We start from the raw sequence: 56,089 nt of genomic DNA on the forward strand, positions 1-56,089 counted from the left end.
ATGCAGATCGCGCTGACTTGGCCTTCGGCCAGGCTGCCGTCGGCGAACCGCGACCGCACCACCGGCAGACGCGCCAACTGGGTCCCGAGCATCACCACATGGGAGGCCGAACCCGCGCCGGCGCCGCACCCGCTGCGCAACCATGCCTGGGTGCTGGTGTGCCCGTGTCCCCGCGCTTCCCCGGTGCGATGTACCCGATCCACCCGCGCCGCAACAGCCGACACCAACCGGTCACGGGCATACATCAGTTCCTGCGCCTCAGCCAAACACGCAGACGCCACCTCAGGCGGCTCAGCCAAGGCCAGCGCGGACGCGGCCTCCACCAGCACCGCCACCAATCCAGCAGTCGACTCCGCTGGCGTCGGCGCCCCGCCTTCTGCCTCGCTGTCCCCGTCGGCGGGCGGCTCGCCACAGCCCACCGAGGCAAGCCGTCCGGTGGCCTCGGACGACGCAGAAGACGCGGATGCGTTCTCCGCGCGCGTGGCCTCCCACCACGCTTTGATCCCGGACGCGGAGCTCAACGCAGAACTGCCGTCCGACGACCACGCCCGGGCCTGCTCCCGTACCTCCGCCCACCACTCGGCACCACCGATCGGCTCACGAGACCCGGGAGACGGACGCTTTCCATGCCGATCGGCCACGCCGCCTCCCCCCAAAGAGCCCCGGATCGAAACTGTGTCTGAATACTCTCACGCACAGTGACGACTCGACTACGGATAATCGAACAGAATTTCTATCCGTTGTGGCTCCAGGGCGAGCCATAGGCGGCATATTGCGAGACCATCTCCCTGCAGGGGGACGCCTGTACGGTCAGCCCTTGTCGGAGCCCTCGTTGGCCCCCCGTACGAAGTAGCGCTGGAACACGACGAAGATGACGGCCACGGGAATCGTCGCCAGCACGGCCGCGCCGAGCTTGAGCGGATACTGCGTTCCCTTTCCGAGCGAGCCGCTGACCAGGTCGGCGAGGCCGCGGGGCAGCGTGAACAGGTGGGGGTTCTGCACCGCCACGAGCGTGTGCGGGAACTCGTTCCAGGTGCCCTGGAAGGAGATCACGGTCAGCGTGATGAGCGCAGGCCGGGCCATCGGCAGGACAACCGACCAGAATGTACGGAATGTCCCGGCGCCGTCGATGCGGGCTGCCTCTTCCACGCTGACCGGGATCGACTCGAAGAACTGCTTCATGATGAACACCCCCGCCGCGTCCGCTATCACGGGCAGGATCAGCGCGGTGTAGCTGTCGTATATCCCGAGCTGGTTGAGCACGAGGAATTTCGGGATGAACAGCACGACTCCTGGTACGGCCAGCACCGCGATGATCGCGGAGAACAGCGCCCTGCGTCCCCGGAACCGCAGCCGGGCCAAGGCGTAGCCCGCCATGGAGTCGAGGAGGAGCCGGCCGGCCGTGACGATGACGGTGACCAGCAGCGAGTTGCCCAGCCACAACGGCATGTCGGTGTCGGCGAAGGCCCGCGCGTAACCGGCGAACGACAGCGGATCGGGAATCGGGGACAGCGGGTTGGCCGCGGCGCCCGCCTCGGTCTTCAGCGAGTTGCCGATCTGGATGACGAACGGATAGAGGAAGACGAGCGCGAAGAAGACCAGGATGCAGTACCCCGCGAAGGTGGACGCCAGCGACCGCGGGTCCTTCTTGTTGCCGGCCATGTCATGACCTCCGCTCACGCATGACCCACCGCTGAATCAGGGTCATCACCACGATGATCGAGAAGAGCACGAACGAGATCGCCGTGCCCGAGCCGTAGTCGAAACTGCGGAACGCCGTCCGGTACGACAGGTAGGCCGGGGTGAGGGTGGTCTTCGCCGGATCGCCCTGGCTCATCACGTAGATCTGGTCGAACACCTGCCACGTCGAGATCAGCCCGAGCGTCAGCACGAGGAACAGGGTCGGTTTGAGCAGCGGCAGTGTCACGTGGCGGAAGCGCTGCCACCGGCCCGCCCCGTCGAGCATGCTCGCCTCCTCCAAGGTGACCGGGATGTCCTGAAGAGCGGCCAGGAACATCAGCATGAACGTGCCGGAGGTCGTCCAGACGACCAGCATGATGATCGTCGTCATGGCGACGCTCGGGCCGGACAACCAGTCCCACCAGGACAGGCCGAACGGTCCCCCGGAGGTGAGGGCCGCCGGGGGAGAGCCGGGGTCGACGAGCCCGAGCGCCCCGAGGAGCAGGTGCAGAGTGCCCCGCGAGTCGGAGAACCACTGGGGCCCGTCGATCCCGAAGAGGCCGAGCAGGTTGGTCACCGCGCCGGAGTTGGCGAAGATGAACAGGAAGACCACGCTGATGGCCACCGAGCTGGTGACGGACGGGAAGAAGAACGCCGCGCGAAAGAAGCTCTTGCCTTTGAGCAGCCTGCTGTTGACGATCATGGCGAGCCCGAGTGCCAGGACCGTCTGCGTCGGCACGACGATCGCCACGTAGTAGATGTTGTTGCGGATGCTCGTCATGAAGTCCTGCCGGGCCAGGCCCTCCTGGGTGAACAGGCGGGTGTAGTTGTCCGCCCCCACGAACGGCACACCGGCCTGGAACGGGCTGCCCTGCCCGTTCCAGGAGGTGAGGCTCACCCAGAGAGCCATCAAGATCGGCAGCAGCATGAACAGGCCGAGGATGATCACGACGGGTGCCACGAACAACCAGCCCGCGACGTTCTCTCTGGTGACCGCTGAGACGCGGTGCCGCAATCGGCCGCGGCCCGCCGCAGTCGTCGTGCCCGCCACGTCGGCCTCCTTCCCTCTGGGATGCGGCTAGTTACCGAGCGCGGTCTGGGTGTTCTTCTGCACCCGTTCGAGAAGCGCCTTGGGCGTGGTCGAGGTGAGCTGCTGGATGCCGCTGTCGAAGTCGGCCAGCACGCTGTCCATCTTCGGAGCGTTGACCGGGCCCTGGGCGTAGTCGGCGCCGTTCACGAAGGGCGCGTCGCCGGGGAACGCCGTGACGTAGGCGTCCTTGGCCGACTGGCGCGACGGCATGACGCCGAACGCGCGCGCGAAGGTCAACTGCTGGTCGGCCGTGGTCATCGCCTCGACGAAGCTGATCGCCTGCTGCTTGTACTTGCTCTTGGCGGAGATGCCCCAGCAGGTGGTGAACGACAACGTGCCCTTGCCCTTCGGGCCTGCGGGCAGCTCGTGCACCGTGTACTTCACGTCGGGGAAGTCGGCCTGGAGCGCGCCCTTGATCCAGTTGCCCTCGACGGTCATCGCCACCTTGCCCTTGCCGAAGGCCTCGCCGGCCCAGCCCGCGTCGAGCTGCTTGGGATATTCGGCGAGCTTGTCCTTCAGCAGCGACTGCACGTAGTCGAGCGCCTGGACGTTCTCCGGGCTGTCGGCGGTGGCCTGCTTGCCGTCCGGGCTGGTGATCCAGCCGCCCGCCTGGACCATGAACGCGCCGACCCGGTCGCGGGTGTCGCCGATGGCGAGGGGCGTGACGCCCGCATCCTTGATCTTCTTGCTCACCGCGGTCAGCTGGTCCCAGGTCGTCGGCACGTCGGAGTCCGACAGCCCGGCCTTGGACCACAGGTCCTGGTTGATCACCAGCGCCAGCGTGGAGAAGTCCTTCGGTGCGCAGTAGAACGTGCCGTTGTAGGTGAACGTGGTGCGCAGGCTCGGGTAGAAGTCGGCGGAGTTGGAGATCTTGTCGCCGTACGGCTCCAGCGCGCCGACGCTCGCGTAGTCGGCGAAGCGGGAGGCGTCCACGTAGAACACGTCTGGAGGGTTGCCCCCGGCGAAGGCCTGACCGAGCTGCTGGGAGAGGTCCTGCGCGGGCGTCACCGTCGCAGTGGCGCCGTTCGCCGAGGCCCACTTGGCCGCGGCGTCCTTGACGGCCGCGGTCTCGGCGTCGCCGGAGGAGCCGATGAGGATCTGCAGCTTGGCGGGCCCGCTGCTCTGCTGGGCCTGCTGGGCGCCCTGGTCGTCGAACCCGCTCCCGCAGGCCGCGGCCGACAGGACCACGGCGCACGCGGCGGCGCCGAGGGCCGCCTTTTTGAGGTTCCTTTTCGTGGTGCTGTTCCTGGAGACGCTGCTGTGCTTCATCGCACTTTCCTGATCTATCTCGGGGGTGTGGACGGTCGCTGATGAATCACGCCGACTGCCTGACGACCAGCGAGGGTTCGAGCAGCACCGGGGCCTGCGACGTCTGGGTGCCGTCCAGGGCGCGCGCGAGCAGCGAGACGCAGCTCGCCGCGGCCTCCTTGAGCGGCTGGCTGAGGCTGGTCAGCCCCACCGCCTTGGCCACTGGCGTGTCGTCGAACCCGATCACCGCGATGGGCAGGTCGGGACGGGTGTCGACGCGCCAGGCGAGCCCGGGGGAGCGGGCGGCGTGGAGCCCCCCCACCGCGAGCGAGTCGCTGACGCAGACGAGTGCGGTGACTCCGGGGTCGGAGTCGATGAGATCGCGGGCTGCGGCCTCGCCGTCGGCGACGGCGTCGCTCGTGGCCCGGCTCAGCCCTGAGGGGTCGATTCCGGCCTCCGCGAGCGTACGGGCCCAGCCTTCGCGGCGGTCGTCGCCGACGCCGGAGCCGGTCGGCCAGCCGAGGAATCCGATGCGGCTGTGCCCGGCGTCCAGCAGGTGGCGGGTCGCCGCGGCGGTTCCCGCGGCTCCGTCGACGTCGACCCAGGGATGGCGCGCCTCGGACTCCTCTCCCCACGGCCGGCCGAAGGTGACGAACGGCACGCCCTTGCCGAGCAGCCACGAGGCGCGGGGGTCCTGGTGGTGGGTGCCGGTCAGCACGAAGCCGTCCGGTTCGTACGCCCCGAGCAGGTCCTCGAAGGTGGCGATCTCCGTACGGTCGTCGTCGGCCGTGTAGAGCAGGACGCGGTAGCCCGAGCGGGCGGCGGAGTCGGTCAGCCCGTGCAGGAAGCGGTCGAGCACCGAGCCGTTGATGCCGTCGCGGTCGGGGTCGATCCGGATGGCGATCAGGCGCGACCGGCCGGTCCGCATCTGCCGGGCGGCCTGGTTCACGCGGTAGCCGAGCTCGCCGACGACGTCGAGGACGCGCCGCCTGGTCTCCTCGCGGACGACGTCTGGCGTGTTCAGCACGTTGGACACCGTCTGCCGGGAGACGCCCGCCACTCGGGCGACGTCGGCGATCGTGACCTTGTCGGCCATCAACGAGCCTTTCCGTCGGTTTGAACGTTCAAAGAGAAGTAAGGCATGATTGGATCGTTCAAGTTAAGGAAGTGTTTCGCAATGTGCACCTCCCGCGGCGTTCTGTCAAGGTCAAGCTTCAAATCAGGAGGCTCCCCCGTGCTCGTGTCCCCCGCCCATGACGACCTCTGAGAGCGCGCGGGGCGCCGCGCCCCGCCCTTCCGAGACTTCCCACCGCCTCCAACCGCTTCTTCATGACCTCGTCAGCACCGTCATGGCGCCGACCAGCGCGCTCAGCGGAGCCGACGGGCAGATCCGCGCCGCCGGCGTGCAGGGGCTCTTCCACGCCGACAGCCGGGCGCTGTCCCAGGCGCGGCTGCTGGTCGACGATGCGGAGCCCGAGGCGATCGGGCACGCCCACGCGGGGCCGGGCCGCACCCGCTTCGTGTCGCTGGCCCGCGGCCTCGGCGACCGCGTCCCCGACCCGACCGTGCGGATCGACCGCGTGCGCGAGATCGGCCCGTACGGCATGGCCGAAAGTGTGGAGATCGCCTCCACCGCCTCCATGACCGTGCACACGACGGTGACCATCGAGCTCGGCTGCGATTTCGCGCCGATCGAGGTGGTCAAGTCGGGCGGCGCCGCCGAGCCGGCCGCCGCGCAGGCCGGGGCGGACGGCGAGCTGCGCTGGAGCGCGGGAGCCGTCCAGGTGGTCGTGACGGGAAAGGAGGCCCAGGCGGAGGCGGGCTCCCCAGGGGGCGGCGTCTCACGGCTGCGGTGGGAGGTCACGCTGGAGCCCCGCAGCAGCGTGACGCTGCGCTGGCGGGCCGAGGTCGACGATCGCGCCGCGGTCGTGGTGGCCCCCACCGGCGAGGCCGAGTGGAGCATGGCCGAGGTCACGGCCGACGACCGGAGGCTCACCCGGCTGCTGCGCCAGTCGCTCGACGACCTGCGGTCGCTGCGCCTCGCCGAGGCCGGAGCCCCCGGCGACACGTTCCTCGGCGCGGGCGTGCCGTGGTTCCTGACTCTTTTCGGCCGCGACAGCCTGTGGGCGGCCAGGATGCTGCTCCCCCTCGGCACCGGGCTGGCCGCGGGCACTCTGCGGGTTCTGGCCCGCCGCCAGGGCGTACGGCTCGATCCGGGCTCGGGGGAGGCCCCCGGAAAGATCATGCATGAGCTGCGGCGGCACGAGTTCGCCGTCGAGGGCAACGGCCTGCTGCTGCCCGCCGCCTACTACGGAACCATCGACGCCACCCCGCTGTGGATCAGCCTGCTCCACGACGCGTGGCGGTGGGGCATGCCGGACGGGGAGGTCGCGGCGCTGCTGCCCAACCTGGAGGCCGCTCTCGGCTGGCTCGGCGACCACGCGGACGCCGACCGCGACGGTTTCATCGAATACATCGACACCAGCGCCCGCGGGCTCGCCAACCAGGGGTGGAAGGATTCCGGCGACGCCGTGCGCTTTCACGACGGCACCCGCGCCGCGCCGCCTATCGCCCTGGCCGAGGTCCAGGGCTACGCCTACCGGGCGGCCCTCGACGCGGCGGCGCTGCTGGGGGCGTTCGGCAGGCCGGGCGCCGCACGCTGGCACGATTACGCCGGGGCCATGGCCGAGCGGTTCCGTGCCCGCTTCTGGGTGGACGGGCCGCACGGCCGCTTCCCCGCCCTCGCGCTCGACCGGGACAAACGTCCGGTCGACTCCCTCACGAGCAACATCGGTCACCTGCTCGGCACCGGGCTGCTGTCGGCCGGGGAATCGGCCGCCGTCGCCGGCCTGCTCGCCTCACCCGCGATGGCCGCCGGATTCGGCCTGCGCACGATGTCGTCGGAGGACGGCGGATTCAGCCCGCTGTCCTATCACTGCGGGTCCATCTGGCCGCACGACACCGCGATCGTGATCGCCGGGCTGGCCAGGGAGGGTTTCGGCGCCCAGGCGGCCACGCTGGCCGAGGGGCTGCTGGCGGCGGGGGAGGCGTTCCAGTACCGGCTGCCCGAGTTGTTCTCGGGAGACGCCCAGAGTGTGGTGGGCAGGGCCATGCCGTACCCCGCCGCGTGCCGTCCGCAGGCGTGGTCGGCGGCGGCCGCGGTCGCGATCGCCCACGCGGCGGTCGGCTTCCATCCCGACGTGCCCGGGGGGCGCGTGGTGGTCCGGCCCCTTGAGGGCGCGCCGCTCGGCGCCGTCTCCATGCGGGGGTTGCGGGTCGCCGGGTCCGAGGTCACCGCGTCCGTCGACGCCCACGGCCGATCGGAGGTCATCGGCCTGCCCGAGGGCATGGTCGTGGACAAGCCGGTGGCGGCCGGCCATACCGGCCGGTGAATTCGGTGCTTGTCCGGCCTGAAATCCGGTGAGAACGTCAGGAGTGGCCTTTCTTGAAAGGAATCCTGACATGACCGAACTCCGGCAGTTGCCGTTCGACCGCGCCGACGCGCTGGGGATCTCACCGGCCTTCGGCGAACTGCGCGCCGAGGAGCCCGTCGCCAGGGTTCTGACCCGGACGGGCGATCAGGCGTGGCTGGTCACCGGCTACGACGAGATCCGGCAGGTGTTCGCCGACGAGCGGTTCGGCCGGTCGCATCCCACGCCGGAGTCGGCTCCCCGGCTGTCCAAGAGCGTCATGCTCGGCGGGCCGGTCGGCGACTACGCCGGCGAGCGGCACCTGCACCAGGGCATGCGCCGGCTGCTCGCGCCCGCGTTCTCGGCCCGCAGGATGCGGAACCTGGGAGACCGGGTGCGCGTGCTCGTCGCCGGCCTCATGGACGACATGGAGAAGGCGGGCCCTCCGGCCGATCTGCACGAGGCGCTGTCGGTTCCGCTGCCCATGCAGGTGATCTGCGAGCTGCTCGGCGTGCCGTACGAGGACAGGGACATGTTCCGGGCGCTGGCCGACACGATGTCCGACCTCGAGGACGAGGAGAGCGCGGCGGCGGCCCAGGCGGAGATGCGGGCCTACACCTACGCGATCGTCGAGGCCAAGCGGGCGAACCCGGAAGAGGACGTCTATTCGGACCTCGCCGCGGCGGACCTGCCCGAGGACGAGATCGCCAGGATGGCCGCGGGCCTGTTGTTCGCCGGCCACGAGACGACCGTGAACCAGATCGATTTCGGGGTGTTGCTCTTCATGCGCAATCCCGAGCAGCGCGACGCGCTCATGCGCGACCCGTCGCTGGTCCCCGCGGCCGTCGAGGAGATCATGCGGGTGGCCGCGCCCAGCGAGCACGGGGTGCTGCGTTACGCGCGTGAGGACATCGCGGTCGGCGGCGTGACCATCCGGGCCGGCGACGCCGTGATGCTCGCGACGATGGCCGCCAACCGGGACGAGCGGGTCTACCCGGATCCGGAGCGGTTCGACATCGGCCGCGAGGCCGCCGAGCCCCATGTCGGCTTCGGCTACGCCATCCACTACTGCCTGGGCGCGAGCCTGGCCAGGGTCGAGTTGCAGGCGGTCTTCGGGTCGATCTTCCAGCGCTTCCCCGGGCTGCGCCTCGCCGTGCCGTACGAGGAGCTGAAGCCGCGCGCCGACCGCCTGACCGGCGGCCTGCCCGGGCTGCCCGTCGCCTGGTAGACGGCCGTCAGCGTGCGGTGATCCGGCCGTGCGCCCGCCGTACGCCCGCGGTCAGGGCGCCCCGGCAGGCTCACGGCCATGAACATCACAGACATCGCACAGCGAAACGGCAACCTCAAGGTCCTGATCTCCGGAGCGAGCGTCGCGGGCCCCGCCCTCGCCTACTGGCTGCGGCGGTACGGCTTCAGCCCCACCGTCGTGGAACGGGCGCCCGCGCTCCGGGAGGGCGGCTACGCGGTCGACTTCCGCGGACGCGCCCACCTGGCCCTCCTGGAGCGCATGGGCATCCGCGCCGACGTCGAGAAGGCCCAGACCCACATGGGGGCCACCTCGTACGTCAACGCGGTCGGCAAGCGCATCGCCGACATGCCCGCCGACCTGTTCGCCGGCGACATCGAGATCCTGCGCGGCGACCTCGCCCACATCCTCTACGACCTGACCAGGGACGGCACCGAGTACATCTTCGGCGACTCCATCACCTCGATCACCGAGGACGCGGGCGGCGTGGACGTCACCTTCGAGCGCGGCGCGCCCCGCAGGTTCGACCTGGTCGTCGGCGCCGACGGGCTGCACTCCGCCGTCCGGGCGCTGACCTTCGGCCCGGAGTCGCGGTTCGTGCGCGAACTCGGCCTGTACTGCGCGGTCTTCCCCACCGCCAACCGCCTCCGCCTCGACCACGCCGGCCGGGCCTACATCGCCCCGGGAAAGGTCGTCTCCGTCTTCAGCGCCCGCCACAACACGGAGGCGCGGGCCATGTTCTACTTCGCCTCCCCGCCGCTGTCCTACGACCGCCACGACACCGAGGCGCAGAAGAAGATCCTCGCTGAGGTCTTCGCGGGCGTCGGCTGGGAGACCCCCCGGCTGCTCGCCGACATGGCGGACGCGCCCGACTTCTACTTCGACTCGATCAGCCAGGTGCACATGGACCACTGGTCGAAGGGACGTGTGGTGCTGCTCGGCGACGCCGCGTCCTGCCCCTCACCGCTGTCCGGCATGGGCACCGGCCTGGCCATGGTCGGCGCGTACGTGCTCGCGGGAGAGCTCGCGGCGGCGGGAGGCGACCACCGCAGGGCGTTCGCGCGGTACGAGGAGGAGATGCGCGCCTACGCCACGGCGTGCCAGAAGCAGGGGCAGGGAGTGAGCAAGTGGATGGTGCCCGACAGCGGCCTCATGGCCTGGTTCGTCAACCAGAACTTCAAGCTCCTGCCGTACGTGCCCTGGAAGGGGCTGATCGCCAAGGGCGTGCGCAAGGTCGCCGAGGGCATCACGCTGAAGACCTACGAATGATCGAAAGCTTGTTTGAATATACTGGTGCGCATGACCGGCGCCTTCCAGGGATCGTTGTTCGGCTGGAGCGAGGAGGCCACCCTCGGCCCCCTCGGCCAGGCGGTGCGGCGCACGGTGCTCGACCACGGGGCCTGGGTGGACGTGCGCCCCGGCTGGATCACCGGTGCCGACGCCCTGTTCGAACGGCTCCTCGAAGTCGTGCCGTGGCACGCGGAGCGCCGGCACATGTACGACCGGATGGTCGACGTGCCCCGCCTGCTGAAGTTCTACGGAGAGGACGAGCCCCTTCCCGACCCCCTGCTCGTGGAGGCGAAGGCCGCGCTCGACGCGCACTACGGCGACGAACTGGGGGAGCCGTTCCGCACGGCGGGGATGTGCCTCTACCGCGACGGACGCGACAGCGTGGCCTGGCACGGCGACACCATCGGCAGGGGCAGCTCGGAGGACACCATGGTGGCGATCGTCTCGGTGGGCACGCCGCGGCCGCTGCTGCTGCGCCCGCGCGGCGGCGGGCCCGCGCTGCGCCACGAGGTCGGCCACGGCGACCTGCTGGTGATGGGCGGAAGCTGCCAGCGCACCTGGGAGCACGCGGTCCCCAAGACCACCAGGCCCACCGGCCCTCGCATCAGCGTGCAGTTCCGTCCGCGCGGGGTCCGCTGACCTCGACGGGGCCCGTCTGAGATCGTTGTGCTGCCGCAACCCAGAGAAAGGGCCCCGATGTCCCCGCAGATCTATGCCGCCGCGAGTGGCCGCTACGACTCCATGAAATACCGGCGCAGCGGCCGGAGCGGAGTCCTGCTGCCTGAGGTCTCGCTCGGCCTGTGGCACAACTTCGGCCACACCGACACCTTCGACGTTCAGCGGGCCGTCCTCCGCCGGGCGTTCGATCTCGGGATCACCCACTTCGACCTGGCCAACAACTACGGTCCGCCGCCCGGCTCCGCGGAGGAGAACTTCGGGCGTCACCTGAACGCCGACTTCCGCCCCTACCGGGACGAGCTGTTCATCTCCACCAAGGCCGGTTACGACATGTGGCCCGGGCCGTACGGGGAGTGGGGGTCGCGCAAGTATGTGCTGGCCAGCCTCGACCAGTCGCTCACGCGGATGGGGCTCGACTACGTCGACGTCTTCTACTCCCACCGCCCCGACCCCGACACCCCGATCGAGGAGACGATGGGCGCGCTCGACAGCGCGGTCCGGGCGGGCAAGGCGCTTTACGTGGGCATCTCCAACTATTCGGCGGAGCAGACGGCCCGGGCGGTGGCCGCGCTCGAGGAGCTCGGCACCCCGCTGCTGATCCACCAGCCGGCCTATTCGATGCTGGACCGCTGGGCGGAAGGCGGCCTGCTCGACACTCTGGAGGCGGCGGGCGCCGGCTGCATCGCCTACTCCCCGCTGGCGCAGGGCCTGCTGACGGGCCGCTACCTCGACGGAAACGTGCCCGAGGGCTCACGGATGGCGCTCGGCCGCTTCCTCACCCGCGACCGGCTCACGCCCGATCTGCTGGAGACGCTTCGCGGCCTGGACAAGGTGGCGCAGAGGCGGGGCCAGTCCCTCGCTCAGCTGGCCCTCTCGTGGGTTCTGCGTGACCCGCGGATCACGTCCGTGCTGATCGGGGCGAGCAGCGTGGCCCAGCTGGAGCAGAACGTAGCCGCCGTTTCCGGCCCGCCCCTGACGGCCGAGGACCTCGCCGACATCGAGGGGCTGCTGAGCCAGGGATTCTGACGGCGCCGGCCGGCCCGGGCAATCCCGGGCCGGCCGCCGCGTCAGTGATCGTCCCAGTGGCCGGCGTGGGCGGCGTGACGGTGGCCGTCGTGCGCGTAGTCGAGGTGGTCGCCGTGCTGGACGGACTGGTGACCGCAGCCCTCGCCATGCTGGTGATCATGCTGGTGCTCGACGTGCCCCGACGGCTCGCACTCGTCCCAGTGCCCGTTGTGGGCCTTGTGGAGGTGCCCGTCGTGGGCGTAGTCGGTGTGATCGCCATGCGGTACGGCGGTGTGCCCGCAGCCCGAGTCGTGCGCGTGGCTGTGACCGCTGTGCTCGTGATGTCCCATGGAGGGTTCCCTACCCCCCGTCGCGAGACCGTTTCGTAACATTCGGAAGCTTTGACCAGGCAATACGCCGGCAAACTAGTCGACCTCGGCGCTGCCGTTCACGCGGAGCTTGCGCCGGGCGCGCTCGTAGAAGTTCGTGGTGCCGAGCCGTACGACCTGGGCCGCCGCCCGTATGGCGGTCACGGTGAGCCGGTCGCCGGGGGACAGGTAGCCGCCGATGGCGCCGTCCACCTCCATGGCGAGCTGACCGCTGGTGGGCAGGACGTCGAGCGTCACCTCCTCGTCGGCCGACAGCACCAGCGCCCGGTTGAACGCCGTGTGCGCCGCCGCGGGGACCACGAGGAAGCCCTCCACCGTGGGCGACACGATCGGCCCTCCGGCGGAGAAGCTGTACGCGGTGGATCCGGTGGAGGTGGCGACGATCAACGCGTCGGCCGCGTACCGGACGAACGGGTGCCCGTAGACCGAGACGGCCACCGCCGACAGCCCGTCTCCGGGGATGCGCACGAGGGCGATGTCGTTGAACGCCGTCGTCGTGCGCCCGTCCGGCCCCGTCGTCCGTACGGCCATGCGCGGCTCGACCGTGTATTCGTGGTTGTCGATCGCCGACAGGGCGGGGGCCAACCCCTCCACGTCGATCTCGGCCAGGAAGCCGAGCCTGCCGAGGTTGACGCCGAGGATCGGCGTCGGGTGGCCCTCGATCAGCCGCATGGTGCGCAGCATCGTGCCGTCGCCGCCGAGGCTGACCAGCAGGTCGGCCTTCTTGACCAGCGTCGTGGAGTCCACCGCGATCGCGCTGCAGTCGATGCGGTCCACCTCGTCGGGCAGCCCGAGCACGGTCACCCCGCGCCCTCGCGCCCACTCGACGATCGTGTCGATGGCCTCCTTGGAGTCTCGCTGGGGATGCAGAACCAGACCGACGGTGCTGACCAAGCCCATGCCCACACTGTACGAGCTTCGGGAAGGCGCTCAGAACACCGCTAGGCGGCGTCCTGGTCGTCGATCGGCAGGTACACCCTGAACGTGGTGGCCCCAGGCTGGGACTCCACCCGGATATCCCCGTGATGCTTGTTGACCACGATGCGGTAGGAGATGTCCAATCCGAGCCCGGTGCCCTCGCCGACCGGTTTGGTGGTGAAGAACGGCTCGAAGATCCGCTGCCTGATCTCGGGGGCGATGCCGGAGCCGGTGTCGGAGATCTCGACGATGAGCCTGCCGTCCTCGCGGGTGGTGCGCACGGTCAGGGTGCCCTCGCCGTCCATGGCCCCGACCGCGTTGTCGATCAGGTTCGTCCACACCTGGTTGAGCTCGGCGGCGTACGCGGGGATCGAGGGCAGCGCCCGGTCGTAGTCCTTGACCACCCGCACCCCCTTGGGGATCTTCGCCTGCATCATCGTCAGGGTGGCGTCGAGAAGATCGTGGACGTTGATCGTCTGGTACGGCGTGCGGTCGAGCTGGGAGTACTGCTTGGCCGCGGCGACGAGCCCCGAGATGCGGGTGACCGAGTCCTCGATCTCGCCCATGAGCAGCTCGGTGTCGACGGTGTAGCAGAGCCAGCGCAGGGCCGGCTCCAGGTCGCCGTCCTCGACAGTGGAGGCGATGTGCTCCAGCCACTCCACGTCGACGCCCCCGGCGACGAGCGTCGCCGCGAGGTCCCAGCCGCCGGTGACGTCGTGGTCGTCGAGCCAGTCGGCGATGGCGTCCTCGGCGTCGGAGGTGGCGAGCGCGGACAGCTTGGGCGCGCTCGCCGCCCGCTTGACCGCATCATCCTGGAGCTCGACCAGACGGTGCAGCTGCGTGCCGTCCAGGCGCCCGTCGGCGATCATCGCGAGCTTCTGCCGCATGCCGGAGACCCGCTCGCGCAGCGTCGAGGTCGCCCGCACGGCCGCGGCGGCCGGGTTGTTCAGCTCGTGAGTGAGCCCGGCCGACAACGAGCCGAGCGCCAGCAGCCGCTCCCGCTCGCCGACGATCGTCTGGGTGGCCCGCATGCCGAAGAACAGGCCTTCGAGCAGGTGGATCGCCATGGGGAACCACTCGCGGACCGCCGCGGCCATCACGTCGGCCGGCAGCACGAAGAACTCGGAGTCGGTGATCGCCCGCAGCGTGTTCAGGTAGGTCTGGGAAACCCGCTCGCCGATGTAGGCCTGGGTGGCCCCGCCGTATACGCCGCGCTGCTCGGTACGGTTGACCTCCACCTCGTCCCCGTGGACGCGCCTGCTCATCGCGACGGTGCCTTCGAGCAGTACGAAGAAGCAGGTGGCGGGCTCGCCCTCGGCGTAGACGACCGTGCCCGCGTCGCGGTGCTCGACCTCGCCGTCGGCGGCCAGCCGGGCCAGCTGATCGTCGTCGAGGGACTCGAACAGGAAGAGCGTGCGCAGCTCGTCCGGGGTCAGCCGCTTGCTCATTGCGCCTCCAGGTAGCGGTGGATCAGCGACACCGCCATCGCGCCCTCGCCGACGGCTGAGGCGACGCGTTTGACCGAGTCGGCCCGCACGTCGCCCGCGGCGAAGACGCCGGGGATGCTGGATTCCAAGTGATAGGGGTCGCGGGGGAGGGTCCACCCGCGTGGGCGCCGGCCCTCCGCGAGCAGGTCGGGCCCGGTGAGGACGAAGCCGTGCCGGTCGCGGGCGACCTCGTCGCCGAGCCAGTCGGTGCGCGGCTCGGCCCCGATGAAGACGAACAACCAGGAGGTCTCCACGGTCCTGGTGTTCCCAGTGCGCGAGTCGCACACCGTGAGCCGTTCCAGGTGGTCGGCGCCGTGCCCTTCGACCACGACGGTGCGCGGATGCACCTCGATGTTGGGGACCTTCTCGATCTGGTCGATCAGGTAGCGGGACATCGACCGGCTGAGGTCGTCGCCGCGGATGAGGATGTGCACCCGCTCGGCGTAGCCGGCGAAGTACACGGCGGCCTGGCCGGCCGAGTTGGCCCCGCCGACGATGTAGATCTCCTCGCCCTTGCAACTGGGCGCCTCGGTCGAAGCCGAGCCGTAGAAGACGCCGCGGCCGGTCAGTTCGGCCAGGCCGGGCGCGTCCAGCCTGCGGTAGGACACCCCGGTCGCCAGCACCACGGTGTGGGCGACGATGGCCGAGCCGTCGCCGAAACGCAGCAGCCGGGACGTGCCGCCGCATTCCAGGCTGACCACCTCGCGGGTGGTGAGCAGTTCGGCTCCGAACCTCAGCGCCTGCCTGCGGGCGCGGTCGGTGAGCTGGGCGCCGGACACGCCCTGGGGGAAGCCGAGGTAGTTCTCGATCCGGCTGCTCTGGCCCGCCTGGCCACCCGTCGCGCGCTGCTCGACGAGCACCGTCCGCAGTCCCTCGGACGCGCCGTAGACGGCCGCGCCCAGGCCCGCGGGTCCCGCGCCGACGACCGCGACGTCGTAGAAGTCCAGGGTCGGTGTGGTCGACAGTCCGACATGCGCGGCGAGGTCGGCCTCGGCGGGCTTGACCAGCGACACGCCATCGGTCGTCACCACGACCGGCACGTCGTCCGCGGACAGGCCGGCGGCCGACAGCAGGCGCACGGCCTCCGGGTCGTCGGCCAGCAGCCAGCGGTACGGCACGAGGTTGCGGGCCAGGAAGTCGCGCACGGCGAACGACGGCGCCGACCACCGGTGACCGATGACCTTGGTCTCGGGCACGGCCGAGTCGGGGGTGTCCAGCCAGGCATCCAGCAGGGCGTCGACCACCGGGTAGAGCTTCTCCTCCGGCGGGTTCCACGGCTTGAGGAGGTAGTGGTCGAGGTCGACGAGGTTGATCGCGTCGATGGCCGCCTCGGTGTCGGCGTAGGCGGTGAGCAGCACGCGGCGCGCGAGCGGGAACAGGTCCATCGCCTGCTCGAGGAACTGGATGCCGTTCATGTGGGGCATCCGGTAGTCGGCGAGCATGATCGCCACTTGCTCGCCGCGCAGCTTGATCTCTCGGAGCGCTTCCAGGGCGGCGTCGCCGGACTCGGCGCGGACCACGCGGTAGCGATCACCGTACCGTCGCCGCACGTCACGGGCTACGGCGCGCGAGACAGCCGGATCGTCGTCGACGGTCAGGATCGCGGGGTTTGCCATGGCAACCATCAAATCATGCCCGTTCGATACCAGTGAGAGACGATCACCATGGTGGTGGGGCCGTAGGTCCCGGCGAGCAGTGACCTTCGGCCACTTCGAAGTCCCCACCGGCGCGGCAAGGCTGATGTCGAGTCAGGGGGGACGCCGTGTCGATGTGCGTGCGGGACGTCATGAGCCGGTTCGTGATCGCGGTCGAGGAGGGCGCCTCGTTCACCGATGTGGTCGACGCGGTGTGCCGGTTCCGGGTGGACGCCGTGCCCGTCGTCGACAGGAACCGGTGTGTGGTGGGCATCGTCTCCGACGACGACCTGCTGCTCAAGGGCCTGGGCGGCAGGCGGGCCGGTGACGCGATCTTCGAGGGGTGTGCGCGCCGCACCCAGTCGAGGAAGGCGGCGGGCCGTACCGCCGCGGAGATCATGACGAGCCCGGCGATCACCGTCACCGAGGACACGCCGCTGCGCCGCGCGGCGCAGCTCATGCGCGACAACAGGGTCAGGCAACTCCCCGTCGTGGACCCGGTGACGGGCTGCATCCTCGGCTTGGTACGGCAGGCCGACCTGCTGAAGGTGTTCGCCCGGCCCGCCGAGGACATCCGCGACGAGGTGATCGCGGTGGTCGCCCCCTTCGTCAGGCGTTGCGTGGTCGAGGTGGACCGCGGGCGGGTCGCGGTGAGCGGAGGAGTGGACCGCCGGTCGCGGATCGCCGCCATCGTGGACGAGATCTGGCGGATCGACGGCGTGGTCGACGTGGTGGCCGATCTCACATTCGCTCATGACGATCTGGCCGTCGCGGCGCCGCGACGGCCGAGGAAGGTGGCCGACCGATGACTTTCGAGAGCATGCGGGCGGCGGACGTGATGAGCCGGATGCTCGTCACCATAGAGCCGGACGAGTCGCCGCTCATGGCGTGGGAGCTCATGCGCAGGGGCGACCTTCACCACCTGCCGGTGATCGACGCGGAATCCCGGGTCGTCGGCGTGCTGCGGCGCGAGGACGTGGCCAGCCACTGGTCAGGCGGGCCGGCCGAGCAGTCGAGCGTGCGGGTGGGCAGCCTCCTGGACCCGGCCTGCCCCCGGGCCGCCCCCGAGACGCCGCTGGCCGCGGTCGCCGGTCTGATGATCGACGCCGATGTCGACGTCGTCCCCGTGACGGGGGCTTCCGGCGCGTTGCAGGGGCTCATCACCGCGACCGACATCCTCAAGGCGGTGGCGGGCAGGGCGGCGCCTCCTCAGGCCGCCGCGGACGTGCGAGGCGGTCTCTTCCGGCTGGAGCCCGTGCTGCCGCGCTGCTAGCGCCTACAGCAGCAGTACGGCCGCGCCCTCGACCCGGTCGGCGGCCAGGTCGCTGAGCGCCCGGTCGGCGGCGTCGAAGGGATAGGGCGTGATCGTCACCCTGGGCCGGTGGATCGCGGCCAGCTCCAGGAACCGCCGGCCGTCCTGCCGGGTGTTGGCGGTGACGCTGCGAAGCGTGCGCTCCTGGAACAGGTGCCGCTCATAGACCAGCGGAGGAATGTCGGTCAGGTGGATCCCCGCGACGGCCAGGGTGCCCCCGCGGTCGAGCGCGGCCAGGGCGACCGGCACCAGATCGCCGACCGGTGCGAACAGGATCGCCGCGTCGAGCGGCTCGGGAGGCGGGTCGTCGCTGCCGCTGGCCGACGCGGCGCCGAGCTTCAGGGCCAGCTCGCGCGCCGCGGCCGACCTGGTCATGACGTGCACTGTGGCGCCCTCGGCGATGGCGACCTGTGCGGTCAGGTGGGCCGAGGCGCCGAACCCGTAGATGCCGAGCCGCCCGCCGGGCGGCAGCTCGGCGCGCAGCAGGGCGCGATAGCCGATGATCCCGGCGCACAGCAGCGGCGCGAGCTCGGGAGCCGGCATGTCGCCCGGCAACGGGTAGACGTAGTCCGCCGGGGCGGCGACATATTCGGCGTAGCCGCCGTCGACGTCCCAGCCCGTGTAGGTGGACGAGGGGCACAGGTTCTCCGCCCCCCGCAGACAGTACGGGCACCGCCCGCACGTCGAGCGCAGCCAGGCCACTCCCACCCGGTCGCCGGGCTGCAAGCTTGACGCGGTGCCGGGACCGAGCCCGACGACCCGGCCCACGACCTCGTGCCCGGGGACGGTGCGGGGCCGGCGTGGCGGGAGGTCGCCCTCGGCCAGATGCAGGTCGGTCCGGCAGACCGCGCAGGCCTCGACGCGGACGAGCACCTCGCCCGGCATGGGCACGGGCACCGCCAGGTCCGCCTGCTCCAGCGGGCGTGTGCTGATCGGGCCCGGACGGGCCACCACCCAGGCCTTCATCTCATTGCTTGACCCGGCGTCCGGTGATCTCCACTGGGAGGATCCTGATGAACAGGTCCCGCTCGCCGCCCGCCCACGACTCGAGGCCGGAGGCCGCGGCGGACGCGCGGTCACGGTCGGAGGACACGTGGCGGGCACCGCCCCGCACGAGCACGCTCCACCCTTCGTGTGCCGCGTCGTCGATGTGGTCGACCTCGAACGCGATCATGACGTCGGCGCCTTCGACGCCGCTGCGCAGGTCTTCGTCCATCGGCCCGCCGAGAGCCGTGCGGATCAGCAGGTTCCCTTCGACGATCATGTAGTTGACCGGGAGGATCATGACGCCCGTGCAGCAGCCGAACGCCACGCGTCCCACGCCGCCGGGGGTGATCAGCCGCATGCACTCCTCGTCGTCCAGCTTCTCGAGCATGAGATCTCCTTGCGCGTGATGCGGCGTCCGTGCAATCAAGCGTCCGCCCGCCGGAGGCGCCGCGGCACGGCCATCCGTCCCCCGCGGGCGGGACGAAAGGCCTATAGCTCGGTGCGTCCGGGCAGGATCGGGAGCATGGAGATCCTGAGCAGCAGGATTCTGCTCCGCCCGGCCGACGCCGAGGCGAGCCGCCGCTTCTATCGTGACGTGCTCGGCCTCGCGGTCTACCGCGAGTTCGGCCCGCCCGAGGATCCCGGCGTCGTGTTCTTCCTCGGGCAGGGCCTCCTGGAGGTCTCGAAACACTCCGGCGGGCCCGCGCACGGGGGGCCGGGGATCTGGCTCCAGGTGCGCGACGTCCAGGCCGAGCACGACCGGCTCGCGTCCGCCGGTGTGGCGGTGATTCGCGGCCCCGTCACCGAACCGTGGGGGCTCGTGGAGATGTGGATCGAGGATCCGGACGGCACGCCGATCGTGCTGGTCGAGATCCCGAGGGACCATCCGTTGCGCAGGGACCAGCGGTGATCGGTGTGGCGAGCCCGATCGCGGTGCGAGCGCGGCGGAATGCCGGAATCATGGTGGCCGGACCGAGGGGACGCGAAAGTGTCCCTATTACCTACCAACAATATGGGACAATGAGGTATGAGCTCGTGGTCATGCGCTGAGTCGCCGACGACCGCCGCCGTCCTGGCAGGCCGCTGGGTGCGGTCCGCGGCCGCCGACGACGGGCTCGGCCGCCACTGGGTCGCCAATCCCGACCCTCAGGGGCGATCGGCGAACGCGGGTCACCCGTCGTCGCTGTATTCCGGCGCGGCCGGGATCGTGCTGTTCTTCCTCGAACTGGCCGCGGCCACCGGCCATGAGGCCTACCTCGACGACGCCCTCGCGGGCGCCCGCTATCTCGCCGCGACCTGGCGCGAGCAGGCCGACCTGACCTTCTATCACGGCCTGTCCGGCGCGGTTTTCGCCATGGCCGAGGCCGGCTGGGCGACGGGCGACGAGCAGATCACGACGGCCGCCCGGGAGGCGGCCGACCAGATCGTGCGCAGCGCGCGCCAGTTGGGCGGCGGTGTCGGCTGGACGGGCGATCCGGCCCAGCGAGGAGACGGCGGCATCGTGCTGACGCTGCTCCACGCCGCCGGCATCCTCGGAGTCCCGGTCTACGAGGAACTGGCCGTCGAGGCGGGAGAGCGGATCTCCTCGCTCGCCGTGCCCGGACACCGGTTCGGCGGTGACTCCTGCGCCGGCCTGCCCGTCGACGCCGTCACCCCCGGCTTCCTGTCCGGCACCGCCGGCACCGCCTTCCTGCTCGCCCGCCTGTACGGCGTGACCGGCGACGAGCGCTTCCTCGCCGGGGCACGCCGGGGGGCCGACTTCGTCCGTACGGTCAGCGTCGTGACCGACAAGTGCGCGATGATCCCGCACCACGTGCCGCAAGGCCGCAGCCTGCACTATCTCGGCTTCTGCTCGGGGTCGGCCGGGGTCGCGCGGATGTTCTACGAGCTCTACCGCGTGACCGGCGACCCCGGCGACCTCGACTGGGTCGAGCGGCTCGCGCACGGCATCGTCCAGAGCGGGGTGCCCCAGCGGCACACCTCCGGCTACTGGAACGTCGCCTGCCAGTGCTGCGGGACCGCCGGTCTCATCGAACTGTTCGTCGGCCTGTGGGCGGCCACGGGACGCGAATCGCACCTGCGGTTCGCCCGGACGCTGGGCGACGACCTCATGGGCCGCGCGACCAGTCATGACCAGGCCGGATACCGGTGGTATCAGGCGTATCGGCGGCTCAGGCCCGGGGACGTCACCGCCGACACCGGATACATGGTCGGCGCGGCGGGCATCGGGTCGGCGCTGCTCCATCTGGACGCGGCCGACCTGTCCGCCACGCCGCGGCGGCTGATCCTGCTGCCCGACAACCCGTTCCCGGCGATCCCGCTGCCCGCCGGGTTGCTCGGCGACGGCTAGATCTTCTTCCAGAGAGCCGGCACGTTGGGCGGCTCCCATCCGGTCAGCGACGTGTGCGCCTGAAGGCACTGATAGTTGGCGCCGCCGTAGGTGACCTTCGCTCCGACGGCGTAGGCGGTTCCGGCCTTCCACGCGGGGAAGGCGCCGGGAGGCGTGGGGGTCGGGGTCGGCGTGGGTGTTCTTGTGGGAGTGGGCGTGGGTGTCGGGGTGGGCGTGGGGGTGGGTGTCGGGTTTCCGCCGCCGCCGAAGGTGACGTCCGAGCAGGTGTAGAACGCCTCCGGGCTGTCGGAGCGCTGCCAGATGGAGTAGATGACGTGGCGGCCCGTCCTGCCGGATGGGATGGTGCCGTTCATGACGTAGGCGCCGTTGGTCAGCGCCGGGTCGGTCACCCGGAGGAACGGCGTCGCCTCAAGGTCGGACCACTTGAGCGGCAGCGCCGGGTTGTAGCCGTTCTTGGTGATGTAGAGCTCGAAGGTGCCCCGGTGGGGTGCGGTGGCCCGGTAGGTGAAGGTGAAGGGGCCCGAGCTGACGTTCGTGGCGGGCCAGTCGGTCCGCGGCAGGTCGAAGCCCTTGTACTTGTCCCGGCCGGCGCTGCAGAGCTTCCCGTCGGGAATGATCGACTTGCTCTGCCCGCCCGCGTTGGCGAGGTTGATCTCGTTCCAGTCGTAGAGCGCCTGCGTGCCGCCCGCGGCGACCGCCGCCTTGCAGGCCGCCGACTGCGGGTTCTCCGGGCCTTCGAGGAAGCACGCGTACACGCGGCTGACGGGGTTTTGCATCGTGCCGTGGGCCAGAGCGGCGGGGACAAGGAGGAGAGGGGTGCTGCCGAGGGCGGCCACGATCACCGCGGTACGTCTCCTGCGCATCAGGATCTCCTTTGGCGGGGGGTGTTCAAGCAGGTGGCGACTATGCACACCGCTTAACTCTTAGTTAACTTTCCTAAGAGTTTGCTCGAAATTACTCTGAGAAATCCCCTCGGTCAATGCCCCCCATGCCCCCGAGAGATGACCCTCGGTGCGCGGCAACCCTCGACAACCCTTGGCGTGATCATGCAGAAGCTCGGGGATTACGGGCCCGGCCTGCGGCGACCCGAGGCGTGATCATGCAGAAGTTCGATGACCTGCGTGCTGACCTGCGGAAACCTGAGTCGTGATCATGCAGAACTTCGGCCGCAGGCTTGCCGACCTGCGGTGACATCATCCGTGATCATGCAGCCCTGGCTTGGCCGTACGGGTGGCCGGGCTCGACCGACGGCCTGGGTGCCTGTCGTGTGCAGTGGCGGCGTCCAGGGTGACCTCTGGCTCGCCTGAGGCTATTGGAACGTGGCCGCTTCGTCGGCGGCTCCCTCAGGCCGACGGCCACGGGTGCCGTACTGGTCGCCGGCGCCGCCGGTCGGGAGCGGTTCCCGGCGGATTCCCTGCATGATCACGAACTGTATCTTCCCAGGTTAAGGCGCTCTTTACCGAACTTCTGCATGATCACGATTTGGGTCATGGCAGCTCAGAGCGCCCGCCGCCGAACTTCTGCATGATCACCCCACAAATAGGGGCCACGGGGAGGGCCCACGGGAGAGATGGGGGGTTTGCTGATCTATATGACAAAAGTAAAATTTCATGTGCATCCATTGGGGTTTGGGATGTTCTTGGCTTAATGTCCGATTACCCAACCGTGACCAGTCAGGAGATCCCCCATTTCCAGCATCGCGGCCAAGTATGAGACCGTCCCCGCACAGCAGTCCGCCGGCTGCCCCCTCCTCAAGGGCAGCACGACCGCGTCCTACTTCTGGGACGACGGATCGGGCGTAAACGGCGACACCGGCACCCCCGCATCGGGTAAGCCGATGCAGAAGGGCCTCGCGGCCAGCCCCAGCTGGCCGATGGGCACCAAGGGCTACGTCGTCTACCAGGGCAAGAAGGCCGAGTTCTTCATCGGAGACCGCGGCCCCGGCATCCCGTCCAACAAAGGCGTGATGCTCGATCTCGACGGCAAGACCTTCGCCTACCTCACCGGCGGCACCTGGGACCGCTCGTCCCTGACCGTCCACGGCACCGACCTCGGCCACATCGGAGTGACCTACGTCGTCACCCAGTGGGGCGAGGGCCCGGGCAAGAAGGGCGCTCCGCTGCCGTTCTCCTCGGGCGCGTACAGCAAAGTCGACCACTCGCCGGCGACGGCCACCTGCCCGGCCTCCACCTCGTCAGGTACGGCTCCCGCCGGGCTCGGGACGTTCTCCGTGCCAGCCTTCAGTGGAGTGCTGGCGGCAGGCCCGCACTCGGGGCAGGCGATCCCCGCGGCCGACGTCTCGGCCGTCCTGCTCGGGTGCGCGCTCGCCATGACGGCCGGCAACGTGTTCCGGCGCACCGTCTTCGGCCGCGCGGCGGACCGGCTGCGCGGCAGGTAGGACCAGCGGCGCCTCATTTTTTACGGCGGCGCTTCAACACCCCGGCGACGCGCTGCAGGACGCGGTCCCAGTCGGAGCCGAACGGGTTGTCCTGCACCAGGTAGGTCCATGTGGCGGTGGGCCGCTTGAGTCCCTGGTCCGCCAGGTCGCCGGTGACGTCGACCGTCTCGAACGTCTCCTTCGAGCGCTGCTCCACCTCGTCGAGCAGCGCCCGGTAGGCGGGCACGGCCTCCTTGTTGAACTCGTCGAGCGGGTTGAGCCGGCCGAGCGACCTCAGGTGGATGCCCTCGCGGAGGTCGGAGAGGAAGCCGAGATGCTCGGTCCAGCACCTGTCCAGGTGGAACAACACGATCTGCCGGCACGCACGCTCGACCGTTTCGTCCCCTACGGCCTCGGCGAGCTCGTTGTAGCGCTCGGGCAACGCGTCCTTCAGTGCCTGCGTGGCGGCGTCGCCGTGCAGCACCCGGTCACGAAGCTCCAGCACGTGCCCGCGCTGCTCCTCCATGAGCCGGGTGTAGCGCCACGTGTTGCGGTGGATCTCCAGGTTGACGCCCTCCGCGACGCGCTGGGCGTGCCCCACCAGCAGGTCGCCGCGCTTGTCCCGCACGAGGCCGTCGGCGTCGGCGTCGGGCATGGGTTCCCCGGGGGCGTACGCGGCGAGCAGCTCGTCCTCTCCGCTGACGAAGAAGACCGAGCCGCCGGGGTCGCCCTGCCGTCCGGCCCGGCCGCGGAGCTGGTCGTCGAGCCTGCTGCTGTCGTGCCGTCCGGTGCCGATGACATAGAGGCCGCCGAGCTCGGCCACGGCGCTCTCCGAACCGTCGGCGGAAGCATGGCCTCCGAGCCGGATGTCGGTGCCCCGCCCGGCCATCTGGGTGGAGACCGTGATCGCCCCCAGGGCGCCCGCCCCCGCGATGACCGCCGCTTCCTCCGCGTCGTTCTTGGCGTTGAGCACGACCGGGCTGAGCCCCCTGGCCCGCAGGGCCTCGTCGAGCCGCTCCGACTCGGCGACGTCGAGCGTGCCGATCAGGATGGGCCGGCCCGTGGCGTGCTGGTCGCCGATCTCCTCCAGCAGCGCCTCCAGCTTGCGCTCGGCCGTGGCGAAGATCCGGTCGGGCTCGTCGACCCTGACACACGGCTTGTTCGGCGGGACCACCGCCACCCGCAGGTCGTAGAACTCGCGCAGCTGCTCGCCGACGGCGAGAGCCGTACCCGTCATGCCGCAGATCTGCGGGTAGCGGCGCAGCAGGCCCTGGATGGTGATCGAGTCGAGGATCTCGCCGGTCTCGGACGCGGGGAGCTTCTCCTTCGCCTCCACCGCCGCCTGCAGGCCGTCCGGCCAGCGCTGCAGCAGCGCGACGCGCCCGCGTGACTGGTTGATCAGGTGGACGCGCCCGTCCCTGACGATGTAGTCGACGTCGCGGGTGAGCAGCGCGTGGGCGTGTAGCGCCAGGTTGAGCCCGGTGACGACGCCGGGGTCCTGGTAGAGGTCGACGCCGAGGGCCTTCTCGACCGTGTCGGTGCCCTTGGTGGTCAGGAAGACCGCGCGGCCCTCCTGGTCGACCTTGTAGTGGTAGCCGCGCGACAGGCGCCGGACGAGGGCGGCCATCTCCGGCACCGCCGTACCGGGGTCGGCCGCACCGGCCAGCACCAGCGGCACGCGGGCCTCGTCCACGAGCACCGAGTCGGCCTCGTCGACCAGCGCGACCTGCGGCGCCGGGACGATCAGATCGGCCGGGTCGGTGACCAGCCGGTCGCGCAACACGTCGAAGCCGAGCTCGCTGACCGCGGCGTACGTCACGTCCTTGCGGTAGGCCTCGCGGCGCTCCTCGGGGGTGGAGGTCTCGGAGATCCAGCCCACGGTCAGGCCCAGGGTCTCGTAGAGGGGGCGCATCCACTCGGCGTCGCGCCGGGCGAGGTAGTCGTTGACCGACACCGCGTGCACCTGCTTGCCCTGGAGGGCGAACCCGGCGGCGGCCAGCGCGCCGGCCAGGGTCTTGCCCTCACCGGTCGCCATCTGCGCGACATGTCCGTCGAGCATGGCCAGCGTGCCCACGAGCTGCACGTCGAAAGGCCGCTCCCCGAGGGATCGGCGGGCGGCCTCGCGGACGACGGCGCAGAACTCCGCCGTCCCGACCTCCCCGGCTCGCAGCTCCTCGCGCTCGCGAACCTCAGCCTCCAGCGCCGCCGCCTCGGTGACGATCCGCTGGTACGGCGACAGGTCGACGCTCCCCGGCCGGTCGAGAAAGCGCCTGACGATGTCCCTTACCGAGGCCATGCTCGCTCCAACGTCTCACCTGCCGGACTGGTTCCGTCTGCCCGGTTCATGGTGCCACCATCCATTCGTTTCGCCAGACCTGGCACCCCAGATAAAGGTGCCACAGGTTGACAGGTATGGCCGGGAGGATGGCCGCATGACCACCAAAGCGAAACTTCTCGCCGTCACCCTCGACTGTGCGGAGCCCAAGAAGCTGGCCGAGTTCTACTCGGCCGTCACCGGCTTCGAGGTGCAGTACGCCGAGGACGAGTACGCCGGAATCGGCGACGGCACGATCAGCGTCTACTTCCAGCGGGTGCCCGACCGGAAACCGGCCGCGTGGCCCGGCCCCGGCAAGCAGTTCCACCTCGACTTCCGGGTGCCCGACGTGGCCGCGGCGGTGGAGGAGTACATCGAGCTCGGCGCGAGCAAGCCCGACTATCAGCCTGGGGACGGGTGGGTCGTCCTCGCCGACCCCGAAGGTCATCTCTTTTGTGTCTGCCCGGAAAGGTCGTGAATCAGACTGATCTGATCCCGGTCGCCGATCAAGCGGCCGGGATGCCGGGCTTTGTCCCTAAGCTTGCGTGGTGACCTTCGACTCGCGACCCCTCGGCGGGCGCCCATGATCTTGACGGGCATCTCGATCGCCCTCGTCGGGGCATTCGGCTACGCGTTCGGCGCGGCTCTGCAACAGCTCGAGGCGGTGCGTGCCGGAGCCACGCTCAAGCTGGTGAGGCGGCCACGCTGGTGGATCGGTGGGATCGTCGGCTTCGCCGGGGCCTCGCTGCACGCCCTGGCACTGAGCATCGCGCCGCTCGTCATCGTCCAGCCGGTCAGCGTGGCCACGCTGGTCTTCGCCGTACCGCTCGCGGCCTTCCTCCGCGGCAGGCGCCCGCGTAGGGCGGAGATCATCGGCTCGATCGCGGTCGCGGCCGGCCTGCTCGGGCTGATGCTGCTGGTCCCGGCGCGCAACGTGACGCCGGTGCTCTCGAACGCCGCCGCCCTCGGGCTGATCGGCACGATCGCGCTGGTCGTCGCGGTCAGCTTCACCCTGGCCCGCCGCCTGTCGGGAGCGTTCAAGGCGCTCCTGATGTCGATCGGCGCGGGCTCGGTCACAGCGACGGTCTCCACCTTCGTCCGGGTCGTCGGCGGCGGGATGGGCGGCGACCTGGCCCGCCTGCTCACCTGGTTCACCCTGGCCATCCCGGTGCTGCTGGTCTGCGCCGTCGTCCTCCTGCAGAAGTCGTACGCCGTGGGCTATTTCGGCATCGCCTACGCGGGTGTGCAGGTGGTGGACCCGATCACGTCGGTGGCGGCGGGCGTGCTCCTCCTCGGGGAATCGCTGCCGATCGGCACGGGCAACGTGATCCCCGCCCTCGTGGCCGCGGCGGTGCTGATCGGCGGCACCATCACGCTCGGGCGCATGACCCCCGACCATACGCGGAGCGACGCCGTGCCCGACACGATCGCCGACGTGGTCGAGACCGCCCGGATCTGACCGGCCCTCACGCGGGGGGACGCCAGCCGAAGACGTCGTCGAACTGGCGGAAGACCACGTTGGGGCCGAGGCGTCCCGCCAGTGCCATCGTCGCGTCGCGAGCGGAGACGGCGAGGGGGTTGCCCCAGCGGGTGAGCCGCCCGATCGCCCTCGACCGGCGCACGATCCGCGTCGTGCGCTCCAGCCGGTCCGCCGTGTAGGAGGCCGGCGTGCCTTCGCTCGCATGATGGGCCAGCACGACCGCGTCCTCGATGGCCTGACATGCGCCCTGGCCCAGATGGGGCGTCATCGCGTGGGCGGCGTCGCCGAGCAGCGCCACCCGGCCCCGGTGGTAGGCGGGCAGCGGCACGTCCATGGAGTAGAGGTCGTGACGCAACACCGCGCCCGGACCGGCGTCCCGTACGGCGGAGAGCAGGCCGGGGATCGGGTCGTGCCATGAGCCGAACAGCCGCGCCAGCTCCGCGCCCTCGTCGCCGGCCCTCCCTCCCGCGGGCACGGCCGCGGTGGCGTAGCAGTACACCTGACCGCCGGCCAGCGGCATGACGCCGAACACGAGGCCGCGCCCCCAGGTCTCGCCGGCTCCCACCCGTCTGCCGAAGGGCACGACGAAGCGCCAGCTCGTCACCCCCGCGTACGCGGGCTCGGGGTGGCCGGGGAACAACGCCTTCCTCGTCGCCGACCGGATGCCGTCGGCCGCCACGACCAGGTCGGCGTCCATGACTCCCGCGTTCGTGGCGACCCTGCCGGTGTCCGGGTCGACCACCTCCGCCCGGGTGTTCACGCGCAGCGCGCCGGGCGAGAGCCGTACGGCGAGCAGGTCGACCAGAGCCGAGCGCAGCAGCAGCACGGTCGGGTCGCCGTAGCGGGCCCACGCCTCCTCGGCGCTGGTGCGGGACAACCAGCGCCCGCCGGGCCTGCGCACACCCGCCTCCCCCTGCACCGCCGACAGCGTGCGCACCTCGTCGCCGGCGCCGAGCGTGTCGAGTGCCTTCAGCGCGTTGGGTGCCACGGCCAGCCCGGAGCCGACCGGCTCGATCGAGGGCGCCTGCTCGACGACGGTCACCGTCCATCCACGCCGTTCCAGGGCCACGGCCGCCGTCAGCCCGCCGATTCCCGCTCCGATCACAACCGCATGTGCCATGATCCCTCCGTTACTACATCTGTAGTTCGACCGTACCTCTGCAGACCTGGGTTGTCACTACGGGAGTAGTATTCGCATCGTGATCACTCACAGGGCCGGGATCGTCGCCGACGCCGCCATCGAGATTCTGGCCGAGCGCGGCATGCGCGGGCTGACCCATCGCGCCGTCGACGAGGCGGCTGGGCTGCCTCAGGGGTCCACGTCCAACCACGCCCGCACCCGCTCCGCGCTGCTGGAGCTGACCCTCAACCGGCTGGCCGAGCGCGAGGCGGCCGTGTTCTCCGCATTCGCCCCCGGCGTCTCCGTGAGCCCGGCCGACCTCGCGGGACTGCTCGCGCAGGCGGTCCACCACGCCCTGTCGGCCGGCCGGAGCGCTACGGTGGCGCGCTACGAGCTGGCGCTGGAGGCGATCCGGCGGCCCGAGCTGCGTGCGGTCTACGACGAGATCGGCCGCGGGTTCCGTGAGCCCGCGATCGCGCTGATGGCCGCCGCCGGTTCCCCCGATCCCGTACGGCACGGCCACCGGCTGGTGGCCTTCGCCGAGGGCCTGCTGTTCTACGCCGTGGTGGGGGCGGGGGAGACGCCGTCGCCCGCCGAGTTGCGTGCCGCGTTCGCCGATTTCATCGCCGGCTGCCTGCGCTGACGCCTTCGTGTGCATGATCGCGGGGAGGGGGGTTCGACATGCATACCGGCTGGTCGGTACGCTTCTGGCGTGAGTGACTCAGAGGCGAACCATCCGTCAGGGGCCGGTGATCCCCCGGGGACGGGCGGCCTCCCGGGGCTCGACCTCGACCGGCTCGCCGGCCATCTGAGGCTTCACGGGCTCGCCCGCGGGCCGCTCACCGCCGAGATGATCGTCGGGGGGAAGTCCAACCTCACCTACGTGGTGCGGGACGGCGATGCGACGTTCGTCGTGCGTAGACCGCCGCTCGGGCACGTGCTGGCGACCGCTCACGACATGGGACGCGAGTTCCGGGTGATGAGCGCGCTTCAGGACACTCCTGTTCCGGTTCCGCGCACCTTCCACCTCTGTCAGGACCCCGAGGTGGTCGGCGCCCCGTTCTACGTCATGGAACACGTCGAGGGCGGGCAGCCTCCGGTCACCTCCGACCTCGCCCACCGGCTCGTCGACGTGCTCGCCGCGCTGCACTCCATCTCCCCGGAGAGCGTCGGGCTGGGCGACTTCGGCAGGCCGGCGGGCTTCATCGAGCGCCAGGTGAGCCGCTGGAAGCGGCAACTCGACGCCTCACGCAGCCGTGACATCCCCGGTATCGACGACCTGTTCGCCCGGCTGTCGCAATCGATCCCCGAGTCGGGCGAGCCCGCGATCGTGCACGGCGACTTCAAGTTCGGCAACACCCTCGTATCCGGCGGCGAGGTCAAGGCGGTGCTCGACTGGGAGATGTCCACGCTCGGCGACCCGCTCACCGACCTGGCCCTCTTCCTCCTCTACGCCGACTTCAACCAGCTCGACAACGACGCGGCGGGCGAGCCGCTCGACACCGCCGACCTGGCGGCGCGCTACGCGCAGGCGTCCGGCCGCGACATCTCGCGCCTGGGCTGGTACGTCGGCCTGGCGTGCTTCAAGCTCGCCGTCATCGCCGAGGGCATCCACTTCCGTTTCACCCAGGGGCTCACGGTCGGGGACGGGTTCGCCGAGGTCGGCGAGCAGGTCGCCCCGCTGGTCGCCCGCGGTCTCATGGAGGTTTAGATGAATTTCGCGTTCGACGACACCACGGCCGAGCTGCGGGCCAGGCTGCTGGCGTTCATGGACGAGTGCGTCTACCCCGCCGAGCGGGCCTACGGGGAGCAGGCCGCTACGAGCGGCTGGAGCCCCCCGCCGATTCTGGAGGATCTCAAGGCGCAGGCGCGCGAGCGCGGCCTGTGGAACCTCTTCCTGCCGGGGGAGGAGGGGGCGGGGCTCACCAACCTGCAGTACGCGCCCCTCGCCGAGATCATGGGCAGGTCGCCGGGCATCGCCGCCGCCGCGACCAACTGCGCCGCCCCCGACACCGGCAACATGGAGCTGCTCGCGCAGTTCGGCAGCGAATGGCAGCGCAAGCAATACCTCGAGCCCCTGCTGAACGGCGAGATCAGGTCGGCGTTCGCGATGACCGAGCCCGACGTCGCCTCCTCCGACGCGACGAACATCTCGACGTCCATCGTCAGGGACGGCGGGGAATACGTTCTCAACGGGCGCAAGTGGTTCATCACCGGCGCGATGAATCCCGATTGCAAGATCCTCATCGTCATGGGGAAGACCGATCCCGACGCCCCGGCGCATCGCCGGCAGAGCATGATCCTCGTGCCGCGGGACACGCCCGGCCTGACGATCAAGCGCGGCATGACGGTCTTCGGCTACGACGACGCGAGCCACGGCGGCCATGCGGAGATCGTCTTCGAGGACGTGCGGGTTCCGGCCGACCATCTGATCGGCGAGCAGGGCGGCGGCTTCGCCATCGCCCAGGCGCGGCTCGGGCCCGGCCGCATCCACCACTGCATGCGCCTCATCGGCGCGGCCGAGCGCGCGGTCGAGCTGATGTGCCGGCGCGCGTTGTCGCGCAGCGCGTTCGGCAAGACCATCGCCCAGCAGGGCGTGGTGCAGGACTGGATCGCCGAATCCCGCGTGCGCATCGAGCAACTGCGCCTCCTGGTGCTCAAGACGGCCTGGCTCATGGACACCGTCGGCAACCGCGGCGCGCACACCGAGATCCAGGCCATCAAGATCGCCACGCCTGCCGCCGTCGAGTGGATCCTCGACAAGGCCATCCAGGTGCACGGCGCGGGCGGCCTCAGCCAGGACTTCCCGCTCGCCGCGGCGTGGGCGGGCGTGCGCAGCCTCAGGTTCGCCGACGGCCCCGACGAGGTGCACAAGCGGTCCCTCGCCTATCGCGAGCTCAAGAAGTACATGGACTGACGCGGCTCGTACGGCAGGCCCAAACCATTTGAGGTGATATTTCGTGGCATTGGATGCGGCGGCGGTCGGCGAGCGTGTTCAGGCGTTCCTCGCCGAGCACGACCCGGCACGGATGGACCGGCTCGACTTCCTGCGGGCGCGCTTCGACGCCGGGCTCGCCTGGGTGCACTTCCCGGAAGGCCTCGGCGGTCTCGGCGCGTCCCGCGACCTGCAGGCCGTCGTCGAGCGCGGGCTCAGGCACACGCCGGACAACGCCCCCGGCCGGATCGGGATCGGCCTCGGAATGGCCGCGCCGACGATCCTCGCATTCGGCACCGAGGAGCAGAGGAAACGATTCCTGCGGCCGCTGTGGACGGGCGAGGAGGTGTGGTGCCAGCTCTTCAGCGAGCCGGGCGCCGGATCCGACCTGGCCACGCTCGCCACCCGGGCGGTCAGGGAGGGCGACGAGTGGGTGGTCGACGGCCAGAAGGTCTGGACGTCGAGCGCGCACCACGCCCGCTGGGCGATCCTCGTGGCCCGCACCGACCCGGACGTGCCCAAGCATCGCGGGCTCACCTACTTCGTGTGCGACATGGAGGCCCCCGGCGTCGAGGTGCGCCCGCTGCGCCAGATCACCGGTGAAGCCGAGTTCAACGAGGTCTTCCTCACCGGCGTGCGGCTGCCCGACGCGTTGCGGCTCGGCGAGGTCGGCGACGGCTGGAGGGTCGCCCAGACCACGCTCATGAACGAGCGGGTGGCCATCGGCGGCGCGCCCATGAGGCGGACCATGATCGGCATAGTGAGCGACACCTGGCGGTCCCGTCCGGAGCTGCGCACCCACTCCCTGCACCAGCGGCTGCTGAAACTCTGGGTCGACGCCGAGGTCATGCGGCTCACCGCCGTACGGCTGCGCGAGCAGCTCGCGGCAGGTCACCCCGGCCCCGAGGGGTCGGCCGCCAAGCTCGCCTTCGCCCGCCTTCACCAGGAGCTGTCCGGCCTGGAGGTCGAGATGCTGCGCGAGGACGGCCTGGCCTACGACGACTGGACGTTCCGGCGGCCCGAGACGGTCGACTTCATGGGCCGTGAGGCCGGTTACCGCTACCTGCGGGCCAAGGGGAACTCCATCGAGGGCGGAACCTCGGAGATCCTCCGCAACATCATCGCCGAACGCGTCCTCGGGCTTCCGGCCGAGCCCCGCGCCGACAAGGACGTCGCATGGAAGGACCTGCCCCGATGAGCGAGCCGGCGAGCCTGCTGTACAGCGAGGTCGAAGAGGAGCTGCGCTCGGCCGTGCGCGGCCTGCTGGCCGACAAGTGCCCGCCCTCGGCCGTGCTGGCCCGGGCCGAGGCCGCCTCGGGCGGGGACGTGCCGTACGACATGGACCTGTGGAAGACGCTGGCGCGCGACATCGGCGTGGCCGGGCTCCTGGTGCCCGAGAGCCTGGGCGGCGCCGGCGCGTCGGCGCGGGAGGCCGCGGTCGTGATGGAGGAGCTCGGCCGCGCCGTGGCGCCCGTGCCGTTCCTCAGCAGCGCCGTCCTGGCCACGCGGGCGTTGCTGGGAGCGGGGGAGGAGGCCGGGGACCTCCTGGAGCGCCTGGCGTCGGGGGAGACCACCGCCGCCCTGGCCGTGTCGTTCGCGGCCTCGCCGTACGTGCCGCTGTACCTGTCGCTGCGCCCGGCGGTCACGCTCGGGCGGGACGGCACGCTCACCGGCAGGGTGACCGGGGTGGTCGGCGCCGAGGTCGCCGACGTGCTCGTCGTGCCCGCCGTCGACGAGAGCGCGCAGGAGGGGGGCGAGCCGGTGTTGTGTGTGGTGGAGGCCGCGCACGCGCGCGTCAAGGGCGTCGGCTCCCTCGATCTGACCCGGCCCATCGCGACGGTGTCGTTCGCGGGCGCGCCCGCGCGGCGCGCCGGGACGTCGGCGGGTGTGCGCGACGCCCTGTTGCTCGCGGCGGGACTGCTGGCCTCCGAGCAGCTCGGCGTCGCTGAGTGGTGCCTGACGACGACCGTGTCGTACGTCAAGGAGCGCAAGCAGTTCGCCCGGCCCGTGGGGTCGTTCCAGGCGATCAAGCACCGCCTCGCCGACCTCTGGCTGGAGCTGGTGGGCGCCAGGGCCGCCGCGCGCAACGCCGCCGCCCTGCTGGGGGCCGGTGCGGACGCGGGCGTCGCCGTCGCGGTGGCGCAGGCATACTGCGGGACCGCTGCCGTGCACGCGGCGGAGGAATGCGTCCAGCTCCACGGGGGGATCGGGATGACCTGGGAGCATCCCGCGCATCTCTACCTCAAGCGCGCGAAGGCCGACGAGATCGCGCTCGGCACCCCGGGCGACCACCGCGAGGCGCTCACCTGGCTGGCCGACCTGCCGGCTCCAGAGAGCTGAGCAGGAGGTCGGCGAAGTGCCGGCCGACGTCCTGGCCGGTCAGCGGGCCGTCCGGGCTGTACCACGTGCCGAGATGGTGGACGGATCCGAAGAAGTAGTCGACCACCATCTCGGCCGGGATGTCGTCGCGGAACACCCCGGCCTGCTGTCCCTCGACCACCAGGTCGCGGAACCGCTCGTGGTAGCGGCGGCGCTCGGCGCGGACCGTCTTGTACGTCTCGGGGGCGAGCTGGTGCATCGACCGGAAGAAGATCTTCGAATCGTCCAGGTTGTCGATCGTGGTGACGACCACGTCCATCGCGGTGGCGTGAAGCCGTTCGGTCACGGGGCCTTCGGCGTCGGCGAACCGGGTCAGCCGTTCCATCTGCATGCGGAGCACGCGACCGTAGATCTCGTGCAGCAGATCATCTTTCGAGCCGAAATAGTGGTACATGGCCCCTTTGGTGACGCCGGCCGCCGCGACGATCTCCTGGACCGACGTGCTCTCGAATCCCCGCTCGGCGAAAAGCCGGGTGGCCTCGGCGAGCAGGCGCCGGCGCACCGGCTCCTCCACGGCGGCTCCGCTGCGCGCCATCGGGTCCTCCTTGTTTGTGCGTGCCCGGGCACAAGCGTACCGACTGGTCGGTCCAATCCGCCGCGCGCGGGGTACGTCCCCCGGGGGCCGGGCATGGGCTAATTTCCTGTCCTGAGGAGAGCTGGGGTTCCTACTTGGGTATCCCTGAGACAGTCGTCTGCCTACCGTGGGGGAGTTTGCCATGCCCAATGGCTCGATCTACGTGCCCCAGGACGAAAAGTTCAAAGGGGCGTCACCCCAGAACCTGTACGAGACCTTCTGGTTCGCCGGGCGGAAGAACCGGCTCCGCGTCCGCGCCGCCATCGCGGCGGCGGGATTCATCGCCGGCAACGTCATCGCCTACCGCGCCGGGATGGGCAATCCCTTCGCCGTCGGCGTGCTGCTCGGCGGAGGGGCGGCCCTCGTCGACCTCTTCATCGCCTGGCGGCTGCACGAGCGCACCGCAGTCTGGCGGGGCAAACGCCGCGGCGAGGTGCAGACCGGTCGCCTCCTGCGCCGAGGCCTGCGCAAGCACGGCTACCACGTCATGAACGGCCGTGCCGTACCAGGCGAGGCCTCGATCGACCACCTCGTCATCGGGCCCGGCGGCGTCTGGATCGTCGACAACGAGGCGTGGGCGCCGGACACGCTCGTCGCGAGGTACGGCGAGCGCCTGTTCTTCGACGAGAAGTTCGGCACGTCGGTGGCCAAGGGGCTCATCGGGGCCGCCGGGTCGATGGCCGAGGTGCTGAGCCGGGAGACGGGCATCCCGATCGCGATCGTGCCCGTGCTCGCACTGCACGGCGGCAAGATCGCGGTCCGCGGCGGGACGATCACGGGAGAGGGCCTGAGCGTGGCCTACCCCCGCAGGATCGCCGGATGGATCAGGTCGAACCCCACCGCCGAGCTGACCCCGGAGCAGACCGAACTGCTGTCGCGGACCGCCGCGCGCATCCTGCGCCGCATGATGTGACCGCGACCGCCTGACCAGGGAATCGACTCAGGCGAAGGGTGTCGATCCCAGACTCAGGCCAGGTCCTGGATGAACGCGGCGAGTTGCGCGACGTTGCGGCACTCGCGCATCGCGACCACGGCGCCGTAGCCGGTCGCGACCGAGTCGCCGGTGTCCCACTGCCCGTGGGGCTCCGGATTGAGCCAGTAGGCGTGCCGAGCCTGCGCCGCGAGCCGCCGGAGCGTGTCCAGCGCGGGCGGCTGGTAGTTGGACCGGGCGTCGCCGAGGATCAGCAGCGACGTCTTGGGCCCCACGGCGTCGCCGTACCGCTCGGCGAACATCTCGAAGACGCGGCCGTAGTCGGTGCGGCCGAAGCGGCTGATGTCGGCGTCCTGCGCCATCCGGGAGATCGCGTCGAGCACGTCGGCGCCCGGGGCGAACATCGTGGTGATCTCGTCCACCGTGTCGACGAACGCGAACGCCCTGACCTTGGTGAACTGCTCCCGAAGCGCGAAGGTCAGCAGAAGCGTGAAATGGGAGAACGTGGAGACCGAGTCGCTCGCGTCGCAAAGCACCACCAGCTCGGGCTTGTGCGGGCGCTTCGGCCGCAGGCGGGTCTCCAGCGGTACGCCGCCCGTCGGCAACGACGCCCTGACCGTGCGCCGGAAGTCGAGCCGGCCCCGGTGCCCCAGCCGCTGCCTGATCGTGAGCCGGGCGGCCAGCCTGCGGGCCAGCGGGTAGACCTCGCGGCGCAGCTGAGCCAGCTCGGCCTTCGTCACCCGGAGGAAGTCGACCTGGTCGATGGGCGGCTTGACCGTCGAGCGTGCGATCTTCTCGACGCCCGATTCCTCGGCGATGCGCCGCCGGACGTCGGCGGCCACCTCATCCTGAAATTTGGCGATATTTCGGCTGATCTTCTGGCGGGCGATCTTCTCGGGAAGGCCGCCGCGTTCTTCCAGCATCCGGCCGAGCAGCCGGGCGGTCAGCGTCTCGGGCGACAGGGCGCGCAGCACCGCGAAGGAGAACCACGACTGGCGTCCGGCCGCCGCCGGCACCCGGCCGAACCGACCCACCATGGCCCGGGCGAACTCCCGCAACGCGGGGTCGCCCGGCTCGCCCGGCTCGCCCATCAGCAGATCGGCCAGCCGTTCACGCAGCTCGGGAACGCCGGCGTGGTCGAGGTCGCCGGTCCGTGGCGGCTCCTCGCCGTACGGGCCGGAGATGACGGGCGGGAACCACAGGTCGAAGAACGTGTCGAACGCGGGTCGATGAGCCGGCCGTTTGACCAGCGTGGCCGCGTACGCCTCGCGGAGCGTCTCCCGCTCGGCGAGGTCGATCACCGTGAGCGCGGCCGCCGCGTCCACGTTCTCGGCCGGGGACACCGGCAGCCCCGCCTCGCGCAGCGCCCGTACGAAGCCGACATGCCGGTCGGCCAGCCCGCTCACGGGCGCGCCGCGAGGCCGAGCTCCTTGGCGGCCCTGACCTGGTCGGAGTTGTGTTTGAGCACCACGCCGAGCGTCTGCCCGACGACCGCCTCGTCCAGGTCGGTACGGCCGAGCGCGAGCAGGGTGCGGGCCCAGTCGATCGTCTCGGCGATCGACGGCGACTTCTTCAGCTCCAGCTCGCGCAGCGTGGCGACCGTGCGGGCGAGCTGCTCGGCGACGGCCGCGGGCAGGCCGGGCACCTGGGCGAGCACGATGTCGCGCTCCCGCTCCGGCGTGGGGTAGCCGAGGTGCAGGTAGAGGCAGCGCCGCTTGAGCGCCTCCGACAGCTCGCGGGTCGCGTTCGAGGTCAGCACGACGTACGGCCGGCGCGCCGCGGAGATCGTGCCGAGCTCGGGGATCGTGATCTGGTAGTCGGAGAGGATCTCCAGGAGCAGCCCCTCGACCTCGACGTCGGCCTTGTCGGTCTCGTCGATGAGCAGCACGGTGGGCTCCTCGCTTCTGATCGCCTTCAGCAGGGGGCGTTCGAGCAGGAACTCCTCGGAGAAGATGTCGTCCCAGGCGTCGTCGTCGGCCTGGATGCGCAGGAGCTGCTTCTTGTAGTTCCACTCATAGAGGGCCCGGGCCTCGTCGAGGCCCTCGTAGCACTGCAGCCGGATCAACCGGGCGCCCGTGGCCTGCGCGACCGCCTTGGCGAGCTGGGTCTTGCCGACCCCGGCCGGGCCCTCGGTGAGGAGCGGCTTGCCGAGCGCGCCCGCCAGGAAGACCGACGTGGCGACGGCGTCGTCGGCAAGGTAGTCCACGGCGCTGAGCCGCTCCCGGACCTCGTCAGGCGAGGCGAACCACATCTGCGCTCCCAGCGTCGACCGAATGTTGTTCTAGGTTATCCGGTTTGGACTGGTCTGGGCATTGCGATAATCTCTAAGAGCTCTGCGCCGCTAGCTCAGTTGGTTAGAGCAGCTGACTCTTAATCAGCGGGTCCGGGGTTCGAGTCCCTGGCGGCGCACTTTTCTCAAAGCCCCACGTCGACACATTTCGACCTGGGGCTTCCCAATTTCTTGGCGTGATCATGCAGAAGTTCGCGATCGTGGCGCCTTACCTGCGGCAATACCAATCGTGATCATGCAGAAGTTCGGCAAGATGCCGCCTGGCCTGGCCGTACGCCGATCGTGATCATGCACGAGATCTGGCCGGTTCAGCGAGGTTCGGCGGGTTCTCCCGCAAGTCCCGTCGTGAGCAGGATGGTGCGCACCGTCGCCTCGAGCGTGCTGTCCTGGCCGATGACCGTTTCGCGGCCTTCCGGCAGCAGGTCCCGCTCGCGATACCACTCCCGCATCATGTCCACACCGAACTGTGAACTCTGGGGCCGGGTGGCATGGCGGCGGACCGTCTCCTCGAAAGGTATGTCGAGGTAGAAGAAGTCACACCGCTCCGGGTAGTCGCTTCGGAGCGCCGCCAGCATCGGCCCGTATCGGCCGGCGCTGAGAATGCCCTCGAGGACGACGTGATGGCCGTGCTCCAGGGCGTAGCGGGTGATGGTGTCGATCAGGCCGATGTTCACGCCGTCGGGGACGTCCCGTTCCCGCAGGATGTCGCGGCGCACCACGTCCTGCCCGACCACGGCCATGTCTCTCCGGCCGTAGGCGTCGCGCAGCGTGCGGGCGACGGTCGTCTTGCCCGACCCGGAGTTCCCCCTCAGGACGATGAGCCGGGTCTCCGCGAGCACCGGGTCAGCCTAACCGGTGGCGCCGAGCCGTACCGGTGTGAACAGAGCGGCCTTTACTCGGACCTCTGTTCGCCGGCGTGTGGCAGTGCAGGCGGAGCCGGGGGCCCGTCCGGGCGGACTCCTCCCAGGGCCTCGGCAGCATTGACGATCTCCGACGCGGCGGCGGACAGGCCCTTGTCGATGACCACGATCGGCGAGCCGTAGAAACTCATCGTGCGGCGCAGGGCTCGCGCGAGCCGGGGCGGAGCCGATCGCACGATCTCCTCGCCGTCGAAGGGGACGAAGACGACCACACGGTGCGGTCCACGCGCGCCGGCCCTTCCCGGCATGGGCAGCACGCGCACCCCGGTGATCCGCTGCCACGGCACGGTGAAGTCATAATGCGGCAGCGAGACTCCGGTGGAGTCGAGCACGAGGACGGGCGTCTTCCTCCGGCGCACCACACGCAGCGTGGCGGCCACGATGAAGGCCGCTCCCAGGGCCATGGCGACGATCATGGGGATGTAGACGGAGGGCCGCCCGGTCGCGAGGGCCAGGGCGGGCACGCCGATCACGAGTGCGGCGGCCAGCGCCCAGCTGCCGCGCATGGCCTTGAAGTCATACCGGACGATCAGCGGTTCCCGCGCGTGCGATGCGCCGTCTGATACGGGAGGCGGCGGGGCGGCCACGCCGGGGCTGTTGAGGTTCTTCATACGGATGAACGCGAGCTGACGTCGCATGAGGTGCCAGACATACCCGGCTATGTACGCCAAAAGGATCACGGGAAGCAGGGTGAATCCGATCGTGGAGCCGGACTCGGCCTTGATGACGATCGCCGCCACGGTCGTCACCACCAGCACGAGCATGGTCCACAAAATCGCCACTGCCGTACGGCCCAGCCTCGCCGCCATGCCCAGCCTGGACTCGGCGTACGCGGCGGCGACGGTCCTCACCCATGGGTCGGGGTGAGGCGTCCGGCTGTGCAGCAGTTCGCGGCGGGTACGGCGGTCGAGGCGCCACCACCCTTGCACCGCTTCCCGGCGGTTTTGGATCACCATGGCCGGAAATTATGCCGAATCCGAAATGTCCCGGTCGACGGAAATACGCCGCTATTTGTCGGCAGATATCAGGGCCGGCGCCGCCTGAACCAGGAACGTCTCGTGGGAGCGGGCGGCGGGGGAGAGGAGACGGTGGCGGCCGGGGCCGGGTGGCGTTCACGCCACTCGCCGACGACCTCCTCGACGTCGAGCGGAATGAGTGTCACCGGTGGTCCCGACAGGGCCGATCTGATCCCGGCGGAGATCTTCTCGTTGATCTCGGCGACGATTCGCCGAGCCTCGGCCTCGGTCCTGGCGCCGACCGCCTCGGCACGGGCCTCCTCCGCCTCCTTGCGCAGGGCGAGTGTCCCGGGCAGAGGAAAGGACAGGTTCTCGTCCCGCAGTTTCTGCTTGATCCACCACATCTCGTCGTACGGCTTGCCCTGGTCGGGCAGGGGCTTTCCCGCGCCCGGCAGATCGTCGAACGCCCCGCGCTCGGCGGCCTCGCGGATCTGGCGGTCGCCCCACGTCTCGAAACCGACTCCGGGTGGCTTGCGCTCCGTCACGGGCTCACCTTCCGCGCGCCGGACAGGTTGACCTTTCGAGCATAAACAGGCGCCCGCTAGATCCGATCTAGCGGGTGCCGTACGCGATCTCGCGCCTCTTGGGTGACGACGGATGACAGGGAGGGGCGTCATGTGGACCACTACGGATGCCGTGCCCCCGCTGCGCGTGGCCATGATCATCGGGAGCACCCGGGAAGGCCGCGTCGGCGGCGCGATCGGAGGCTGGTTCGTGGAGCACGCGCGGGGGCGAGGCGACATCGCCCTCCAGGTCGTCGACCTGGCCGATTTCAGCTTCCCCGACCGATATCCGCACGAGGCGACATGCCAGATGCGGCGGTTCACGGCCGAGATAGCCCGGGCCGACGCCTTCGTCGTGGTAACCCCTGAGTACACCCGCAGCTTTCCCGCGTCGCTCAAGCAGGCGATCGACTACGCCTACGACGAGTGGCGGGCCAAGCCTGCGGGCTTCGTGTCCTACGGCTGCGGGTCGGAGGGCGTCTACGCGATCGAGCAGCTGCGCGCGGTCTTCACCGAGCTGCACGTCGTGACCATGCGCGACAGCGTCGGCTTCAACCTGCTCGGCGACGGCGTCGACGGCGGCGGCAGGCCGCGCGGCACCGACGAGCAGGAGCGGGCGAGCACGGCGATGCTCGACCAGCTCGTCTGGTGGGGGCTCGCGCTCCGGGCCGCCCGCGCGGCCAGGCCGTACGTCGCGTAACCCGAATGCGAGAGGACAGATCCATGCGTGAACGAGGGACCGGCCTGGCGATCGAGACGTCGGGGCTGGTCAAGGTGTTCGGAAAGAACCGTGCCGTCGACGGGCTCGATCTCGCGGTGCCCGCCGGGACGGTGTACGGCGTGCTCGGCCCCAACGGGGCGGGCAAGACGACGGCGGTGCGGGTCCTCGCCACCTTGCTGCGCCCCGACGGCGGCGAGGCCCGGGTGTTCGGCCACGACGTCCTGCGCGAAGCCGACGCGGTGCGCAGCAGGGTGAGCCTGACCGGCCAGTACGCCTCGGTGGACGAGGACATGACGGGGATGGAGAACCTCGTCCTGATCGGCAGGCTTCTCGGCCACAAGAAGCCGGGGGCCAGAGACAGGGCGCGGCAACTCCTGGAGGCGTTCGGGCTGACCGACGCGGCCGACCGCCAGGTGAAGAACTACTCGGGTGGCATGCGCAGGCGGCTGGACATCGCGGCCAGCATCCTCAACACCCCCGACCTCCTCTTCCTCGACGAGCCCACGACCGGGCTCGACCCGCGCAGCCGCAACCAGGTCTGGGACATCATCCGGATCGTGGTCGCCCACGGCACGACCGTGCTGCTCACCACCCAATACCTCGACGAGGCCGACCGGCTGGCCGGCCGCATCGCGGTCGTCGACCACGGCAAGGTCATCGCCGAGGGCACTCCGGGCGAGCTGAAGTCGTCGGTCGGCGCGGGGACGGTGCACGTACGGCTGCGCGACCCCGGACAACGACCCGACGCCGAGCGTGTGTTGGCCAAGGAGCTCGACGCGCAGGTCTACCTGGAGGCCGACCCGGTCGCCCTGACCGTGCGCGTTGCGGGGGAGGGCGTCGAACGCGAGGCGGCGGAGCAGGCGGCACGGGCCCTGTCCGAGCTGGCCGCGTCCGGGATCGTCGTCGACGACTTCTCCCTCGGCCAGCCCAGCCTGGACGAGGTCTTCCTCGCGCTGACCGGCGCACCTCCCCGTGAAGACGGCCTCGCCGACCACCCCGCCACGTCAGAGGAGACCGCGGCATGAGCACCACGACCACTGAGACCGGTTCGTACATCCCCGCGGCCGAGACGCTCGGCGCGGTGCTGGCGCCGGGGTCACGTCCGCGCCGCCCGAGCGCCTGGTCGGCCTCGATCACGTTCGGCTGGCGGGCGATGCTGAAGATCAAGCACGTGCCCGAGCAGCTCTTCGACGTCACCGCGTTCCCGATCATCATGACGCTGATGTTCACCTACCTCTTCGGCGGCGCGATCGCCGGCTCGACGGGTGAATACCTGCAGTTCCTGCTGCCCGGAATCATGGTCACCAGCGTCGTCATGATCACCATGTACACGGGCGTGGCGGTCAACACCGACATCGAGAAAGGGGTGTTCGACCGGTTCCGCTCGCTGCCGATGTGGCGGCCCGCACCGATGGTGGGCTACCTGCTCGGCGACGTGTTCCGCTATGCCACGGCGTCCACGGTCATCCTCGTGGTGGGTCTGATCATGGGGTTCCGTCCGGGCGGCGGCGCCGTCGGCGTGCTCGCGGGCATGGGACTGCTGGTGGTCTTCTCGTTCGCGTTCTCCTGGGTCTGGACCATGTTCGGGCTCATGCTGCGCAGCGAGAAGTCGGTGATGGGGGTCAGCATGCTCGTGCTCTTCCCGCTCACCTTCCTCAGCAACGTCTTCGTCGATCCAGAGACCATGCCGGGCTGGCTGCAGGCCTTCGTCAGCATCAATCCGATCACGCACCTGGTCAGCGCCGTGCGCTCGTTGATGGCCGGTGCGACCGACGCCGGTGAGATCGCCTGGGTGCTGATCGCGGGAGCGGTGCTGATCGTCGTCTTCGGCGCGCTCACCATGCGGCTGTACAACCGCCGGTGACGCCGCTTGTACTGCCGACGCCGGCCAGGCCAGGAGGTCAGCACCGCCAGCTGATCTCCTGGCCGGGCTCGTAGCGGCAGGTCGTCCCGGTGGAGACGGCCGCACGGAGGTGGGCGGCGAGCTCGGGGTGGACCCGGTCGAGCCTGCGGAGGGCGTCGCGGATCCGGGCCGAGACCGTCTTGCGCGCCCGCTCACTTTCGTCGCCGAGACGCCGGTCACGCCCGCCCAGCCCGGCGGCCGACCGCAGCTCCGCCAGCAGCGCCTCCCGCTCCCGGTCGAGCTCGGCGGCTTTGCGGTCGTCGCCGAGCCGGGCCGCCCGGTCGATCTCCTCGTCGAGCCGGTCCAGGCGGCTGCGGTAGCCGGCCTTGGCCTCCTCGTCGAGCACCGGGTCTGCGCCCAGCCGCCGGGCCGCGACCAGGAGCGGACCGGCCTCCGGGTCGAGGAGCCGTACGGCGGGCAGGTCCGCACCGGGATGGCTCAGCAGCTGGTGGAGGTCTCGCAGCCCCTTGGCGTCGGGCAGGTGGACCGTACGGCCGGCGAACCCGAGCGACCAGACGTCGCCGTCCCGCCTGAACGTGTTGTCCAGCTCCCCGGCATCGCCGGGCGTGCGGATGCGCAGACGGGCCCGGCGCGCTCCGTCGACGACGTGCGGCATGCCGAGCTGGGCGGCCTCGGACTCCACGTCGTCGAGCAGGCGTGCGGCCCTCTCCTCGTCTTCCGGCTCGCCGCGTGAGAGCAATACCTCCGCGAGCTGCGCTCTGGCCTCGATCGACCAGGGCCGCGCCTGGAGGAGGTCGGCGGACGACGCCGCGGCGGCGAACCCGTTCACGGCGGCGTCCCATCGCTCCTGGGCGGCGTCCACCAGGGCGATCCAGAACGTCATCGGTCCGCCGACGTCCCACCCGTGGAGGGCGACCGCCCAGCCGTCCGCATAAGGCTCGATATCGGCTCGAGCCTTGTCGCAGAGGGCGGCGTCGCGGGTGGCGGCGGCGACCATGGCCTGGAACCGCAACCACAGGGACTGGGTTGAACGGCTGCGTGGCTCACCCCGCGCGGTTGCGTCGGCCAGATAGCGCCGCGCCGGATCGAGGTTGCCCCGGCGCAGCTCGGTCATGGCCTTCAGCAGCCCCGGGCAGGGATGCCCGCTCTGGAGGAGCGCGCCGTGCAGGTCGTCCAGGTCGTCGAACCGGCCCTGCAGGAGCCGCACCGCCCAGCGATGGTGGTCGACCATGAAGGCGAAGGGATCGTGCGTGATCTGCCCGGTGATGCCGTCCACCTCGTGCAGGTGCCCCTCGGCCTCGTCGAAGCGGCCCATGAGGGCGGCGATGATGCTGAGGTCGGCGGCGGTGGCCAGGCCGAGGCGCGGCATGTCGTCTCGGCGGCTCAGTGCGATGTATTCGTGAAACTGGTCGAGGTAGCGGGGGTCGCCCTGCTCCAGCAGCGCCACCCACCGGAGGGAGGCGGCGGCGCTTTCCATCTCCACGTCGGCCGTGCGGCGCGCCAGATCCAGCAGCTCGTCCGTCAACGCCACCCGCTCGGGGGCGGTGCCGGGTCCCCAGATGGTGTTGTGGCGGGCCCACAGGCTCATGGCCAGCGCCTCGTCGTCATCGCCCCGGCGGTCCAGCACGGCAAGGTGGACGGCCAGCTCCTGCGCGAGGCGGCTGAGGGACGCCCCCGCGTCGGGGAGGGACCCGGCACCGATGAGCGTGCCGTACGCCTCGATCAGCAGATCGGCGCCCAGCTGCCTGATGCGCTGGTCTCCCCATGCTCCGTGCACGGTCAGCGCCACCCGGGCCAGCAGCTCGGGATCGCCGGATTCGCGCGCCGCCGCGGCGGCCTCTTCGAGGGCACGTGTGCCGACGTCGCGGTCACCCCAGTGGCAGACCTCGCGGCCGAAATCGAGTGCGATCATGACCCGGCGGCGGGGCTCGCCGCCTGCTGCCAGGTCGAGCGCGCGGCGATAGTGCCCGGCCGCCTCCTCCGTGGCCATGCGTTTGACCGCGTCATGCGCGGCGGCGAGCAGCCGCTCGATCGCCCGCGCCGGTTCGACGTGGTCGCCGGCGAGGTAGGCGTGCCGCGCGAGGTCGGCGGCCGGCGCCCGGTCGGCGAGGTCGGGGGAGCGTTCGGCGGCCCGCAGCACCGCGGCGTGCCGCCGGGCCAGCTCGTGCTCGTCGAGGGACTCCTGCAGCGTTTCTCGCACCAGGTCGTGCGCGAAGGCGAACACCGCTCCGCCCTTGGACACCACGAGCCGGGCCGCCACCGCTTGGCCGAGCAACCGGTCGGCGTGCGCGACGGGCGATGCGGCGGTGGCGGCGAGCAGTTGCAGATGGAACTCCCGGCCGAGCACGGCCGCCGTCGTGAGAAGCTCCACGACCGGCATGGGGAGAAGGGACAGCCGCCGCAACAGCGTGTCGCGCACGCCGGGGGCGATGGTGGCGACCGAACCGCCGCTTCGCCACAACCGTGCCGTCTGCTCGACGAAGAACGGGTTGCCGCCGGTGCGCAGGTGCACTTCCTCGACCAGGTCGGCGGAGGGTTCCTGGCCCGCGGTGCGGGCCATCAGCGCGCCGACCCCGTCACGGTCGAGCCCCGTCAGCGTGATCGTCGTCGCCCGCGCCGCCAGCGGCAGGAGGAGCGGCCGCAGCGGATGGTCGGCGTGATCCACCTCGACGTCCCTGTAGGTGCCGATCAGCAGCAACCGCTCGAACCAGGTGTGACGTGCCGCGAACTCGAGGAGTTTCAGCGATGCGGCGTCGGCCCAGTGCAGGTCGTCGAGCACCACGACCACGGGACGGCTCTGCGAGATGAAAACGAGGGCGCTGGTCACCGCGTCGTACAGCGGGAAGCCGTCGGCCACGTCGCCGCCGGACGACTCGCCGAGCAGCGCCGCCAGGCCGCCGCCCGCGGCGCCCTGTGCCGCCGCCCATTCCTGCGGCGTGACCACGCGCCGCACGCCGCGCAGCACCTGCACCCACGGCCAGTAGCCGGGCGCGTTGTCGGAATCCCAGCACGACCCGCCGAGGACGAGCGCGCCGAGGCGCCTGGCCTCGTGGGCCGCGCCGGTGACGAGCGCCGTCTTGCCGATGCCCGCCTCGCCGGTGACGAGCACCAGCCCGCCGTGGCTCTGCGCCGCCCTGCCGATCTCGGCGCGCACCATCGCGGCGGGGTGGTCCCTGCCGATCAAACCGAGGGTCACGTCGTCGATTCGCATAGTTGTCATGAAGGTAGCCGCCGCCCCCGACAATCCGCGTTGCGTTCGGGAGCCGTTACGCGAAACGCGCGGTGTGTCCTAACGGATTCCGACGACCACGAAATAGAATGACCGAATATGCCGATATTTATGGATTAATTTCATGTGTCGAGCATGAACCGCTACGCCGCAGGTGCTCGGCCGTGAGCGAGCCCTTCGAGGAGCGGGAGCCGTCCCGGAGTGCCGGTGACCAGCCCGACGCGCCGGTTTCCATGATCTGCTCCACGCTCCGGACGGCCTAGTCTGTACCGCGTTCGGCGGCGTGGGAGGCGTAAGTGAAGATCGAGGCAGTCTTCTTCGATGTCGGTGAGACGCTGGTCGACGAGACCCGTGAGTACGGCACGTGGGCCGACTGGCTCGGAGTGCCGCGGCACACGTTCTCCGCGGTGTTCGGCGCCGTGATCGCCGGGGGCGGTGACTATCGTGAGGCGTTCCAGCGTTTCCGCCCGGGGTTCGACCTGACCGAGGAACGGGAGCGGCGCGCGCGGGCCGGGCTGGCCGAAGGCTTCGGGGAGGAGAACCTCTACCCCGACGTGCGCCCGTGCCTGGCCGAGTTGCGCGAGATGGGGATGCGCGTCGGGGTGGCGGGAAACCAGACCGCGCGCGCCGAAGACATCCTGCGGTCGCTGGACCTTCCCGTGGACGTCATCGGCACGTCCGACGGCTGGGGAGTGGAGAAGCCCGGCGCGGCGTTCTTCGAACGAGTGGTGGCGGAGTCGGGCTGTCTCCCGTCCGCGGTGCTCTATGTGGGCGACCGGCTGGACAACGACATCAGGCCGGCCCAGCGGGCCGGCTTGGAGACCGCGCTGGTTCGGAGGGGCCCGTGGGGATACATCCTCAACGACCCCCTCGCGTCCGAGCGGTGCCTGTTCCACCTCGACTCGCTCACGGACCTGCCCGAGCTGGTGCGCAAGCACAACGCCTGATCAGGTCGTGAGTTCCTCGCGTCGCGTCCGGTCGAGCTCGGCCAGGCGGTCGTCGATCGCGCCGAACTCCGAGGAGGCCGGCAGGGCCTGCCGTACGGTCTGCACCCGGTCGTAGCCGACGACGTACCACGTCTTCTCCAAGGCGTCGACCGCCTCACTGAGATAGACGGCGGCCTGGTCCTGGTCGGCGGCGGCGTGGGCGGCGGCGAGGTCGGCGAGCAGGACCGAGCGCTGCTTGGCCCCGGTCGGCCCGAGCCGTTCCAGAGCCGACCGCAGCCGGCGCGCGGCCTCGGCGTGCTGCCCCGCGGTGAGCGCGCTGTATCCGGCGAAGCCGTCGAGCCGGGCGTGTTCGAAGAAGTCCAGCCAGGCGGGGTCGTCTCCGCTCCCGTCCACCGCCCGGTCGGCCCGGTCGATGTGCCGCATGCATTCCTTCGGCTCGTCGCAACGGGCGGCCACCTCCGAGGCGACGCAGTGGAGCCATGCCCGCGTGAGCGGGCCGACTCCGTGCCAGGCGTGCGCGAAGGCCGCGTCGAGCAGCCCGACGGCTGCGGCACGGTCGCGGGCGAACCCCGGCACGAAGGAGGCGTGCGCCAGGACGGCGGCCGCGAGCGCGTGGTCGCCGCACTCCTTGGTCGCGGCCAGGGACATCTGGAAGAGGCGCTCGGCGACGGGCGGGTTGCCGAGGTCGAAGAAGGCCACGCGGCCCGACAGCAGCGCCGAGCGGGCGGCCGCCTCGGCCAGGGTGTGCCGCATGTCGCCGGGCGGCGCCGTACGCAGAAGACTCAGCCCGAGCCGTGTGTGCGCGATCGACGCCTGGAAGATGTCGTTGGCAGGAGAGGTCCAATACAGGGCGGTCTGCTGGTCGACGACGTTCGCGAAGGCCGCCACGGATTCGGGGTCGACCCCGTGGTGGAGGTCGCCTTCTGCGGTGAACCGCTCGTCCGCGTCTCCCAGTAAGGTCCCGAGGACCCCGACGCCGACCAGGCCCCGCAGGAACGTCGACCTGCCGATCTCCTCGTCCCCCATGTGATCCGCAACCATCCTCAGGAGTCTCCGAATCTCGTGCACCATGTCGGAGGCCGGCCGCAGGGCCAGTTCCTCTCTGGTGAGCAGCCCAAGCTCGCTCGCCGGTCTGGCGAACAGCGTCACCAGGTGCTTGCGGTATCGCGGGTCAGGCCAGCGCTCGCCTGTCTCCCAACGCCGCACCGTGTTCGCGGTGAGTCCGGTGTCCGTCTCGCCGCACCGATCCATGGTCGTGCGGACCTGCTCGGCGAGTTCCTCGTACGACCAGCCGCGCTGCAGCCGCTCCCAGGAGAGCTGGCGGTTGGGCGGATGGCGATGGTTCGCGGGCATCTCTCGCATCACCTGCCTCAAGCGTCCCTGACACCCGACAGTATGGAGACTCAACGGCCCCGGTGACTACGGGTTGTGACTACCGGTTGTCACTGGACGTGTTCTGGCTGATACCTACCGTGCACACGTGGGGGTTTGCTTGGTGCACTCCCCATCACGCCGCTGGAGATGACTGTCACATGATCACTCTGGAGGACATCGCGCGGGCGCACACCGGCTGGACCATCTGGAGATCGGATGTGGGCCGGTGGTGGGCCACCCGCAGAGGGCCGGTCGATTTCGAGGCGCTTCGCTCGGGATTCGCCATGACCGTCGACGCCGACGACGCCGAGTCGCTGGCCGCCGAACTGGTCGCCCAGGCCCGTCTCGCCGCCGAGAGCACCTCGGGCTCGGCGTCTTCGTAGCCGTGACACGCGGCCGGTGTCCCGGCGAGGGACTCGATGAAGAGCGCCTCGCCGGGATTCTTCCGTACGGCTCCCGCTTTGTCCTGACCGGCATGTAGAGAAACGACCGGCGGCTCCGACTCTCCTGGTGGAAGGTGGACGGACGACGATCGGGAGGAGCCGGTGATGAGAAACATCTTCGTGTTCATGATGACGAGCCTCGACGGCTACTACGCGGGGCCAGGCGGGGAGATCGACTGGCACAACCTCGACGAGGAGTTCAACCAGTTCTCGATCGAACAACTCGACGAGGTCGACACGCTCCTGTTCGGCCGGGTCACCTATGAGGGGATGGCGTCGTGGTGGCCGACCCCCATGGCGAAGGAGGTCCACCCGGTCATCTCGGAGAAGATGAACGGCATCGCCAAGATCGTCGTCTCCACGACCCTCAGGTCGGCCGACTGGTCGAACTCACGGCTCATCACGGATGGCGTCGCCGACGCGATCGCACGGCTCAAGCGGGAGCCGGGCAGGGACATCGCGATCTTCGGCAGCTCCGTGCTCGCGGCGAGTCTCCTGAAGGAGGGGCTGCTCGACGAGGTGCGGACCATGGTGAACCCGGTTGTTCTCGGCGGCGGGCGGTCGTTCTTGGAGACCCTGGGGGAGCGGGCCGGCCTGGAATTGCAGAAGACCAGGACCTTCCGGTCCGGCAACGTCCTCATGTGCCACCGGCCGGTAGCCGTACGGCCGGCGGGCCCGGTTATGAGGTGAACGCCATCTCGCCGGTGACCCGGCCCGAGGACTGCTGGGTGTAGAGGATCAGGAGCATCTGCCGGTCGCCTGCCGCCTTGGTGACGGCGACCGCGGTCTCCCCGTCGACTGCGCCCAACGCGGCGGGAACGGCTGGGTATCTCTTCCAGCCCGCGGAGACGTACTGGGTAACGATCGTCTTGGCCGACGTGCCATCGGGGGTTTCGAACCCCAGCCAGGGGTCGCCTCCGGAGTCGCAGTCGGAATGGTCCGTGACGTGGGTCGGTCGAACCGGCCCCGATCTGACGACGTCCCGCAACGCCCTCAGATCGCGGGCGGTTCTCGCTTCACAGCCGGGGTCGATCAGTTCCACGACGGAGACGGCCACCGGCAGGGCCACCAGACCGGCGGCCACCAGGCCCGCGGCACCGAACACGGCCGTGGCCGTCGTGCGATTCACGCTCAGAACACTCCGCTCTCGATCGCCTGCTTGAGGCCCTCCTGCGTCTCCTGGTGGGAGGAGACGCCGTTCGTCACCGTGAAGTCGATGAGCAGCACGCTCGCCTCGAAGGTGAGGTGCTCGGTCACCCGGGTCGTGTCCCCGAGGTCCTGGAAGACGATCGTCTGGTGGGTCACGACGTTGGGCAGGGACCACGAGTCGGTCTCGTAGGAGAACCCGTCAGGGTGGATGCGCTGCTGCGCGTGGGTCTTGCTCGTCACGGGGACGCCCGCGACCGGGATCTCCTCGATCGCCGTGAAGTCGATGTAGTGCGTGCCCGCCTCGGTCCAGTCCTTGTGGGTGACCATCCGCTTCAGGAACGAATGCAGGCCGACGTGGTTGTTCACGTTCGAATAGACCTCGAAGACGTGCTCGATCGGCGCGTCGATGTCGATGGAGATGTCGCGCGAGACCTGCTTGCGGCCCGTCACGGGAAGGGGTGCGGTCGCACATTCGTAGAACTTGTAGAAGTCCCATGCGGCCTGCCATTCGGCGGCGAGTTGGGCGTCGGTCTCGGGCGTCTCGGCGTGCACGGGATCGGCGAACGTGGTGAGCACGACGACGACGGTGAACAAGTGGATCGCGGCAAGCCGGAAAAGCCTTTTCACGGGACCTCATCACGCCACGGCGAACGGGAGCAGATGCCCTTATATAGCACCTGATCAGGCCAGAAAAGATGATCTATGTGAATGAGTATGAGATGAAACGGGCAAATGCCCCATTTGCGTACGGCGGAGCCGTACTAGCTTGTCGTGAAATTTCATCTCATATCGTGTCTTGCCTGCTCGATGGCAGCCGGGAAACAATCCCGAGGCGACAGGATTCCACTGCCGTGAACCTGCCTTCAGGCCGGTACGTCAGAGGGTTATGCCTATCGATGCGTCTGGCCGAATGCCGCGGCGGCGGTTCTTGGCGATTTCCCTGCTCGCGGCCGCCGCGGCGGCCTGCGGTACCGGAGGTGATTCACGGGTGCTCACGGTCGAAGGAGTGAGCCGCGAGGTTCCGAAGAACGCTCCCGTCGCCGAGGTCGCACGGGGAGTGACCGCTTTCGGCTACGCACTGTACGAGAAGACGGCGCAGGCGACGGTCAACACGGTGATCTCGCCGCTGAGCATCGCGTACGCGTTCGGCATGGCCAGGGCGGGAGCTGCCGGCGCCACCGCGTCGGAGCTGGACAAGGTGTTCGGTTTCCCCGCCTCGGGACCGCACGCCGCGTTCAACGCGCTGATCAGGCAGATCGGCACGATCGACGGTCCGCCCCCGGCGCCTGACCGCACGGCCGTGAGGGACGCACAGAGCAGCGAGCCGAGCGCGCCCGTGGTCGGGATCGCCAATGGGCTGTTCGCGCAGCAGGGCATGCCCGTCAAGCAGGACTTCCTGCGCACGCTCGCGTCGCAGTACGGCGCCGGCGTGCGCACCGTTGACTTCGGCAAGGATGCCGCCGACGCCATCAACGCGTGGGTCGACGAGCAGACCGCGGGACGCATCAAGAAGCTGTTCGAGCAGCTGGACCCGGCGACCCTGCTGGTCATCGCCAACGCCGTCTACCTCAAGGCGGACTGGGAGCACGCGTTCGTCGACCCCGCCGAGGAGAACGCCGCGTTCACCAGGGCCGACGGATCCACGGTGCGAACGAGGCTGATGCGTCAGACGACCGACCTGCGGCACGCCTCCGGCTCGGGCTGGCAGGCCGTCGAGTTGCCGTACGCCAAGAGCGACCTGGCCATGTGGGTGCTCGTGCCCGAGCGAGGCGCGTCCCCTGACGGACTGCTCAAGCCGGACACCCTGCGCCAGGTGGCAGCCGGTTTGCGGACGACCAGCGTCAGCCTTCACCTGCCCCGCTGGAACTTCGGCACCGACCTCGGCCTGGAGGAGCCGCTGAAGAAGCTGGGGCTGAACGCGGTCTTCGACGGCGCCGACTTCTCCGGCATCGCCGACAACCTTTTCATCAGCCAGGCGGTCCACCGCGCGAACATCACTGTGGACGAGTGGGGGACCGAGGCCGCCGCGGTCACCGGGCTGGCGTTCGCCGTATCCGGTCGTCTCGGCCCGGACACCGAGGTCCGCGCCGACCATCCCTTCGCGTTCGCGATCATGCACCGGCCCACGTCGACGCCGTTGTTCATCGGCCACGTGGCGAACCCGGCCGCGTCGGCCTGAAAAGGCCATGAGGCACGGCCGGGGGTTCCGGGTGGTCGAAAGCGGGCGCGCTAGGGTCGGAAAGATCTCAGCGCGACGGTAGGAAGGGGCTTGTCATGGCGACCATGAAAGCGATTCGTCAGCACGAGTTCGGTGGGCCGGAGGTCCTCCGCTACGAGGACGTGCCCCGCCCGGAACCGATCCCGACCGAGATCCGCGTGCGGGTGCAGGCGACCAGCGTCAACCCGGTCGATTTCAAGACACGGTCGGGGCGCGGCCCGCTGCGCACACCGCCGTTCACGGTCGGCTGGGACGTTGCCGGCGTCGTCGACGAGATCGGCGGCGGCGTCACGCGTTTCAACGTGGGCGACGAGGTGCTGGGCATGCCGTGGTTCCCGCGCGAGGCGGCGACCTACGCCGAATACGTGACCGCGCCGTCCCGCCATTTCGTCCGCAAGCCGGCCGCCATGAGCGTCGCCGAGGCTGCCGCGCTCCCGCTCGCAGGCCTTACGGCCTGGCAGGCGCTCGTCGACACCGCCGGGGTGAGTGAGGGGCAGCGGGTCCTCATCCACGCGGCGGCGGGCGGTGTCGGGCACCTCGCCGTCCAGATCGCCAAGGCGCACGGCGCCTACGTGATCGGCACGGCCAGCCCGGCCAACCACGAGACGCTCACCGCCCTCGGCGCCGACGAGCTCATCGACTACCACACGACCCGGTTCGAGCAGGTCGTGAGCGACGTCGACGTCGTCCTCGACCTGATGGGCGGTGAGACCGGCCTCCGGTCGCTGGGGGTGCTGAAGCCGGGCGGGCTCCTCATCGAGATCCCGTCCAGCGCAGCCGCCGACGTGCTCGTCGCCGCGGAGAAGGACGGCGTGCGCGCGACCGGTTTCCTCGTCGAACCCGACCAGGTCGGCCTGGAGGGGCTGGTCAGACTTTTCGAGGAGGGAAAGCTAAAGATCATCGTGAGCAGGCGCTTCCCCCTCGCCGAGGCCGCCGCCGCCCACGAGGCAGCCGAGCGCGGGCACTCGCTCGGCAAGATCGTCATCACCGTGTGAGAGTTCGCAGGGCCCGTCTTCCCGTGCCCGGGGAGGTGGGCCCTTCCGCTTCGGTCGGCCCGGCGGCGCCTTCGGCGTGAGGTCGCCCGAGCGCGTGGGCTCTGGGGAGACACACAGGGTGTACGGCGCGCTCCCCTCCGCCACGTATTTGTCCGCATGGGCTTCTACGACGGGCATTTTCGCGTTGATTCTCTTTTCTTAAGATTTGCGTCAGAAGCGCGTCATATTCCCTGTGAACCGCCCCTGACCGGCCGGATATCTCGCCGGTGCACATGTGGCAGCGGTCACTCGTGAGCCCGTTTTCCGACAAGGCGGGTTGACCTGCAGAAACGAACACAGTGCGGATGGAACGGCATTCCCGTCGCTGGAGCCAATCGCCCATCTGCTGTTCACCAAATGGCTATCTAGTCACACATATCAGGACATCCATTACCAGTTCACTTCCCTCGGCGAGGCATGACTACTGCTCGCGCTTGACACTGTGGGGAGAGAGCACGCATGAGTTCCGCAGACGCGGTGCCCGGCAGGCCCTGGAGGGGCCGGCGACGGCCGGACCGCGCTGCGCGTCGGATCGATGCCGCGCGCGGATGGGGCGACCGCATCTTCCGGTACCAGTTGACCGCCTCCGGGGTCGCGGTACTGGCGATCATGGCAGCGGTGGGAGTGTTCCTGCTGCTGAGAGCCACCCAGGCGCTGAAGGTGAGCGGCTTCTCCTTCCTCACCACGGCCGACTGGCAGCCGGACGTGCATCTGTTCGGGATCGCCGCCGTCCTCACCGGGACCGTGCTGATCGCCCTGGTGGCCGTCGTCTTCTCGCTGCCGCTCGCCCTCGGAACCGCCCTGTTCATCTCGGAGGTCGCGCCACGCCGGCTGCGCCGGACCCTGATCTCGATGGTGGACCTGATGGCCGCGGTCCCCTCCGTGGTGTACGGGTTGTGGGGGCTGTTCTTCCTCCAGCAGTACATGGTCAACCTGTCGCGCTGGTTGTCGACCTGGTTCGGGTGGATCCCCTTCCTGAAGGTGGACGGCGCCGGGGCCGGCCAGCCTCTTGACTCCGCCAGCGTCTACACCGCCTCCACCTTCATCGCCGGGCTCGTGGTCGCGCTGATGGTCACGCCGATCCAGTGCTCGGTGATGCGGGAGGTCTTCTCACAGGCGCCGGCGGGCGAAAGGGAGGGCGCGTACGCGCTCGGCGCGACCCGCTGGGGCATGATCCGCGCGGTGGTGCTCCCGTACGGCCGCGGCGGGATCATCGGCGGCACGATGCTGGGTCTCGGCCGAGCCCTGGGTGAGACCATCGCGGTCTACCTGATCATCTCCCCGGTGTTCGTGATCCAGCCGCACATCCTGCAGACCGGAACCAACTCGGTGTCCTCGCTGATCGCGCTGCACTACGGAGACTCCTCCGACTTCGGCATGTCGGCGCTGATGGCGGCGGGACTGGCGTTGTTCGTGCTCACCCTGGTGGTCAACTTCACCGCGTCGTCGATCGTGGCACGTTCCAGGTCCGGCGCGCAGAGCGAGGCATGAGATGACCGTCACCGAAGAAGCGCCCAAGGCCTCCGCGGCCGATCCTGTGCCCGCGCCCGCCACCGTCCTTCCGTCCAGGGAGCCCGCCGAGGTGCCTCCGCAGCCGCGGCGGGTCGGCGGCACCACCCGCTCCGACGTGCTGGCGCTGTGCGGCGCCGCGGCGTCGGGGCTGAGCATCGCCCTGCTGCTGTTCGGCAAGATCGCGCCCCTGTCCGGGACCGTCGGTTTCGTGGTCACGGCGTACGCCGTCTCTCTCGTGATCTACGCGGTGCTGGTCGGTCTGGACCACGACGGCCCAGCGGTCCGCGACCGGGTGATGACGGTGGTGTTGTGGTCGGCGGCGGCGGTGCTGTTCATCGCGCTCGTCCTGGTGATCGGCTTCACCGTGTGGCGCGGCCGTGATGCGCTGCCCCATCTCAACTTCTTCACCCAGGACATGCAGGCCGCCGGCCCGCTGGACCCGCTGACCCTCGGCGGCATCACGCACGCGATCCTGGGCACGTTGATCATGATCACGATCGCTCTGGTCATCACCGTGCCGCTGGGCCTGGCCTGCGCGGTGTACCTCAACCAAATCCGGGGCCGCTTCTCCCGGTTCGTGCGGACGATCGTGGAGGCGATGACGGCGCTGCCGTCGATCGTGGCCGGCCTGATGATCTACGCCACGTGGATCCTCATCCTCGGCCAGGAGAAGTCCGGCCTCGCGGCCGGCTTCGCGATCACCGTGATGATGCTGCCGATCGTGATCCGCGCCGCCGACGTGGTGCTGCGCCTGGTCCCGGCGAACCTCACCGAGGCGGCCGAGGCCCTCGGCGCCCCGCGCTGGCGCACCGTCTGGCACGTGGTGCTGCCCACCGCCCGCTCCGGACTGGCCACCGCCGTCATCCTCGGCACCGCGCGCGGCATCGGGGAGACCTCTCCGGTGCTGCTGACCGCGGGATACACCGCGGCGCTGAACGCCGACCCCCTGCACGGGCCGATGGTGTCGCTGCCATTGGCCGTGTTCACCTTCGTCAAGTCCCCCGAACCCACCATGATCGCCCGTGCCTTCGGCACGGCCGTGGTCCTGATGGCGCTGGTCCTGGTGCTCTTCGTGATCGCCCGTGTCCTGGGCGGCCGCGGGCCCGGCCAGCAGTCCAAGCGCCAGGCACGCCGCGCGGCCCGCGTCTCCCAGCGCGACGCGCAGCGATTCGAGCAACGCCGCCACCCCGTCCTGTTCCTGCAGCCCCACGAGGCGTCTGCGAGCGCGGACACCGATCCTCGTACCGGAGAGAACCTCTGATGCTCCGCCACGCCCATCCCACGGCCCATCCCGCGGCCCGCACCGTGGGCCTGCTCACCGCGCTGCTCGCCGTCCTCGCCTCGGTGCTGATCGGGCCCGGCGCCACGACGGCGTCGGCCGCGCCCGGCTACACCCCGATCGCCGGCGCCGGCTCCTCCTGGGCGGCCAACGCCGTGGAGCAGTGGCGCAAGGACGTCAACCAGTACGGCATGCGCATCAGCTACGCCCCCAACGGCTCCTCCGACGGCCGCCACCAGTTCCTCAGCGGGACCGCCGACTTCGCGGTCTCCGACATTCCGTTCCAGAGCCACCCGACCGACGGCTCCGCCCCCGAGAATCCGGCGTCCGGCAGTTATGCCTACATGCCGATCGTGGCCGGCGGCACGGCGTTCATGTACCACCTGACCATCGGCGGCAAGAAGGTCACCAACCTGCGGCTGTCCGGGGACGTGGTCACGAAGATCTTCACCAGGGCCGTCACCTTCTGGGACGACGCCGCCATCGCCGCCGACAACCCCGGCCTGAAGCTGCCGCACCGCGCCATCGTGCCGGTGGTGCGGTCGGACGGCTCGGGCTCCAGCGCCCAGTTCAGCCTGTGGATGTCCACCCAGCACAAGACGCTGTGGCAGGCCTACTGCCAGAAGGTCCACCGCGCCGGCGCCTGCGGTGAGACGTCGTATTACCCGACCGTCCCCGGCATGATCGCCCAGTCCGGCGACCTCGGGGTGGCCGGATACATCGCGCAGGGCTACGGCGAGGGCGCGATCGGGTACG

53 protein-coding genes and 1 tRNA gene (1 of these 54 cut by a window edge) are annotated in these 56,089 nt (G+C 70.2%); 30 read left to right on the forward strand and 24 right to left on the reverse strand.

The window, feature by feature from the left end; genetic code table 11:
• From Pth03_RS24845 to Pth03_RS24865, 5 genes are all read right to left on the reverse strand, one after another.
• A partial coding sequence (locus tag Pth03_RS24845) for a hypothetical protein (RefSeq protein WP_203946790.1) occupies positions 1-338 on the reverse strand: 338 nt, incomplete at its 3' end.
• A gap of 472 nt (positions 339-810) precedes the next feature.
• Entirely contained in the window at positions 811-1,662 is an 852-nt protein-coding gene (locus tag Pth03_RS24850) for a carbohydrate ABC transporter permease (protein WP_203946791.1), read from the reverse strand.
• A gap of 1 nt (position 1,663) precedes the next feature.
• Positions 1,664-2,731 (reverse strand): carbohydrate ABC transporter permease, encoded by a 1,068-nt coding sequence (locus Pth03_RS24855; RefSeq protein ID WP_203946792.1) that lies wholly within the window; start codon positions 2,729-2,731, stop codon positions 1,664-1,666.
• A 27-nt stretch (positions 2,732-2,758) separates the two neighbouring features.
• A complete protein-coding gene (locus tag Pth03_RS24860; protein ID WP_203946793.1) occupies positions 2,759-4,039 on the reverse strand; it encodes a sugar ABC transporter substrate-binding protein in 1,281 nt (426 codons plus the stop codon).
• 46 nt (positions 4,040-4,085) lie between these two features.
• Entirely contained in the window at positions 4,086-5,114 is a 1,029-nt protein-coding gene (locus Pth03_RS24865) for a LacI family DNA-binding transcriptional regulator (RefSeq protein WP_203946794.1), read from the reverse strand.
• A 253-nt stretch (positions 5,115-5,367) separates the two neighbouring features.
• On the opposite strand from Pth03_RS24865, the gene Pth03_RS24870 reads away from it, so the two are divergent.
• From Pth03_RS24870 to mgrA, 5 genes are all read left to right on the forward strand, one after another.
• The gene (locus tag Pth03_RS24870) at positions 5,368-7,410 is read left to right on the forward strand and encodes an amylo-alpha-1,6-glucosidase (RefSeq protein WP_239119338.1); all 2,043 of its coding nucleotides are present in this window, start codon (positions 5,368-5,370) and stop codon (positions 7,408-7,410) included.
• Between the two features lie 70 nt (positions 7,411-7,480).
• On the forward strand, positions 7,481-8,656 hold the full coding sequence (locus Pth03_RS24875; protein ID WP_203946796.1) for a cytochrome P450: 1,176 nt from the start codon (positions 7,481-7,483) through the stop codon (positions 8,654-8,656).
• 78 nt (positions 8,657-8,734) lie between these two features.
• Positions 8,735-9,943: an FAD-dependent monooxygenase gene (locus Pth03_RS24880; protein WP_203946797.1), complete on the forward strand. Its 1,209-nt coding sequence runs from the start codon at positions 8,735-8,737 to the stop codon at positions 9,941-9,943.
• 30 nt (positions 9,944-9,973) lie between these two features.
• Positions 9,974-10,603 (forward strand): alpha-ketoglutarate-dependent dioxygenase AlkB, encoded by a 630-nt coding sequence (locus Pth03_RS24885; protein WP_203946798.1) that lies wholly within the window; start codon positions 9,974-9,976, stop codon positions 10,601-10,603.
• 57 nt (positions 10,604-10,660) lie between these two features.
• Positions 10,661-11,668, forward strand: a complete 1,008-nt coding sequence (gene mgrA / locus Pth03_RS24890) for an L-glyceraldehyde 3-phosphate reductase (RefSeq protein ID WP_203946799.1) — start codon at positions 10,661-10,663, stop codon at positions 11,666-11,668.
• Positions 11,669-11,709: 41 nt separating this feature from the next.
• Here the strand turns inward: mgrA and Pth03_RS24895 are convergent, their stop codons facing one another.
• The 4 genes from Pth03_RS24895 to Pth03_RS24910 form a co-directional block, all read right to left on the reverse strand.
• Positions 11,710-11,997 carry a hypothetical protein gene (locus Pth03_RS24895; protein ID WP_203946800.1) on the reverse strand — a complete coding sequence of 96 codons (288 nt, stop codon included), beginning with the start codon at positions 11,995-11,997 and terminating at the stop codon, positions 11,710-11,712.
• A 75-nt stretch (positions 11,998-12,072) separates the two neighbouring features.
• On the reverse strand, positions 12,073-12,936 hold the full coding sequence (locus Pth03_RS24900) for an NAD(+)/NADH kinase (protein WP_203946801.1): 864 nt from the start codon (positions 12,934-12,936) through the stop codon (positions 12,073-12,075).
• A gap of 41 nt (positions 12,937-12,977) precedes the next feature.
• Complete coding sequence (locus Pth03_RS24905; protein WP_203946802.1) at positions 12,978-14,402, reverse strand: sensor histidine kinase; 1,425 nt, start codon at positions 14,400-14,402, stop codon at positions 12,978-12,980.
• Positions 14,399-16,057, reverse strand: a complete 1,659-nt coding sequence (locus Pth03_RS24910; RefSeq protein WP_203946803.1) for an NAD(P)/FAD-dependent oxidoreductase — start codon at positions 16,055-16,057, stop codon at positions 14,399-14,401. The genes Pth03_RS24905 and Pth03_RS24910 overlap by 4 nt, the downstream gene beginning before the upstream one ends.
• Before the next feature lie 170 nt (positions 16,058-16,227).
• Between Pth03_RS24910 and Pth03_RS24915 the strand changes: the two genes are divergently transcribed.
• Positions 16,228-16,884, forward strand: a complete 657-nt coding sequence (locus Pth03_RS24915; RefSeq protein WP_203946804.1) for a CBS domain-containing protein — start codon at positions 16,228-16,230, stop codon at positions 16,882-16,884.
• Entirely contained in the window at positions 16,881-17,348 is a 468-nt protein-coding gene (locus tag Pth03_RS24920) for a CBS domain-containing protein (RefSeq protein ID WP_203946805.1), read from the forward strand. The genes Pth03_RS24915 and Pth03_RS24920 overlap by 4 nt, the downstream gene beginning before the upstream one ends.
• A gap of 3 nt (positions 17,349-17,351) precedes the next feature.
• Here Pth03_RS24920 and Pth03_RS24925 read toward each other — a convergent pair whose 3' ends face one another.
• The gene (locus Pth03_RS24925; RefSeq protein ID WP_203946806.1) at positions 17,352-18,353 is read right to left on the reverse strand and encodes a zinc-dependent alcohol dehydrogenase family protein; all 1,002 of its coding nucleotides are present in this window, start codon (positions 18,351-18,353) and stop codon (positions 17,352-17,354) included.
• Position 18,354: 1 nt separating this feature from the next.
• Positions 18,355-18,762, reverse strand: a complete 408-nt coding sequence (locus Pth03_RS24930) for a pyridoxamine 5'-phosphate oxidase family protein (protein ID WP_203946807.1) — start codon at positions 18,760-18,762, stop codon at positions 18,355-18,357.
• Positions 18,763-18,897: 135 nt separating this feature from the next.
• Here Pth03_RS24930 and Pth03_RS24935 point away from each other — a divergent pair, with 135 nt between their 5' ends.
• Positions 18,898-19,284, forward strand: coding sequence for a VOC family protein (locus Pth03_RS24935; RefSeq protein WP_203946808.1), 387 nt, complete (start codon positions 18,898-18,900; stop codon positions 19,282-19,284).
• A gap of 117 nt (positions 19,285-19,401) precedes the next feature.
• Positions 19,402-20,724, forward strand: coding sequence for a lanthionine synthetase LanC family protein (locus Pth03_RS24940; RefSeq protein WP_203946809.1), 1,323 nt, complete (start codon positions 19,402-19,404; stop codon positions 20,722-20,724).
• On the opposite strand, the gene Pth03_RS24945 is transcribed toward Pth03_RS24940, so the two are convergent.
• On the reverse strand, positions 20,721-21,587 hold the full coding sequence (locus Pth03_RS24945; protein ID WP_203946810.1) for a lytic polysaccharide monooxygenase auxiliary activity family 9 protein: 867 nt from the start codon (positions 21,585-21,587) through the stop codon (positions 20,721-20,723). The two genes, Pth03_RS24940 and Pth03_RS24945, sit on opposite strands and share 4 nt — an antisense overlap.
• 974 nt (positions 21,588-22,561) lie before the next feature.
• Between Pth03_RS24945 and Pth03_RS42380 the strand changes: the two genes are divergently transcribed.
• Positions 22,562-23,122 carry a hypothetical protein gene (locus tag Pth03_RS42380; protein ID WP_308442373.1) on the forward strand — a complete coding sequence of 187 codons (561 nt, stop codon included), beginning with the start codon at positions 22,562-22,564 and terminating at the stop codon, positions 23,120-23,122.
• A gap of 13 nt (positions 23,123-23,135) precedes the next feature.
• Here Pth03_RS42380 and secA2 read toward each other — a convergent pair whose 3' ends face one another.
• The gene (gene secA2 / locus Pth03_RS24955) at positions 23,136-25,397 is read right to left on the reverse strand and encodes an accessory Sec system translocase SecA2 (RefSeq protein ID WP_203946811.1); all 2,262 of its coding nucleotides are present in this window, start codon (positions 25,395-25,397) and stop codon (positions 23,136-23,138) included.
• A gap of 136 nt (positions 25,398-25,533) precedes the next feature.
• Here secA2 and Pth03_RS24960 point away from each other — a divergent pair, with 136 nt between their 5' ends.
• Positions 25,534-25,893 carry a VOC family protein gene (locus Pth03_RS24960; protein WP_203946812.1) on the forward strand — a complete coding sequence of 120 codons (360 nt, stop codon included), beginning with the start codon at positions 25,534-25,536 and terminating at the stop codon, positions 25,891-25,893.
• Between the two features lie 105 nt (positions 25,894-25,998).
• Entirely contained in the window at positions 25,999-26,874 is an 876-nt protein-coding gene (locus Pth03_RS24965) for a DMT family transporter (RefSeq protein WP_203946813.1), read from the forward strand.
• A 7-nt stretch (positions 26,875-26,881) separates the two neighbouring features.
• Here Pth03_RS24965 and Pth03_RS24970 read toward each other — a convergent pair whose 3' ends face one another.
• Entirely contained in the window at positions 26,882-28,015 is a 1,134-nt protein-coding gene (locus Pth03_RS24970) for an FAD-dependent oxidoreductase (RefSeq protein ID WP_203946814.1), read from the reverse strand.
• Positions 28,016-28,094: 79 nt separating this feature from the next.
• On the opposite strand from Pth03_RS24970, the gene Pth03_RS24975 reads away from it, so the two are divergent.
• The 5 genes from Pth03_RS24975 to Pth03_RS24995 all read left to right on the forward strand — a co-directional run bounded on the left by Pth03_RS24975 (position 28,095) and on the right by Pth03_RS24995 (position 33,290).
• Entirely contained in the window at positions 28,095-28,658 is a 564-nt protein-coding gene (locus Pth03_RS24975; RefSeq protein WP_203946815.1) for a TetR/AcrR family transcriptional regulator, read from the forward strand.
• A 69-nt stretch (positions 28,659-28,727) separates the two neighbouring features.
• Entirely contained in the window at positions 28,728-29,726 is a 999-nt protein-coding gene (locus tag Pth03_RS24980; protein WP_239119339.1) for a phosphotransferase family protein, read from the forward strand.
• Positions 29,727-30,932 carry an acyl-CoA dehydrogenase family protein gene (locus Pth03_RS24985; protein WP_203946816.1) on the forward strand — a complete coding sequence of 402 codons (1,206 nt, stop codon included), beginning with the start codon at positions 29,727-29,729 and terminating at the stop codon, positions 30,930-30,932.
• A gap of 43 nt (positions 30,933-30,975) precedes the next feature.
• Positions 30,976-32,148, forward strand: coding sequence for an acyl-CoA dehydrogenase family protein (locus Pth03_RS24990; protein WP_373318593.1), 1,173 nt, complete (start codon positions 30,976-30,978; stop codon positions 32,146-32,148).
• The gene (locus Pth03_RS24995) at positions 32,145-33,290 is read left to right on the forward strand and encodes an acyl-CoA dehydrogenase family protein (RefSeq protein ID WP_203946817.1); all 1,146 of its coding nucleotides are present in this window, start codon (positions 32,145-32,147) and stop codon (positions 33,288-33,290) included. Before Pth03_RS24990 ends, Pth03_RS24995 begins: the two co-directional genes overlap by 4 nt.
• On the opposite strand, the gene Pth03_RS25000 is transcribed toward Pth03_RS24995, so the two are convergent.
• Complete coding sequence (locus Pth03_RS25000; RefSeq protein WP_203946818.1) at positions 33,253-33,864, reverse strand: TetR/AcrR family transcriptional regulator; 612 nt, start codon at positions 33,862-33,864, stop codon at positions 33,253-33,255. The two genes, Pth03_RS24995 and Pth03_RS25000, sit on opposite strands and share 38 nt — an antisense overlap.
• Positions 33,865-34,045: 181 nt before the next feature.
• Between Pth03_RS25000 and Pth03_RS25005 the strand changes: the two genes are divergently transcribed.
• Complete coding sequence (locus Pth03_RS25005; RefSeq protein WP_203946819.1) at positions 34,046-34,816, forward strand: nuclease-related domain-containing protein; 771 nt, start codon at positions 34,046-34,048, stop codon at positions 34,814-34,816.
• A gap of 53 nt (positions 34,817-34,869) precedes the next feature.
• Here Pth03_RS25005 and Pth03_RS25010 read toward each other — a convergent pair whose 3' ends face one another.
• Both Pth03_RS25010 and Pth03_RS25015 read right to left on the reverse strand, forming a co-directional pair.
• Complete coding sequence (locus Pth03_RS25010; protein ID WP_203946820.1) at positions 34,870-36,240, reverse strand: vWA domain-containing protein; 1,371 nt, start codon at positions 36,238-36,240, stop codon at positions 34,870-34,872.
• Positions 36,237-37,085: an AAA family ATPase gene (locus Pth03_RS25015; protein ID WP_203946821.1), complete on the reverse strand. Its 849-nt coding sequence runs from the start codon at positions 37,083-37,085 to the stop codon at positions 36,237-36,239. Before Pth03_RS25015 ends, Pth03_RS25010 begins: the two co-directional genes overlap by 4 nt.
• Before the next feature lie 84 nt (positions 37,086-37,169).
• Between Pth03_RS25015 and Pth03_RS25020 the strand changes: the two genes are divergently transcribed.
• Positions 37,170-37,243: transfer RNA gene (locus Pth03_RS25020), tRNA-Lys, on the forward strand.
• A 189-nt stretch (positions 37,244-37,432) separates the two neighbouring features.
• Here the strand turns inward: Pth03_RS25020 and Pth03_RS25025 are convergent.
• The 3 genes from Pth03_RS25025 to Pth03_RS25035 form a co-directional block, all read right to left on the reverse strand.
• Complete coding sequence (locus tag Pth03_RS25025; protein WP_239119340.1) at positions 37,433-37,963, reverse strand: kinase; 531 nt, start codon at positions 37,961-37,963, stop codon at positions 37,433-37,435.
• A 53-nt stretch (positions 37,964-38,016) separates the two neighbouring features.
• Complete coding sequence (locus Pth03_RS25030; protein ID WP_203946822.1) at positions 38,017-39,000, reverse strand: hypothetical protein; 984 nt, start codon at positions 38,998-39,000, stop codon at positions 38,017-38,019.
• A gap of 68 nt (positions 39,001-39,068) precedes the next feature.
• Complete coding sequence (locus Pth03_RS25035; RefSeq protein WP_203946823.1) at positions 39,069-39,545, reverse strand: DnaJ family domain-containing protein; 477 nt, start codon at positions 39,543-39,545, stop codon at positions 39,069-39,071.
• A 130-nt stretch (positions 39,546-39,675) separates the two neighbouring features.
• Here Pth03_RS25035 and Pth03_RS25040 point away from each other — a divergent pair, with 130 nt between their 5' ends.
• From Pth03_RS25040 to Pth03_RS25050, 3 genes are read left to right on the forward strand one after another with little or no spacing between them, the layout of a single operon-like run.
• On the forward strand, positions 39,676-40,263 hold the full coding sequence (locus tag Pth03_RS25040) for an NADPH-dependent FMN reductase (protein ID WP_203946824.1): 588 nt from the start codon (positions 39,676-39,678) through the stop codon (positions 40,261-40,263).
• Between the two features lie 23 nt (positions 40,264-40,286).
• On the forward strand, positions 40,287-41,309 hold the full coding sequence (locus Pth03_RS25045) for an ATP-binding cassette domain-containing protein (RefSeq protein ID WP_203946825.1): 1,023 nt from the start codon (positions 40,287-40,289) through the stop codon (positions 41,307-41,309).
• Positions 41,306-42,148, forward strand: coding sequence for an ABC transporter permease (locus Pth03_RS25050; RefSeq protein ID WP_203946826.1), 843 nt, complete (start codon positions 41,306-41,308; stop codon positions 42,146-42,148). The genes Pth03_RS25045 and Pth03_RS25050 overlap by 4 nt, the downstream gene beginning before the upstream one ends.
• Positions 42,149-42,185: 37 nt before the next feature.
• Here Pth03_RS25050 and Pth03_RS25055 read toward each other — a convergent pair whose 3' ends face one another.
• On the reverse strand, positions 42,186-45,359 hold the full coding sequence (locus Pth03_RS25055) for an ATP-binding protein (RefSeq protein WP_239119341.1): 3,174 nt from the start codon (positions 45,357-45,359) through the stop codon (positions 42,186-42,188).
• A 314-nt stretch (positions 45,360-45,673) separates the two neighbouring features.
• Between Pth03_RS25055 and Pth03_RS25060 the strand changes: the two genes are divergently transcribed.
• The gene (locus Pth03_RS25060) at positions 45,674-46,324 is read left to right on the forward strand and encodes an HAD family hydrolase (protein WP_203946828.1); all 651 of its coding nucleotides are present in this window, start codon (positions 45,674-45,676) and stop codon (positions 46,322-46,324) included.
• On the opposite strand, the gene Pth03_RS25065 is transcribed toward Pth03_RS25060, so the two are convergent.
• Positions 46,325-47,677 (reverse strand): helix-turn-helix domain-containing protein, encoded by a 1,353-nt coding sequence (locus Pth03_RS25065; RefSeq protein WP_203946829.1) that lies wholly within the window; start codon positions 47,675-47,677, stop codon positions 46,325-46,327.
• Positions 47,678-47,856: 179 nt separating this feature from the next.
• On the opposite strand from Pth03_RS25065, the gene Pth03_RS25070 reads away from it, so the two are divergent.
• Entirely contained in the window at positions 47,857-48,081 is a 225-nt protein-coding gene (locus Pth03_RS25070; protein ID WP_203946830.1) for a hypothetical protein, read from the forward strand.
• A gap of 165 nt (positions 48,082-48,246) precedes the next feature.
• Entirely contained in the window at positions 48,247-48,831 is a 585-nt protein-coding gene (locus Pth03_RS25075; protein ID WP_203946831.1) for a dihydrofolate reductase family protein, read from the forward strand.
• Here Pth03_RS25075 and Pth03_RS25080 read toward each other — a convergent pair.
• Both Pth03_RS25080 and Pth03_RS25085 read right to left on the reverse strand, forming a co-directional pair.
• On the reverse strand, positions 48,821-49,270 hold the full coding sequence (locus tag Pth03_RS25080) for a hypothetical protein (RefSeq protein WP_203946832.1): 450 nt from the start codon (positions 49,268-49,270) through the stop codon (positions 48,821-48,823). The genes Pth03_RS25075 and Pth03_RS25080 overlap by 11 nt on opposite strands.
• Positions 49,271-49,272: 2 nt before the next feature.
• A complete protein-coding gene (locus Pth03_RS25085; protein ID WP_203946833.1) occupies positions 49,273-49,917 on the reverse strand; it encodes an SRPBCC family protein in 645 nt (214 codons plus the stop codon).
• A gap of 361 nt (positions 49,918-50,278) precedes the next feature.
• On the opposite strand from Pth03_RS25085, the gene Pth03_RS25090 reads away from it, so the two are divergent.
• The 5 genes from Pth03_RS25090 to Pth03_RS25110 form a co-directional block, all read left to right on the forward strand.
• Positions 50,279-51,469 (forward strand): serpin family protein, encoded by a 1,191-nt coding sequence (locus Pth03_RS25090; RefSeq protein WP_203946834.1) that lies wholly within the window; start codon positions 50,279-50,281, stop codon positions 51,467-51,469.
• Positions 51,470-51,573: 104 nt separating this feature from the next.
• Complete coding sequence (locus Pth03_RS25095; RefSeq protein ID WP_203946835.1) at positions 51,574-52,503, forward strand: NADP-dependent oxidoreductase; 930 nt, start codon at positions 51,574-51,576, stop codon at positions 52,501-52,503.
• A 498-nt stretch (positions 52,504-53,001) separates the two neighbouring features.
• Positions 53,002-54,033 carry a phosphate ABC transporter permease subunit PstC gene (gene pstC / locus Pth03_RS25100; RefSeq protein ID WP_203946836.1) on the forward strand — a complete coding sequence of 344 codons (1,032 nt, stop codon included), beginning with the start codon at positions 53,002-53,004 and terminating at the stop codon, positions 54,031-54,033.
• Position 54,034: 1 nt separating this feature from the next.
• Positions 54,035-55,315, forward strand: a complete 1,281-nt coding sequence (pstA, locus tag Pth03_RS25105; protein WP_203946837.1) for a phosphate ABC transporter permease PstA — start codon at positions 54,035-54,037, stop codon at positions 55,313-55,315.
• Positions 55,315-56,089 carry the start of a phosphate ABC transporter substrate-binding protein PstS gene (locus Pth03_RS25110; RefSeq protein WP_203946838.1) on the forward strand. Its footprint extends 890 nt past the window's final position, so only the first 775 of its 1,665 coding nucleotides appear in the window; the start codon lies at positions 55,315-55,317; its stop codon lies off the right edge, out of view. Before pstA ends, Pth03_RS25110 begins: the two co-directional genes overlap by 1 nt.

Source organism: Planotetraspora thailandica (assembly GCF_016863335.1).
GTDB lineage: Bacteria > Actinomycetota > Actinomycetes > Streptosporangiales > Streptosporangiaceae > Planotetraspora > Planotetraspora thailandica.

What these genes read in the sequence shown, in the direction of transcription:
- Pth03_RS24910 (WP_203946803.1), bottom strand. Translation starts at nt 16,057, where the DNA reads ATGGCAAACCCCGCGATCCTGACCGTCGACGACGATCCGGCTGTCTCG.
- Pth03_RS25015 (WP_203946821.1), bottom strand. Translation starts at nt 37,085, where the DNA reads ATGTGGTTCGCCTCGCCTGACGAGGTCCGGGAGCGGCTCAGCGCCGTG.
- Pth03_RS24850 (WP_203946791.1), bottom strand. Translation starts at nt 1,662, where the DNA reads ATGGCCGGCAACAAGAAGGACCCGCGGTCGCTGGCGTCCACCTTCGCG.
- pstA (WP_203946837.1), top strand. Translation starts at nt 54,035, where the DNA reads ATGACCGTCACCGAAGAAGCGCCCAAGGCCTCCGCGGCCGATCCTGTG.
- Pth03_RS24905 (WP_203946802.1), bottom strand. Translation starts at nt 14,402, where the DNA reads ATGAGCAAGCGGCTGACCCCGGACGAGCTGCGCACGCTCTTCCTGTTC.
- Pth03_RS24930 (WP_203946807.1), bottom strand. Translation starts at nt 18,762, where the DNA reads ATGCTCGAGAAGCTGGACGACGAGGAGTGCATGCGGCTGATCACCCCC.
- Pth03_RS24870 (WP_239119338.1), top strand. Translation starts at nt 5,368, where the DNA reads ATGGCGCCGACCAGCGCGCTCAGCGGAGCCGACGGGCAGATCCGCGCC.
- pstC (WP_203946836.1), top strand. Translation starts at nt 53,002, where the DNA reads ATGAGTTCCGCAGACGCGGTGCCCGGCAGGCCCTGGAGGGGCCGGCGA.
- mgrA (WP_203946799.1), top strand. Translation starts at nt 10,661, where the DNA reads ATGTCCCCGCAGATCTATGCCGCCGCGAGTGGCCGCTACGACTCCATG.
- Pth03_RS25055 (WP_239119341.1), bottom strand. Translation starts at nt 45,359, where the DNA reads ATGCGAATCGACGACGTGACCCTCGGTTTGATCGGCAGGGACCACCCC.
- Pth03_RS25040 (WP_203946824.1), top strand. Translation starts at nt 39,676, where the DNA reads ATGTGGACCACTACGGATGCCGTGCCCCCGCTGCGCGTGGCCATGATC.
- Pth03_RS42380 (WP_308442373.1), top strand. Translation starts at nt 22,562, where the DNA reads ATGCAGAAGGGCCTCGCGGCCAGCCCCAGCTGGCCGATGGGCACCAAG.
- Pth03_RS24925 (WP_203946806.1), bottom strand. Translation starts at nt 18,353, where the DNA reads ATGAAGGCCTGGGTGGTGGCCCGTCCGGGCCCGATCAGCACACGCCCG.
- Pth03_RS24895 (WP_203946800.1), bottom strand. Translation starts at nt 11,997, where the DNA reads ATGGGACATCACGAGCACAGCGGTCACAGCCACGCGCACGACTCGGGC.
- Pth03_RS24940 (WP_203946809.1), top strand. Translation starts at nt 19,402, where the DNA reads ATGAGCTCGTGGTCATGCGCTGAGTCGCCGACGACCGCCGCCGTCCTG.
- Pth03_RS25000 (WP_203946818.1), bottom strand. Translation starts at nt 33,864, where the DNA reads ATGGCGCGCAGCGGAGCCGCCGTGGAGGAGCCGGTGCGCCGGCGCCTG.
- Pth03_RS24935 (WP_203946808.1), top strand. Translation starts at nt 18,898, where the DNA reads ATGGAGATCCTGAGCAGCAGGATTCTGCTCCGCCCGGCCGACGCCGAG.
- Pth03_RS25005 (WP_203946819.1), top strand. Translation starts at nt 34,046, where the DNA reads ATGCCCAATGGCTCGATCTACGTGCCCCAGGACGAAAAGTTCAAAGGG.
- Pth03_RS25030 (WP_203946822.1), bottom strand. Translation starts at nt 39,000, where the DNA reads ATGGTGATCCAAAACCGCCGGGAAGCGGTGCAAGGGTGGTGGCGCCTC.
- Pth03_RS25045 (WP_203946825.1), top strand. Translation starts at nt 40,287, where the DNA reads ATGCGTGAACGAGGGACCGGCCTGGCGATCGAGACGTCGGGGCTGGTC.
- Pth03_RS24880 (WP_203946797.1), top strand. Translation starts at nt 8,735, where the DNA reads ATGAACATCACAGACATCGCACAGCGAAACGGCAACCTCAAGGTCCTG.
- Pth03_RS24900 (WP_203946801.1), bottom strand. Translation starts at nt 12,936, where the DNA reads ATGGGCTTGGTCAGCACCGTCGGTCTGGTTCTGCATCCCCAGCGAGAC.
- Pth03_RS25065 (WP_203946829.1), bottom strand. Translation starts at nt 47,677, where the DNA reads ATGCCCGCGAACCATCGCCATCCGCCCAACCGCCAGCTCTCCTGGGAG.
- Pth03_RS24885 (WP_203946798.1), top strand. Translation starts at nt 9,974, where the DNA reads ATGACCGGCGCCTTCCAGGGATCGTTGTTCGGCTGGAGCGAGGAGGCC.
- Pth03_RS24865 (WP_203946794.1), bottom strand. Translation starts at nt 5,114, where the DNA reads ATGGCCGACAAGGTCACGATCGCCGACGTCGCCCGAGTGGCGGGCGTC.
- Pth03_RS24995 (WP_203946817.1), top strand. Translation starts at nt 32,145, where the DNA reads ATGAGCGAGCCGGCGAGCCTGCTGTACAGCGAGGTCGAAGAGGAGCTG.
- Pth03_RS24960 (WP_203946812.1), top strand. Translation starts at nt 25,534, where the DNA reads ATGACCACCAAAGCGAAACTTCTCGCCGTCACCCTCGACTGTGCGGAG.
- Pth03_RS25070 (WP_203946830.1), top strand. Translation starts at nt 47,857, where the DNA reads ATGATCACTCTGGAGGACATCGCGCGGGCGCACACCGGCTGGACCATC.
- Pth03_RS24970 (WP_203946814.1), bottom strand. Translation starts at nt 28,015, where the DNA reads ATGGCACATGCGGTTGTGATCGGAGCGGGAATCGGCGGGCTGACGGCG.
- Pth03_RS24860 (WP_203946793.1), bottom strand. Translation starts at nt 4,039, where the DNA reads ATGAAGCACAGCAGCGTCTCCAGGAACAGCACCACGAAAAGGAACCTC.
- Pth03_RS24945 (WP_203946810.1), bottom strand. Translation starts at nt 21,587, where the DNA reads ATGCGCAGGAGACGTACCGCGGTGATCGTGGCCGCCCTCGGCAGCACC.
- Pth03_RS24985 (WP_203946816.1), top strand. Translation starts at nt 29,727, where the DNA reads ATGAATTTCGCGTTCGACGACACCACGGCCGAGCTGCGGGCCAGGCTG.
- Pth03_RS24920 (WP_203946805.1), top strand. Translation starts at nt 16,881, where the DNA reads ATGACTTTCGAGAGCATGCGGGCGGCGGACGTGATGAGCCGGATGCTC.
- Pth03_RS24875 (WP_203946796.1), top strand. Translation starts at nt 7,481, where the DNA reads ATGACCGAACTCCGGCAGTTGCCGTTCGACCGCGCCGACGCGCTGGGG.
- Pth03_RS24965 (WP_203946813.1), top strand. Translation starts at nt 25,999, where the DNA reads ATGATCTTGACGGGCATCTCGATCGCCCTCGTCGGGGCATTCGGCTAC.
- Pth03_RS25075 (WP_203946831.1), top strand. Translation starts at nt 48,247, where the DNA reads ATGAGAAACATCTTCGTGTTCATGATGACGAGCCTCGACGGCTACTAC.
- secA2 (WP_203946811.1), bottom strand. Translation starts at nt 25,397, where the DNA reads ATGGCCTCGGTAAGGGACATCGTCAGGCGCTTTCTCGACCGGCCGGGG.
- Pth03_RS24915 (WP_203946804.1), top strand. Translation starts at nt 16,228, where the DNA reads ATGAGCCGGTTCGTGATCGCGGTCGAGGAGGGCGCCTCGTTCACCGAT.
- Pth03_RS25050 (WP_203946826.1), top strand. Translation starts at nt 41,306, where the DNA reads ATGAGCACCACGACCACTGAGACCGGTTCGTACATCCCCGCGGCCGAG.
- Pth03_RS25095 (WP_203946835.1), top strand. Translation starts at nt 51,574, where the DNA reads ATGAAAGCGATTCGTCAGCACGAGTTCGGTGGGCCGGAGGTCCTCCGC.